At 64.9% G+C, this 56,688-nt stretch carries 51 protein-coding genes and 1 pseudogene (2 of these 52 cut by a window edge); 23 read left to right on the top strand and 29 right to left on the bottom strand.

Annotation, left to right across the window (positions count from 1 at the left end; translation table 11 throughout):
* From POS17_RS29925 to tssA, 9 genes are all read right to left on the bottom strand, one after another.
* Positions 1-296 carry the 5' end (the start) of a type VI secretion system Vgr family protein gene (locus POS17_RS29925; protein WP_060841745.1) on the bottom strand. Its footprint begins 1,642 nt before the window's first position, so 296 of the gene's 1,938 nt are visible here — the first part of the coding sequence; it begins with the start codon at positions 294-296; its stop codon lies off the left edge, out of view.
* Between the two features lie 84 nt (positions 297-380).
* Positions 381-3,056, bottom strand: a complete 2,676-nt coding sequence (gene tssH / locus POS17_RS29920) for a type VI secretion system ATPase TssH (RefSeq protein WP_060841744.1) — start codon at positions 3,054-3,056, stop codon at positions 381-383.
* Positions 3,049-4,101: a type VI secretion system baseplate subunit TssG gene (gene tssG / locus POS17_RS29915; RefSeq protein ID WP_060841743.1), complete on the bottom strand. Its 1,053-nt coding sequence runs from the start codon at positions 4,099-4,101 to the stop codon at positions 3,049-3,051. Before tssG ends, tssH begins: the two co-directional genes overlap by 8 nt.
* Complete coding sequence (tssF, locus tag POS17_RS29910) at positions 4,065-5,924, bottom strand: type VI secretion system baseplate subunit TssF (RefSeq protein WP_060841742.1); 1,860 nt, start codon at positions 5,922-5,924, stop codon at positions 4,065-4,067. The genes tssG and tssF overlap by 37 nt, the downstream gene beginning before the upstream one ends.
* Positions 5,921-6,436 carry a type VI secretion system baseplate subunit TssE gene (tssE, locus tag POS17_RS29905; protein ID WP_060841741.1) on the bottom strand — a complete coding sequence of 172 codons (516 nt, stop codon included), beginning with the start codon at positions 6,434-6,436 and terminating at the stop codon, positions 5,921-5,923. The genes tssF and tssE overlap by 4 nt, the downstream gene beginning before the upstream one ends.
* A gap of 160 nt (positions 6,437-6,596) precedes the next feature.
* On the bottom strand, positions 6,597-7,085 hold the full coding sequence (locus POS17_RS29900; protein ID WP_011064257.1) for an Hcp family type VI secretion system effector: 489 nt from the start codon (positions 7,083-7,085) through the stop codon (positions 6,597-6,599).
* Positions 7,086-7,203: 118 nt separating this feature from the next.
* Positions 7,204-8,697, bottom strand: coding sequence for a type VI secretion system contractile sheath large subunit (gene tssC / locus POS17_RS29895; RefSeq protein WP_016963864.1), 1,494 nt, complete (start codon positions 8,695-8,697; stop codon positions 7,204-7,206).
* A 16-nt stretch (positions 8,698-8,713) separates the two neighbouring features.
* A complete protein-coding gene (gene tssB, locus POS17_RS29890; RefSeq protein WP_047289994.1) occupies positions 8,714-9,229 on the bottom strand; it encodes a type VI secretion system contractile sheath small subunit in 516 nt (171 codons plus the stop codon).
* A gap of 81 nt (positions 9,230-9,310) precedes the next feature.
* Positions 9,311-10,330, bottom strand: a complete 1,020-nt coding sequence (tssA, locus tag POS17_RS29885) for a type VI secretion system protein TssA (protein ID WP_060841740.1) — start codon at positions 10,328-10,330, stop codon at positions 9,311-9,313.
* Positions 10,331-10,723: 393 nt separating this feature from the next.
* Between tssA and tagH the strand changes: the two genes are divergently transcribed.
* The 13 genes from tagH (at position 10,724) to POS17_RS29820 (ending at position 28,642) form a co-directional block, all read left to right on the top strand.
* The gene (tagH, locus tag POS17_RS29880; RefSeq protein ID WP_060841739.1) at positions 10,724-12,226 is read left to right on the top strand and encodes a type VI secretion system-associated FHA domain protein TagH; all 1,503 of its coding nucleotides are present in this window, start codon (positions 10,724-10,726) and stop codon (positions 12,224-12,226) included.
* Positions 12,227-12,289: 63 nt separating this feature from the next.
* Positions 12,290-12,799, top strand: a complete 510-nt coding sequence (gene tssJ, locus POS17_RS29875) for a type VI secretion system lipoprotein TssJ (RefSeq protein WP_060841738.1) — start codon at positions 12,290-12,292, stop codon at positions 12,797-12,799.
* Between the two features lie 15 nt (positions 12,800-12,814).
* Complete coding sequence (gene tssK / locus POS17_RS29870) at positions 12,815-14,149, top strand: type VI secretion system baseplate subunit TssK (RefSeq protein ID WP_060841737.1); 1,335 nt, start codon at positions 12,815-12,817, stop codon at positions 14,147-14,149.
* A 6-nt stretch (positions 14,150-14,155) separates the two neighbouring features.
* Complete coding sequence (locus tag POS17_RS29865) at positions 14,156-15,481, top strand: DotU family type VI secretion system protein (protein ID WP_060841736.1); 1,326 nt, start codon at positions 14,156-14,158, stop codon at positions 15,479-15,481.
* Complete coding sequence (gene tssM / locus POS17_RS29860; RefSeq protein ID WP_060841735.1) at positions 15,478-18,984, top strand: type VI secretion system membrane subunit TssM; 3,507 nt, start codon at positions 15,478-15,480, stop codon at positions 18,982-18,984. Before POS17_RS29865 ends, tssM begins: the two co-directional genes overlap by 4 nt.
* Positions 18,981-19,634, top strand: coding sequence for a type VI secretion system-associated protein TagF (gene tagF / locus POS17_RS29855; RefSeq protein ID WP_060841734.1), 654 nt, complete (start codon positions 18,981-18,983; stop codon positions 19,632-19,634). Before tssM ends, tagF begins: the two co-directional genes overlap by 4 nt.
* On the top strand, positions 19,635-20,369 hold the full coding sequence (locus tag POS17_RS29850) for a PP2C family protein-serine/threonine phosphatase (protein ID WP_060841733.1): 735 nt from the start codon (positions 19,635-19,637) through the stop codon (positions 20,367-20,369).
* A 2-nt stretch (positions 20,370-20,371) separates the two neighbouring features.
* On the top strand, positions 20,372-23,473 hold the full coding sequence (locus POS17_RS29845; protein WP_060841732.1) for a serine/threonine-protein kinase: 3,102 nt from the start codon (positions 20,372-20,374) through the stop codon (positions 23,471-23,473).
* Positions 23,473-24,189, top strand: a complete 717-nt coding sequence (locus POS17_RS29840) for an ABC transporter ATP-binding protein (RefSeq protein ID WP_060841731.1) — start codon at positions 23,473-23,475, stop codon at positions 24,187-24,189. Before POS17_RS29845 ends, POS17_RS29840 begins: the two co-directional genes overlap by 1 nt.
* Complete coding sequence (locus POS17_RS29835; protein ID WP_060841730.1) at positions 24,189-25,391, top strand: ABC transporter permease; 1,203 nt, start codon at positions 24,189-24,191, stop codon at positions 25,389-25,391. Before POS17_RS29840 ends, POS17_RS29835 begins: the two co-directional genes overlap by 1 nt.
* Complete coding sequence (locus POS17_RS29830; protein WP_060841729.1) at positions 25,384-27,096, top strand: formylglycine-generating enzyme family protein; 1,713 nt, start codon at positions 25,384-25,386, stop codon at positions 27,094-27,096. Before POS17_RS29835 ends, POS17_RS29830 begins: the two co-directional genes overlap by 8 nt.
* Before the next feature lie 83 nt (positions 27,097-27,179).
* Positions 27,180-28,118 carry a type VI secretion system-associated lipoprotein TagQ gene (tagQ, locus tag POS17_RS29825; protein WP_060841728.1) on the top strand — a complete coding sequence of 313 codons (939 nt, stop codon included), beginning with the start codon at positions 27,180-27,182 and terminating at the stop codon, positions 28,116-28,118.
* 140 nt (positions 28,119-28,258) lie between these two features.
* Positions 28,259-28,642, top strand: coding sequence for a hypothetical protein (locus POS17_RS29820; protein WP_042940722.1), 384 nt, complete (start codon positions 28,259-28,261; stop codon positions 28,640-28,642).
* Positions 28,643-28,709: 67 nt separating this feature from the next.
* On the opposite strand, the gene POS17_RS29815 is transcribed toward POS17_RS29820, so the two are convergent.
* The 6 genes from POS17_RS29815 to exbB all read right to left on the bottom strand — a co-directional run bounded on the left by POS17_RS29815 (position 28,710) and on the right by exbB (position 35,527).
* Entirely contained in the window at positions 28,710-30,110 is a 1,401-nt protein-coding gene (locus POS17_RS29815) for an aminoacyl-tRNA deacylase and HDOD domain-containing protein (RefSeq protein WP_060841727.1), read from the bottom strand.
* 79 nt (positions 30,111-30,189) lie between these two features.
* On the bottom strand, positions 30,190-32,265 hold the full coding sequence (recG, locus tag POS17_RS29810) for an ATP-dependent DNA helicase RecG (protein WP_060841726.1): 2,076 nt from the start codon (positions 32,263-32,265) through the stop codon (positions 30,190-30,192).
* Between the two features lie 9 nt (positions 32,266-32,274).
* The gene (locus tag POS17_RS29805) at positions 32,275-33,195 is read right to left on the bottom strand and encodes a hydrogen peroxide-inducible genes activator (protein WP_016963703.1); all 921 of its coding nucleotides are present in this window, start codon (positions 33,193-33,195) and stop codon (positions 32,275-32,277) included.
* Between the two features lie 149 nt (positions 33,196-33,344).
* Positions 33,345-34,097 (bottom strand): energy transducer TonB, encoded by a 753-nt coding sequence (locus POS17_RS29800; protein WP_060841725.1) that lies wholly within the window; start codon positions 34,095-34,097, stop codon positions 33,345-33,347.
* Entirely contained in the window at positions 34,094-34,522 is a 429-nt protein-coding gene (gene exbD / locus POS17_RS29795) for a TonB system transport protein ExbD (protein ID WP_016963705.1), read from the bottom strand. The genes POS17_RS29800 and exbD overlap by 4 nt, the downstream gene beginning before the upstream one ends.
* A 6-nt stretch (positions 34,523-34,528) precedes the next feature.
* Positions 34,529-35,527, bottom strand: a complete 999-nt coding sequence (exbB, locus tag POS17_RS29790) for a tonB-system energizer ExbB (RefSeq protein WP_060841724.1) — start codon at positions 35,525-35,527, stop codon at positions 34,529-34,531.
* 189 nt (positions 35,528-35,716) lie between these two features.
* Here exbB and POS17_RS29785 point away from each other — a divergent pair, with 189 nt between their 5' ends.
* A complete protein-coding gene (locus POS17_RS29785; RefSeq protein WP_060841723.1) occupies positions 35,717-36,574 on the top strand; it encodes an NAD-dependent epimerase/dehydratase family protein in 858 nt (285 codons plus the stop codon).
* A 42-nt stretch (positions 36,575-36,616) separates the two neighbouring features.
* On the opposite strand, the gene POS17_RS29780 is transcribed toward POS17_RS29785, so the two are convergent.
* The 6 genes from POS17_RS29780 to POS17_RS29755 all read right to left on the bottom strand — a co-directional run bounded on the left by POS17_RS29780 (position 36,617) and on the right by POS17_RS29755 (position 41,907).
* Complete coding sequence (locus POS17_RS29780) at positions 36,617-37,357, bottom strand: hypothetical protein (RefSeq protein ID WP_060841722.1); 741 nt, start codon at positions 37,355-37,357, stop codon at positions 36,617-36,619.
* 55 nt (positions 37,358-37,412) lie between these two features.
* On the bottom strand, positions 37,413-37,793 hold the full coding sequence (locus POS17_RS29775; RefSeq protein WP_047306620.1) for a RidA family protein: 381 nt from the start codon (positions 37,791-37,793) through the stop codon (positions 37,413-37,415).
* 24 nt (positions 37,794-37,817) lie between these two features.
* Positions 37,818-39,923, bottom strand: coding sequence for a bifunctional GTP diphosphokinase/guanosine-3',5'-bis pyrophosphate 3'-pyrophosphohydrolase (spoT, locus tag POS17_RS29770; protein WP_060841721.1), 2,106 nt, complete (start codon positions 39,921-39,923; stop codon positions 37,818-37,820).
* Positions 39,924-39,980: 57 nt separating this feature from the next.
* A complete protein-coding gene (rpoZ, locus tag POS17_RS29765) occupies positions 39,981-40,244 on the bottom strand; it encodes a DNA-directed RNA polymerase subunit omega (protein WP_007921129.1) in 264 nt (87 codons plus the stop codon).
* Positions 40,245-40,412: 168 nt separating this feature from the next.
* Positions 40,413-41,033: a guanylate kinase gene (gene gmk, locus POS17_RS29760; RefSeq protein ID WP_016964147.1), complete on the bottom strand. Its 621-nt coding sequence runs from the start codon at positions 41,031-41,033 to the stop codon at positions 40,413-40,415.
* Between the two features lie 10 nt (positions 41,034-41,043).
* Entirely contained in the window at positions 41,044-41,907 is an 864-nt protein-coding gene (locus tag POS17_RS29755; protein ID WP_060841720.1) for a YicC/YloC family endoribonuclease, read from the bottom strand.
* Between the two features lie 270 nt (positions 41,908-42,177).
* Here POS17_RS29755 and rph point away from each other — a divergent pair, with 270 nt between their 5' ends.
* Entirely contained in the window at positions 42,178-42,900 is a 723-nt protein-coding gene (rph, locus tag POS17_RS29750) for a ribonuclease PH (RefSeq protein WP_060841719.1), read from the top strand.
* A 30-nt stretch (positions 42,901-42,930) separates the two neighbouring features.
* Positions 42,931-43,299: a DUF4870 domain-containing protein gene (locus POS17_RS29745; RefSeq protein WP_016964144.1), complete on the top strand. Its 369-nt coding sequence runs from the start codon at positions 42,931-42,933 to the stop codon at positions 43,297-43,299.
* A 62-nt stretch (positions 43,300-43,361) separates the two neighbouring features.
* Here POS17_RS29745 and POS17_RS29740 read toward each other — a convergent pair whose 3' ends face one another.
* Entirely contained in the window at positions 43,362-44,141 is a 780-nt protein-coding gene (locus POS17_RS29740; RefSeq protein ID WP_011064227.1) for an exodeoxyribonuclease III, read from the bottom strand.
* Positions 44,142-44,222: 81 nt separating this feature from the next.
* Between POS17_RS29740 and pyrE the strand changes: the two genes are divergently transcribed.
* Complete coding sequence (pyrE, locus tag POS17_RS29735) at positions 44,223-44,867, top strand: orotate phosphoribosyltransferase (RefSeq protein WP_060841718.1); 645 nt, start codon at positions 44,223-44,225, stop codon at positions 44,865-44,867.
* Between the two features lie 90 nt (positions 44,868-44,957).
* Here pyrE and argB read toward each other — a convergent pair whose 3' ends face one another.
* The 4 genes and pseudogenes from argB to coaBC form a co-directional block, all read right to left on the bottom strand.
* Positions 44,958-45,863, bottom strand: a complete 906-nt coding sequence (gene argB, locus POS17_RS29730) for an acetylglutamate kinase (RefSeq protein ID WP_011064225.1) — start codon at positions 45,861-45,863, stop codon at positions 44,958-44,960.
* Between the two features lie 24 nt (positions 45,864-45,887).
* A pseudogene (locus POS17_RS29725) lies at positions 45,888-47,288 on the bottom strand (phosphomannomutase/phosphoglucomutase); the annotation flags it as partial.
* Positions 47,289-47,550: 262 nt separating this feature from the next.
* Entirely contained in the window at positions 47,551-48,006 is a 456-nt protein-coding gene (gene dut / locus POS17_RS29720) for a dUTP diphosphatase (protein WP_060841716.1), read from the bottom strand.
* A gap of 5 nt (positions 48,007-48,011) precedes the next feature.
* Positions 48,012-49,220 carry a bifunctional phosphopantothenoylcysteine decarboxylase/phosphopantothenate--cysteine ligase CoaBC gene (gene coaBC, locus POS17_RS29715; protein WP_060841715.1) on the bottom strand — a complete coding sequence of 403 codons (1,209 nt, stop codon included), beginning with the start codon at positions 49,218-49,220 and terminating at the stop codon, positions 48,012-48,014.
* A gap of 132 nt (positions 49,221-49,352) precedes the next feature.
* Between coaBC and radC the strand changes: the two genes are divergently transcribed.
* Positions 49,353-50,027 (top strand): RadC family protein, encoded by a 675-nt coding sequence (radC, locus tag POS17_RS29710; RefSeq protein WP_060841714.1) that lies wholly within the window; start codon positions 49,353-49,355, stop codon positions 50,025-50,027.
* A gap of 49 nt (positions 50,028-50,076) precedes the next feature.
* On the opposite strand, the gene POS17_RS29705 is transcribed toward radC, so the two are convergent.
* Entirely contained in the window at positions 50,077-51,660 is a 1,584-nt protein-coding gene (locus POS17_RS29705) for an ABC transporter substrate-binding protein (protein WP_060841713.1), read from the bottom strand.
* Positions 51,661-52,136: 476 nt separating this feature from the next.
* Here POS17_RS29705 and rpmB point away from each other — a divergent pair, with 476 nt between their 5' ends.
* Both rpmB and rpmG read left to right on the top strand, forming a co-directional pair.
* Positions 52,137-52,373, top strand: a complete 237-nt coding sequence (gene rpmB / locus POS17_RS29700; RefSeq protein ID WP_011064219.1) for a 50S ribosomal protein L28 — start codon at positions 52,137-52,139, stop codon at positions 52,371-52,373.
* 11 nt (positions 52,374-52,384) lie between these two features.
* Positions 52,385-52,540, top strand: a complete 156-nt coding sequence (rpmG, locus tag POS17_RS29695; RefSeq protein WP_003177274.1) for a 50S ribosomal protein L33 — start codon at positions 52,385-52,387, stop codon at positions 52,538-52,540.
* A gap of 58 nt (positions 52,541-52,598) precedes the next feature.
* On the opposite strand, the gene POS17_RS29690 is transcribed toward rpmG, so the two are convergent.
* Positions 52,599-52,961, bottom strand: coding sequence for a cupin domain-containing protein (locus POS17_RS29690; protein WP_060841712.1), 363 nt, complete (start codon positions 52,959-52,961; stop codon positions 52,599-52,601).
* 238 nt (positions 52,962-53,199) lie between these two features.
* Between POS17_RS29690 and POS17_RS29685 the strand changes: the two genes are divergently transcribed.
* From POS17_RS29685 to POS17_RS29675, 3 genes are all read left to right on the top strand, one after another.
* Entirely contained in the window at positions 53,200-54,693 is a 1,494-nt protein-coding gene (locus tag POS17_RS29685; protein WP_060841711.1) for an aldehyde dehydrogenase, read from the top strand.
* A 159-nt stretch (positions 54,694-54,852) separates the two neighbouring features.
* Entirely contained in the window at positions 54,853-56,001 is a 1,149-nt protein-coding gene (locus POS17_RS29680; RefSeq protein WP_060841710.1) for an MFS transporter, read from the top strand.
* Positions 56,002-56,035: 34 nt separating this feature from the next.
* Positions 56,036-56,449: a hypothetical protein gene (locus POS17_RS29675; protein ID WP_148654993.1), complete on the top strand. Its 414-nt coding sequence runs from the start codon at positions 56,036-56,038 to the stop codon at positions 56,447-56,449.
* Between the two features lie 15 nt (positions 56,450-56,464).
* Here the strand turns inward: POS17_RS29675 and POS17_RS29670 are convergent, their stop codons facing one another.
* Positions 56,465-56,688: the 3' portion of a phospholipase D family protein gene (locus tag POS17_RS29670; protein ID WP_060841708.1), read on the bottom strand. Its footprint extends 1,342 nt past the window's final position; the window shows 224 of its 1,566 coding nt (coding positions 1,343-1,566); the start codon falls outside the window, past its right edge; its stop codon occupies positions 56,465-56,467.

The following is a 56,688-nucleotide window of genomic DNA, read 5'->3' as shown; positions in this document are numbered from 1 at the left end:
CAGGGCCGCAGGGTGACCTGGTAGCTGGCGAACTGGCCGCTGTCGATGTTCTGGCTGCAGCGCGCGACGATGCCGTGGAAGTGCCGCTGGCCACCGCCGTCCAGCTGCACGCTGAGGCCCATGGGCTTGCCCAGCAACTGGTTGAGGTCGATGTTGGCGTCACTGGAGGTCAGTTGCAGCTGGTAGTCGAACAACCGCCCCAGCTCCTCGCCGCCGCCCATGCTCTTGAGCAGCAGGACGTCCGGTCCCAGGGGGCAGTTGACCTGTGCCAGTCGTGTGGATTGCTGAAATAACATCGTCAGTCTCGGTGGAGGATAAAAGCAGCTGCAAGCTGCAAGTGGCTAGCTACAAGCTTGGAGCTTGGAGCTTGCAGCTGACCCCTAGTTTGTTTCGCTGAAGTCGTAGTGCAGTTCGTTGTCGCGCTGGCTGATGCGCACCCCGGCCAGTGCCTTGCCTTCGAGCATGCGGGTGAGGAACTCGCGGCTCATGTCCGGCAACAGGCTGTTGGTCAGGATGGCGTCGATCATCCGCCCGCCGCTTTCGGTCTCGGTGCAGCGCGAGACGATCAGGTCGATGACCGCGTCGTCGAAGTCGAAATCCACCTTGTGGGTGCTTTCCACGCGCTTCTTGATCCGCCCCAGTTGCAGGCGGGTGATCGCCTTGAGCATCTCGTCGCTGAGCGGGTAGTAGGGGATGGTCACCAGGCGTCCCAGCAGCGCCGGCGGGAAGATCTCCAGCAACGGCTGGCGCAGGGCCTTGGCGATTTCCTCGGGCTCGGGCACCGCCTGCGGGTTCTTGCAGACGTTGGCGATCAGCTCGGTGCCGGCGTTGGTGGTGAGCAGGATCAGGGTGTTCTTGAAGTCGATCATGCGGCCTTCGCCGTCTTCCATGACGCCCTTGTCGAACACCTGGAAGAAGATCTCGTGCACGTCCGGGTGGGCCTTTTCCACCTCGTCCAGCAGCACCACGCTGTAGGGCTTGCGTCGCACCGCTTCGGTGAGCACGCCGCCTTCGCCGTAGCCGACGTAGCCTGGCGGGGCGCCCTTGAGGGTGGACACGGTGTGGGCTTCCTGGAACTCGCTCATGTTGATGGTGATGACGTTCTGCTCGCCGCCGTACATGGCTTCGGCCAGGGCCAGGGCGGTTTCGGTCTTGCCCACCCCGGAGGTGCCCGCCAGCATGAACACGCCAATCGGCTTGTTCGGGTTGTCGAGGCCGGCGCGGGAGGTCTGGATGCGCTTGGCGATCATCTGCAGGGCGTGGTCCTGGCCGATGATGCGCTTCTTCAGGTGCTGGTCGAGGTTGAGCACGGTTTCCAGCTCGTTGCGGGCCATGCGCCCCACCGGAATCCCGGTCCAGTCGGCGACCACCGAGGCCACCGCCTGATAATCCACGGTCGGCAGGATCAACGGGGTTTCGCCCTGCAGGGCGCTCAGGCGCTGCTGCAGGTCCACCAGCTTCTCGCGCAGGCCGTGGCTGTCGTCGCCGACGTCGCTGTCCACCAGGCCGACGTTCTCGCGCAGTTGGGCGCGGGTCGCCAGCAGTTCGTCGACCAGGGTCTTCTCTTGCGCCCAGCGGCTTTCCAGCTCGGCCAGGCGCTCGCGCTCGGCGGCCAGGAGGTTCTCGCTGTTGACCTGACGGTTGCCGATGGCCACGCCGATCGCCTGTTCCCGGGCGATGATCTGCAGCTCGGTTTCCAGGGCCTCGATGCGCCGGCGGCTGTCGTCCACTTCGGCCGGCACCGCGTGCAGGCTGATGGCGACGCGGGCGCAGGCGGTGTCCAGCAGGCTCACGGATTTGTCCGGCAGCTGGCGCGCCGGAATGTAGCGGTGGGACAGCTTGACCGAGGCTTCCAGGGCTTCGTCGAGGATCTGCACCTGATGGTGCTGTTCCATGGTCGAGGCCACGCCGCGCATCATCAGCAGCGCCTTGTCTTCCGAAGGCTCGGCCACTTGCACCACCTGGAAGCGCCGGGTCAGGGCCGGGTCTTTCTCGATGTGCTTCTTGTACTCGGCCCAGGTGGTGGCGGCCACGGTGCGCAGGGTGCCGCGGGCCAGGGCGGGTTTGAGCAGGTTGGCCGCGTCGCCGGTGCCGGCGGCGCCACCGGCGCCCACCAGGGTGTGGGCTTCGTCGATGAACAGGATGATCGGCTTGGGCGAGGCCTGGACGTCTTCGATGACCTGGCGCAGGCGCTGTTCGAACTCGCCCTTCATGCTGGCGCCGGCCTGCAGCAGGCCGACGTCGAGGCTGCGCAGCTCGACGTCCTTGAGCGCGGGCGGCACGTCGCCGGCGACGATGCGCAGGGCGAAGCCTTCCACCACCGCGGTCTTGCCGACCCCGGCCTCGCCGGTGAGGATCGGGTTGTTCTGCCGGCGGCGCATGAGGATGTCCACCAGTTGGCGGATCTCTTCGTCACGGCCGACGATCGGGTCGAGCTTGCCGCTGCGGGCCTGCTCGGTGAGGTCGACGGTGAAGCGCTTCAAGGCTTCCTGCTTGCCCAGGGCGCTGGGGGCCATGGCGCCGCTGGCTTCGCCGGGCACCGCCCCGGCATTGAAGCCGTCGCTGGCGCCGAGGGCGTTTTCCGGCGAGTCGCCGATGTATTCGTCAAAGCGTTCGCACAGGGTTTCGACCTTGATCTTGTCGAACTCCCGGGACAGCCCCAGCAGCGCGTGGCGCAGGCTCGGGGTCTTGAGGATGCCGATCACCAGATAGCCGGTGCGCACCTGGCTTTCGCCGAACATCAGGCTGCCGTAGACCCAGCCGCGCTCCACGGCTTCCTCGACGTGGGACGACAGGTCGGTGATCGAGGTCGAGCCCCGTGGCAGGCGGTCCAGGGCTTCGGTCAGGTCCTTGGCCAGGCGCGCCGGCTCCAGGTTGAACTGGCGGATGATGCGGTGCAGGTCCGAGTCCGCAAGTTGCAGCAACTGGTGCAGCCAGTGGGCCAGTTCCACATAGGGGTTGCCCCGCAGTTTGCAGAAGACCGTGGCGGCTTCGATGGCTTTGTAGGCAACGCTGTTGAGTTTGCCGAACAGCGCCGCGCGACTGATTTCACCCATGCTCTGTGCTCCTTGGTGTACGTGTGGTAGTGGCCTGATCGGCGTAGTGCCGGGCCAGAATGAGGTCCTTGGCATCACTGCCGGGTTGACCGAGCCAGGTGTTGAAACCCAGGCGCTGGCGGCCGTTGAGTTGCAGCTTGGGCACTTCGTCCTTGAGCAGGACCAGGTTCAGGTCCCAGTCCAGTTCATGCCCCAGGTATTCGGCGACCCAGGCCACCAGTTCCTTGAACTGCTGGCCGTCGGGCAGCATCCCCAGGTACTCGTCGAGCTTGAGCGGACCCAGGCGGATGCGGAATTTGTGCTGGCGGTCCCAGACGTGGCTGCCCAGGCAGAAGTCCACCCCCAGCTGGTGGGACTGCACCCCGAGCCGGCTGCGCTCGGGCAGCTCCAGCCACTGGCCGACGTATTCCTCGATCGCCACCGGCAGGCCGAAGTACTCGCCGATGATCGCCCGCAGGCCGTCGGGGTAGCGGGTCTGGGCCGCCAGATGGCCGCTGTAGTGCAGCTTGGCGGTGTCGGGGATCAGCCCCTGCCTGAGCAGGCTGGGCATGCCCCGGCCACTCAGGGCGGCGAGGCGCGCGGACCAATAGTCGTCGTCCGGGCGGTCATGGCTCACCGTTGGCCGGGCTTCGGCCCAGGCCCGGTAGAACAGGCTCAGCAGGCGATGGTGGAACACATCGAGAAAGCGCTTGCTGGTGCTGTCGGCGTTGTTGCGCTGGCGCTCGCGCACGTACTCGGTGATGTGCAGCGGCAAGGGGCCGTTGGGCCCGCCGAGGCCGAAGAAGAACTGCTCCAGGCGCGTGGTCGCGCCGTCGCTGCCGGGGGTCACCGAAGCCAGGGTCGAGGGGGCGAAGGTGCAGTCGGCCTGCTGGCCCAGGCGCAGAGGATCGTCCGCCAGGCGCAGGGAGTGACCGAAGCGCGGCAGTTGCGGCGACAGGCATTCGATACGCCGCAGGGCCTGGAAGAAGTCGTACTCCCAGGGCTCGGCGTGCATCGCCGTCAGCGTATTCAAAGAGTCGGACGCCGTCCGGGCTTGGCTTTCCATCGCATGATCTCGCCGCGTTCGGTGGTACGGATCACCGTCTCGGTAAAACTGTTGATCGACACGTAACGTGCCAGGAAGCGCTCGAAGACCGCACCGAGCAGGAACACCCCGGTGCCGCGAAACGCGTTTTCATCGAATTCCAGGGTGATCTCCAGGCCCCGGCCAAAGACGATCGGCCCGGGCATCGGCAGGCGCCGGGTCACCGCCTTGCTGCTGACGTCCCGCAGGCCCTCGATCTGCAGTTGCAGGGCCGCGTCGTTGCTGTCGCCGTACAAGCGCAGCAGCTCGCGCAGGGCGGCCGCGCCCTGGCCCTGTTCGCTCAGGGACAGGTAGTTCAGCGACAGCTGGCTGATCAGGCGCCAGGCCTTGCCGTCGTGGGCGTGGCTGGGCCGGGGCCGGCTCGGTCCCGCCAGGCAGCGGATGGCCTGCACCGGGGCGCTGTCGGCCAGGGTGAAATCGGTCTTGCCACTGCCCACGTTCATGAACAGCGGCAGATCGCGGTTGGTGCACAGGGCACTGACCCCGAGCTGGCGCAGGTCGTGGCGGTAGGGCGCCTGTCGGCTGTCCACCAGGCTGACGAACGACTCGCTGCCGATGTAGGTCGAGCGTGGACCGTTGCGGCGCTGGTCGCTGGACAGCACCCGCGGCTCGCGGCGGACGATGTAGTAGGCCTGGTCGCGGCCGTAGCGGGACGGGTCGCGCACCGCGTAGAACGGCAGGAACGGCTGTTCCGGCCCGGTGCCGTGGCCGCTGATGGCGCTCAGCGAGTGCACTTCGAAATCCATCGGTCGGGTCCGGTCGGCGATCACATGGTGCTCGTTGACCCGATCGGACAGGTGGATGCGGTCCAGGCGCTTGGGAAACAGGTTGATCGCCGGGGTGCAGAACGGCACGAACTGGGCGGCGCCGACGCTGCCTTCCAGGCTCTGCTCGAAGCGCTCGAAGAGCACGATCAGCTCCAGTTCCTGGCCGGCGCAACGTTGCACCGCGCGGCCCAGTTGGGCGAACTCGACGAACAGGAAGCGGTTGGGCAGGGCGAAGTATTCCTGCAGCAGGCGGTAGCCCTGGAACGCCTGGGGCACCACCGGCAGCGCCGCGTCGCGGTCATCGAACCCCCGTGAGCGCAGGGCGTCCTGGGGCAGGCGCTCGACCCAGTCGCCCCCCGGAGCCCGGGCGAACACCGCGCAGGCGTTGCCCAGGAGTTGCTCGTAGAGACGGAACGGCAATTCGTCGCTGCCGTTGAGGTACAGCGGCAACTGCTCCAGGGCCAGGCTGTTGAACGGCAGTTCGGCGCCGGTGCGCAGGGTCAGGCGCAGCCCGGCCTTGGCCTTGGGCTCGCTGGCGGCCAGGCGCCCGAGCACCGCCACCGGGTTGCCGAAGTACTCGGCCTGGGTGACTTGCAGCGGCCACAGGGTCACCGGGTGCGCGGTGCGGTATTCGCAGCAGGTCTGGGTGTCGCGACCCAGGGCGGCGCGCAGGCTGGTGTTGCGCTCCAGGGTGAAGCCGCTGCTCAGGGAGCCTTCGTCGGGATCGGCCTGCAATTGCACCACGGTCATCGACGGGGTCGGTGCCAGGTAGTGCGGGTAGGCGATCTCCAGCAGGTTGTGGGTGAAGGTCGGGTACTCGGCATCGAGCTTGAGCTGAACCCGTGCCGTCAGATAGGCGAAGCCCTCCAGCAGGCGCTCGACATAAGGGTCGGCGCAGTCCATGCCCGACAGGGTCAGACGGCTGGCGATCTTCGGGTATTCCTTGGCGAACTCCGCGGCGCTTTCGCGCACGTGGTGCAGTTCCTGGTTGTACAGCTCCAACAGGCGCGGATTCATGGGCGCCTCCGGGAATCGGCATGCACCACCCGTACATGGCCGGATTCCAGGTCCATGTCGGTTTGCAGCAGCAGGCGCAGGGGCATCGGCTGGGCCCACAGATCGCCCTCGATCTCGAAGCTCAGGGCGTTGTGGTTCATCTCGCCGGGGGCGGTGCGCGCGCGAACCCGCAGGGTGCTGCGCAGGATGCGTGGTTCGAAGGTGGCGATGGCCTGGTGGATCAGGGTCTCCAGGGCCGGGATATCGATGCTCGACGCGCTGTACCCGGCCAGGGCCGGCAGGCCGTAGTTGACCACCGACGTACCGGCGGGGGTGTGCAGGGTGGCGTCGGCTTCCAGCAGCGACGTGGTATTGAGCAGCCATGCCAGATCGCGCAGTACCGAGGCCTTGAGTTGGCTCAGGGACAGCACGCGTTTGTCCGGGCTTTCTTTCAGGTTGCCGGGTTCATCGTCGGTCAGACGATCCAGCAAAGAGGGTTGCAAGCGATCGCGGGCGGCGATGTCGGTTACCAAAGGGTTCGCTCCAGGATCGGATGGCGCAGGCATGACGTCACGAAAAGGGGCATAACCAAAGACTCACGAGGACCTGGTCCTCGCCAGCCGTCCCCGCCTCGTGCCGGGCACGAAGGGCGGGGCGGGTCGGTCGCGGCCCGCAGGCCGCGACCGCAGCGGATCAGCGCTTGGTGTTCGAGCGGATGTTCCAGCCGTACTTGATCGGGCCGCCGTCCTTGGTGCCGTCGGCTTTCTGTGGCTGGTACTCGACCATCACCTGAGCGAAGTTCAGGGTGATGTTTTCGGTCAGGCGGTCATCGCTGCCCGAACCGCCGGTGCTCAGCGAGGTGATCAGCACTTCTTCCAGGTCGATGATCATGTACTCGACCTGGCTTTCGCCGCCGGCCTTGCGCACGGTCAGGCGCACCTTGTCGATGTGCTTGCCGCTGGAGCAATGCATCATCAGGTTCGGCGATGCCTTGTCGACGTACTTGGTCAGCGACAGGTCCTGGATGTTCACCTTGCCCGCGCCACCGCCACCGCCGACGTGCATGTTGCCGGACTGGGACATGCCCCAGCTCCAGTTCAGCACGTCGATCTCGTCCTTGTGGGCTTTGTCCATGGACTCGCCCTTGATGTCACCGATCTTGATGAAAATATCAACAGCCATGTTTTCTCCCTGTGTGGCACTTGCCACGATGTTGATTCAGCTTCTGTCGCCGCAGCGCAGGGCCCTGTGGGCCTTGCGCGCCCTGGGGCCGCGACGCCAGGTTTGAGTCGGTTATGGGTCAGGCGCCCTTGGCGGACGGCAGTTTGGATACCAGGCGCAACGACACGGTCAGCCCTTCGAGCTGGTAGTGCGGGCGCAGGAAGAACTTGGAGTTGTAGTAGCCCGGGTTGCCTTCGACTTCCTCGACCACCACTTCCGCCGCGGCCAGCGGGTGCTGGGCCTTGGTGGTTTCGGTGGAGTGCGCCGGGTCACCGTCGACGTAGTTGAGGATCCAGTCCTGCAGCCAGCGCTGCATCTCGTCCTTCTCTTTGAACGAGCCGATCTTGTCGCGCACGATGCACTTCAGGTAATGGGCGAAGCGGCAGGTGGCGAACAGGTACGGCAGGCGCGCGGCCAGGTTGGCGTTGGCGGTGGCGTCCGGGTCGTCGTACTCGGCGGGTTTCTGCAGCGACTGGGCGCCGATGAAGGCAGCGAAGTCGGTGTTCTTCTTGTGCAGCAGCGGCATGAAACCGTTCTTCGCCAGTTCCGCTTCACGGCGGTCGGAGATGGCGATCTCGGTCGGGCACTTCATGTCCACGCCACCGTCGTCGGTGGGGAAGGTGTGGGCCGGGAGGTTTTCCACCTCGCCACCGGATTCCACGCCGCGGATCCGCGAGCACCAGCCGAAATGCTTGAACGAACGGTTGATGTTCACCGCCATGGCGTAGGCGGCGTTGGCCCAGGTGTACTTGGAGCTGTCGGCGCCGTCGGTGTTCTCTTCGAAGGCGAAGGCTTCCACCGGATCGGTCTTGGCGCCATACGGCAGGCGCGCCAGGAAGCGCGGCATGGTCAGGCCGATGTAGCGCGAGTCTTCCGATTCACGCAGCGAGCGCCAGCCGGCGTATTCCGGGGTGGTGAAGATCTTGGTCAGGTCGCGTGGGTTGGACAGTTCCTGCCACGAACCCATGCCCATCACGGTCGGCGAAGCCGCTGCGATGAACGGTGCGTGCATGGCCGCGCAGACCTTGGACAGCTCGCCCAGCAGTTCCACGTCCGGTGGCGACTGGTCGAAGTAGTAGTCGCCCACCAGGCAGCCGTAAGGCTCGCCGCCGAACTGGCCGTATTCCTCTTCGTACATCTTCTTGAAGATCGGGCTCTGGTCCCAGGCCGTGCCCTTGAACTTCTTCAGGGTCTTGTGCAGCTCCGGCTTGGAAATGTTGAGCACGCGGATCTTCAGCTGCTCGTCGGTCTCGGTGTTGTTGACCAGGTAATGCAGGCCACGCCAGGCGCTTTCCAGTTTCTGGAATTCCGGGTGATGGATCACCTGGTTGACCTGGGCGGTGAGCTTGGCGTCGATGGCGGCGATGATCGATTCGATCGACTTGATGGCGTCGTTGGACACCAGGTCGGTCTGCGCCAGGGCCTGCTCGGCCAGGGTCCGCACGGCGGTTTCCACGGCTTCGCGAGCGCGCTCGGTCTTGGGCTTGAATTCCTGCAGCAGCAGCGAAGCGAATTCGCTGGCCTGCTCGGTGGCGCCGGGTTGGGCCTGATTGTCACGCATCAATTCGGTCATGATCGTTGGTCCTGAGTTACGCGTTCGGCTCGGAGTCAGCAGGCTTTGGCGCACTGGCCAGGGCCTGGAGCAACGCCGGATCCTTGATGGCTTTCATGATGATTTCTTCGGCGCCGGTCTTGCCGTCCATGTAGGTCAGCAGGTTGGCCAGCTGAGTGCGGGCCTCCAGCAGCTGGTTCAGCGAGTCGACCTTGCGCGCCACCGCGGCAGGGCTGAAGTCGTCCATGCTCTCGAAGGTGATGTCCAGGCTCAGGTTGCCTTCGCCGGTCAGCTCGTTGGGCACGTGGAAGGCCACCCGGGGCTGCATCGCCTTGAGGCGCGAGTCGAAGTTGTCGACGTCGATTTCCAGGAACTTGCGATCGGCCACGGCCGCCAGGGGTTCGGCGGGCTTGCCGGCCAGGTCAGCCATCACGCCCATGACGAAGGGCAGCTGGACCTTTTTCTCGGCGCCGTAGAGTTCGACGTCGTACTCGATCTGCACCCGGGGCGCGCGGTTGCGCGCGATGAACTTTTGAGAACTTTGCTTCGCCACGTTGTGCTCCTGGTCGCTGCTGCGACGGTGTTGGCGTCGGTCGGTGGTTGCCGCTGACGATACTGTTCGGCCGCTTCGGGGTTAGTCGGATTCGGGGCCGCGCAGGTTTTCAAATTGGGACATGCCATCGGGAATCAGGTTGCGCACGATGGCCGCGAAATCGGCGTTGACCAGGTTTTTGGCCCGGTTGAGCAACACCGGCAACGGGCTCGATGGCTCATGCCGGCTGTAGTAGGCCAGCAGCCGGTCGAGGCTGCGCAGCACGTCGTCGCGGCTGTTGATCTCGCCGGAAATTCGCGTTGCGGCCGGCGCCGCGGGCGCGTTGCCGGCTTCGCTGGCAGGGGCGTCGGCGGGTTCATCGGCCGGGCTGTCGCTGGTTTGCGGGGCATGCAGGCTTAGCACCTGCAGCGCCAGGCGCAGCGGTTGCTTGAGGGCGCTGAGGTCCACGCCACTGGCGGAACCCACTTGTTCGCTGACCTGCTTTTCGATGGCTTCGACGGCCGAGCGAGCGTTGCTCAAGGCGGTGCGAATGGCCTCCAGGTGTTCGGGGTCGCTGTCTTGCAGGGCGCCGGCCAGGTGGTCGGAACCCAGGCTTTCTCCGGAGAAATGCTGCAGGCCGGCGGCGTTCAGCGCGGCGCGCACGGTCACCGGGCCGAAGGTCCGGGAACGGGTCAGCTGGGCTTCGCGCAGCAGGCCGATGGTGGTGTCGCCGGCCAGGCCGGCCAGGGCGTTGATGCGCACCGTGGGGTCGTTGTCGTCATCGGCGTCCAGGCGCGGGTGCAGGTCCGCCCAGTAATCGCGGAGCAGGCCGTTGATCAGTTCGAGGCAGGTGGCCAGGCCCGGCAGGCCCTCGAGGGCCAGGGTGCTCTGCACGAGAAAATGGGTGATGCGCAGGTCTTTGCTGCGGGCCAGCAAGTCCAGGCTCTGCTGCTGGATGCTGCGCCAGTCCGGCGGCTCGGCCGGGAGGATCGAGTCGCCCATGCTGCGCTCGGGCTGACCTTGTGCGGCCCGCTCCAAGTGCAAGAAATCCGCGTCATATTCCAGGTCTTCGCCACAAGGCGAAGTTGCTGAAATCGCGGCGAGCAACATCGGTACATCCACCTGGTTCGATCTCCCTATCAGCCTGCAGGACAGTCAGGCAATTAATGCACTAGTTGTTTGTGAACTCGCGCACATTTCTTGGTAAACATGGACTCATTGATATTAGTGAGCCATCATCCGTGTTCAAGAAGTTGTGCATTTTTGGTGTAGTAGTTGTGGCTTGTCAAGGTAAGCTATTCGCCCCGCGTGACACTGTTATGTCGACTTACTTAGTTCCCTGACCGGCGAGTCAGATTGAGGCGGGGCGCAGGGCTTTTGTCATCTGTGCGGTTTAAGTTAAGCGATCATGCTGTGAATGGTGCTGTTTAAAGGATTTTTTGCGGACTTTTCATTTTTTTACGGAACTTTTTTCCCGGCACCGGTTCGCACGCGGAAGTACAGCAAGGAGGCGAGATGTCGCTGTGTTTGACTATCACTAGTTATCACAAGATCACCCCTGGTCAATGCCCTGAGAAACTAATGGATCAGGGAGTGATGGCAATTGGCCGCAGTTCCGATAATGACTGGGTACTTCCCGATCCCGAGCGCTTAGTTTCGGCGCGACATTGTGTCATCCAATACAAGGATGGCCGTTATTACTTGACCGATAACAGTACTAACGGTGTGGAGTTAGTCCGTGCCGGTATTCGCATGCGCCGGGGTAACAGCGAGCCGCTGGAAGATGGCGAGGTTATTCGCATTGGCGATTATGAGATCAGCGCGCGGATCGATTTCAGTCTCAATCGCGCTCAGGCTGAAGCCTTTTCCGGGGACAGCTCCAACAGTTTCGAAGCGCTGATGGGCCGACAAGCGGTAGCCCCGACACCCATCGAGCCGATCGCCATGGCGCCGGTGGCGCATTTTCAGGGCGCATCGGCCCAGGACACCTTCCCCGACCTGTTCGATTTCCTGGCCCCGAGCGCCACGCCTCCGGCCACCCAGCCGGATCATGTGCCCGCCGAGCAGCACGATTTCCGCCCGCCAACGCCCACCGCCGTGCCCCAGCCCGTGCAACCGCCCCAGCCCCTGGCGCCCCAGGGTGGGGCGCTGATTCCGGAAGACTGGGACCTGTTCGGCGACACGCCGGCGCGCCCGATTCCGCCCCCGGCCCCGCTGCCCGTGCCGGAGGTGGCGCCCCTGGCCGCGCCTGTTGCGCCGGACCCGTTTGCCGGCATCGGCCTGTTCGCTGCAGAACCGCCACAGCCACAGCCAGAGCCGGTCGAGGTCGCGGCGCCGCCGGTTCCTCCTGCTCCGGTCGCTCCGCCGCCCACGGCCCAGGCACCGCAGCCGCCGGTCGCGGCACCCGCCCCGGCACCGGTTGCGCCGCAGCCTGACCTGCTGCAAGCCTTCCTGCGCGGCGCCGGGCTGGATCAACTGCGCATCGACCCGCAGCAGGCCCAGGCGCAGATGGAAAGCCTCGGGCGCAGCTACCGGCTGATGGTCGAGGGCCTGATCGACGTGTTGCGGGCCCGCAGCAGCCTCAAGGGTGAGTTCCGCATGCAGCAGACCATGATCCGCCCGGTGGAGAACAACCCGTTGAAGTTCGCCCCCAATGTCGACGAGGCCATGCTCCTGCTGCTGCGCCACAGCAACCAGGCGTTCATGGCCCCGGACCAGGCGGTGCAGGACAGCTTCGATGACCTGCGGGCCCACCAGCTGGCGGTCATGGCCGGCGTGGAAGCGGCCATCAAGCACTTGCTGGGGCGTTTCGAACCCGCCGAGCTGGAAGCGCGCATGGCCCGTCCCGGTGGCCTGGGCAACCTGTTCAGCGGTTCGCGTCAGGCGCAGAACTGGCAGCAGTTCACCGCGCTCTACAAGCAGATTTCCCAAGAGGCCCAGGACGATTTCCAGGACCTCTTCGGTCGCGAGTTCAGTCGCGCCTACGAAGAACACACCCAGCGCCTGCGCCGTTCCTGAGCGCACCTGGAACCCCCGAACCCACGGATACACGGACAGCTGATACGTCATTGAGGACGCAGGATGATTCAACGATTGCTGACATTGGTCGCCATGCTGGTACTGGCGGCCTGTGCCAAGGACGCCCCGGCACCTGCCGAGCCGACCCAGGAAACCCAGCCGGGCGCCACCACCGTGGAGCTGCATTTCCAGGCCGTGGCCGGCCTCAACCCCGGCCCTGACGGCCAGGGCACGCCGGTGCGGGTGCGGATCTTCGAACTGAAGAACCCGGCGACCTTCATGCGCGCCGACTACTTCGCCCTGGCGGAGCGGGCCCCGGCCACCCTCGGCCCGGACCTGATCGACCAGGACGAAGTGCTGGTCAAGCCCGGCGACCAGTTCAGCCTCAAGCGCACCCTGGATCCGGCCACCCGTCAGGTCGGCCTGCTGGTGGGCTATCGCGAAGTGGATCAGGCCCTGTGGCGGGTCAGCGTCAATACCGCCGCGCACCTGAACAACAGCTATCAGATCGGCCTCGATGTCCGCGCAGTCAGCGCCGAGCTCGCGGCGTCCCCATCCAGCCCTGCCCAATAGGCAATCGGAGCAACCATGTCCTGGAACAATCGCGTGGTCTGGTCGGAAGGCATGTTCATTGGAACCCAGCACTTCCAGCAGCATGACCGTTACCTGGAAAACCTCATCGACGCCCGCAGCCGTCCGTTGTCGGCGGGGGCCTGGGGCTTTTCCGAACTGCGGATCGATCAGGGGCTGCTGGCCCAGGGCAAGCTGGCCATCGTCAGCGCCCGCGGCCTGCTGCCCGACGGTACGCCGTTCAACATTCCCCATGACGATCTGGCGCCCAGCCCGCTGAGCATCGACGACAACCTGCGCGACGGCCTGGTGTACCTGGCGCTGCCGCTCAAGCGCGCCGGTGCCCGGGATACCGTGGACGAAGGCGAGGAACTGGGCGGCGCCCGCTACCTGAGCCAGGTGCGCGAAGTGCGCGACGACAACGCCCCCTTCGAAAACCGTGCACCGGTGGCCGTGGGCTCCCGCGCCTTGCGCCTGCTCACGGCCGCGGACGGCCTGAGCGACTACGCCGCCATCGGCGTGGTGCTGATCAAGGAAAAGCGCGCCGACCGCGCCCTGGTGCTGGATGACAGCTACATCCCGCCGCTGCTGGATGTGGCCGCGTCCAAGCCCTTGAGTGCCTTTCGCAGCGAACTGCTGGGCCTGCTGCACCAGCGCGGCGAGGCCCTGGCCGGCCGGGTGGTGGCATCGGGGGCCGGTGGCGCCTCGGAAATCGCCGACTTCATGCTGCTGCAACTGGTCAACCGCGCCCAGCCGCTGATCAGCCATCTGAACCAGATCAGTCCGTTGCACCCCGAGCGGCTGTACAGCGAGCTGGTGAGCCTGGCCGGTGAGTTCTCGACCTTCTCCAGCAGCGCCCGGCGTCCGGCGCAATACCCGCAGTACCAGCATGACGAGCTGGCCCTGAGCTTCGCCCCGGTGATGCAGGCCCTGCGCGAAGCGCTGTCGATGCTGATCGACAGCAAGGCGACGCCGATCCCGATCGTCGAGAAAGCCTACGGCGTGCACGTGGCGATGCTGGCCGATCGCACCCTGCTGGAGAGCGCCAGCTTCATCCTGGTGGTGCGCGCCGACGTGCCCGGGGAAACCCTGCGCGGGCGTTTTGCCCAGCAGAGCAAGGTCGGTTCGGTGGAGCACATCCGCGACCTGGTCAACCTGCAACTGCCGGGCATCGGCCTGTTGCCGCTGCCGGTGGCGCCACGGCAGTTGCCGTATCACGCCGGCTCGACCTACTACGAGCTCGACCGTGGCAGCGAGCACTGGAAACAACTGGTTCATTCCGGCGGCTTCGCATTCCACGTCGCCGGGGAATTCCCGGGCTTGAACCTGGCCTTCTGGGCCATTCGAGGATAAGTCGCGATGCATCCTTTCGACGATTCGGCAGGGCAGCCGTCCCCGGCCAATGACCGCACCCAATTCATGCCGCGCCCCGGTGGCCGCGCGCCCGAGCCCGGCCGTCCGGCGGCTGCAGCGTCGCCGTCATTGGCGATGCCGGCAGCGCCATTGCCGGCCGGCCAGGCCCGGGGCCTGAACCCCCTGGAAAGCGCCGCCGGCCCGTTGCTGGCCTTGCTCACGAGGCTGCGCAGCACCCTGGCGCACCCGGCGCCGGCCAGCCTGCGGGCGCAGTTGCTGGCCTACCTGCGCCAGTTCGAAGAGCGTGCGGAAGCCGCCGGCGTGCCGCGCAACGACGTGCTGCTGGCGCGCTATGCGCTGTGCACCGCCCTGGATGAAGCGGTGCTCAGCACCCCCTGGGGCAGCACCAGCGACTGGGGCAAGCAGAGCCTGCTGATCACCGTGCACAACGAAGCCTGGGGCGGCGAGAAGGTCTTCCAGTTGCTGGAGCACTGCCTGCAGAGCCCCCGCGAGCGCCTGTACCTGCTGGAGCTGTTGTACCTGTGCATGTGCCTGGGTTTCGAGGGCCGCTACCGGGTGATGATCGATGGCCGCAGCCAGCTCGAAGCCCTGCGCGAGCGCACCGCGGCGACCATCCGCAGCGCCCGTGGCGAGCACGAGCGCGAACTGTCGCCGCATTGGCGCGGGGTCAGCGTGGCCCGTGACCGGCTGGCCCAGTTCATGCCGCCCTGGGTCGGCATCGCGATTGGCGTGGCGCTGCTCCTGGCGCTGCTGTTCGGCCTGCGCCTGAAGCTGGCGGCGGACGCCGAGCCGGTGTTCAAGAACATCCATGCCCTGGGCGAGATCCCGGTGCAGACCCTGGATCGCCCGGTGATCCAGCCGAAGATCGTCGAGCGTCCGCGCCTGGCGGGCTTCCTCGCCGAGGACATCAAGGCCGGGCGGGTGGCGGTGGAAGACGCCGTCGACCGTTCGGTGGTGACCATCCGTGGCGACGAGCTATTCGCCTCGGCCAGCGCCAGCATCCTCGACGACTATCAGCCGCTGATGCTGCGCATCGCCGACGCGGTGCGCAAGGTCAAGGGCCAGGTGCGCATCACCGGCCACAGCGACAACCGCCCGATCGCCACCTTGCGCTTCCCGTCCAACTGGAAGCTGTCCCAGGCCCGCGCCGAATCGGTGCTGCAGATCCTCGCGGCGAAGACCGGCCAGCCGGAGCGCTTCAGCGCCGAAGGCCGCAGCGACACCGAGCCGCTGGCAAGCAACGCCACCGCCGAAGGGCGGGCGCGTAATCGTCGGGTCGAAATCAGCGTATTGGCGGAGGGGGTCGAGTGAAGGCGTTTTTCAGTTTTGTGATTCGCTGGGTGATCCCGCTGCTGGGGCTGATCGCCCTGAGCCTGATCATCTGGTTCATTGGCCCGCTGCTGGAGTTCCTGGTGCCGGAAGGCCGGCGCTGGGCGCTGATCATCTGCATCTTCGCGCTGTGGATCGGCTACCGGGTGTGGCGCATCATCCAGGCCCGCCGGCACGCAGCCAAGGTGTTGCAGAGCCTGGCCGCCGATACCCCGCCGGACCCGGACAGCGTGGCCACCGCCGAGGAACTGGCGGCCCTGCGCCAGCGCATGGACGAAGCCCTGGCGCTGCTGAAGAAGGCCAAGCTGGGCGGTGACGAGCGGCGCAACCTCTACGAGTTGCCGTGGTACGTGATCATCGGCCCGCCGGGCTCGGGCAAGACCACCGCGCTGGTCAATTCCGGCCTGCATTTCCCCCTGGCCGCGCAGCTGGGCGCCGGCGCCGTGCGCGGCGTGGGCGGCACCCGCAACTGCGACTGGTGGTTCACCGACCAGGCGGTATTGCTGGACACCGCCGGGCGCTACACCACCCAGGACAGCCACGCCACGGTGGACAAGGCGGCCTGGCTGGGCTTTCTCGACCTGCTGAAAACCCAGCGTTCACGGCGGCCGATCGATGGCGCCTTCGTCGCCATCAGCCTCTCCGACCTGCTGCTCGGCAGTGACGCCGAGCGCGCGGCCCACGCGGCGGCGATCCGCCTGCGTATCCAGGAGCTGTACACCCAGCTGGGAGTGCGCTTCCCGATCTACTTGATGCTCACCAAGCTGGATCTGGTGCCGGGCTTCATGGAGTTCTTCGACTCCCTGAGCAAGGAAGAGCGGGCCCAGGTCTGGGGCATGACCTTCGCCCTGGACGACGGCAAGAGCGGCGACAGCCCCCTGGCCCAGTTGCCGGCGGAGCTGGCGGCCCTGGAGCAGCGCCTCAACGAGCGTCTGGTGGAGCGCCTGCAACAGGAACGCGACCCGGCGCGGCGCGACCTGATCTACGGCTTCCCGCAGCAATTCGCGGCGCTCAAGGAGTCCTTGCAGGGCTTCCTCGAAGGCGTGTTCAAACCCAACGCCTTCGAAGAGCGGGTACTGCTGCGCGGCGTGTACTTCACCAGCGGCACCCAGGAAGGCAGCCCGATCGATCGCCTGATCGGCGCCATGGCCCAGAGCATGAATCTGGACCGCCAGCACCTGGCGCGGCAGACCGGCACCGGGCGCAGCTACTTCATCGAGAAGCTGTTCAGCGCCGTGGCCTTTGCCGAGCGCGGGCTGGTGGGGGTCAACCCCAAGGTCGAGCGCCGGCGCAAATGGATCGCCCGCGGCGCCCTGGCGGCCACCGTGGCCCTGGTGCTGGTGGTCAGCACCCTGTGGATCATCAGCTACCGGGCCAACCAGAGCTACATCGCCCAGGTCGACCAGCGTGTCGCGCCGGTGCGCCAGGACGTGCAAAGCCTCAGCTCGGCCCAGCGCGATGTGCTGGCGGTGCTGCCGCTGCTCAACGCCACCCGCCATCTGGCCGGCGATGCGCCGGGCTGGGCCGAGGGCCTGGGCCTGTATCAGGGCGACATGCTCGAAGCCGAGGCCGCCAGCGTCTATCGCAAGCTGCTGGTGGCGGTGTTCGCCCCACGGCTGATGACCCGCATCGAGGAGCAGCTGCACAGCGGCGGCAACTCGGACTTCCTCTACGAGGGGCTCAAGGCCTACCTGATGCTGGCGGACAGCGAGCATTACGACCCGGACTTCATCAAGGCCTGGATCACCCTGGACTGGGACCGCACCCTGGCCCGCGATCTGCCGCCGGACCAGCGTCAGGCCCTGACCGGGCACCTGCAGGCGCTGTTCGAAAAACATCCACCGAATGCGCGGCTGGACCAGCGCCTGATCGACGACCTGCGCCGCCAGTTGCAACAGCTGCCGGTGGCCCAGCGGGTGTATGACCGGGTCAAGCGCGCCAAGCTGCCGGACGGCGTTCCGGACTTCCGCCTCAGCGAAGCCGGTGGCCGCGACGCGGCGCTGGTGTTCACCCGCAAGAGCGGCAAGCCGTTGAGCGAACCCCTGAGCGGCCTGTTCACCGCCAAGGGCTATCGCCAGGCCTTCCTCCTGGCCAGCCTCAACCAGGCCGGCACCCTGGCGGAAGAACAGTGGGTCCTGGGCCGCGATCAGGCCGACCAGCAGAACGTCGCCAGCCTCGCCGCCGACGTGCGTCGCCTGTACTTCCAGGACTACCTGCGCCAGTGGGATGCCTTGCTGGCGGACATCGACTTCGTGCCGATCACCAGCGTGGCCCAGGCCGCCGACGTGCTGCGGATTCTCTCCGGGCCTACTTCGCCGCTGAAGAAACTGCTGGTGGCGGTGGCCAAGGAAACCGATCTGCAACAGGAAGAACGCCTGTTGGCGGCCCAGGGCCAGAAGGTCGAGGGCGGTGTCGATCAGCTCAAGCAGCGCCTGGGTTCGCTGCTGGGTCAGGAGCAGGCGGCCAACCCTGCCGCCGTGGCCAGCAGCGAAGACCCGGTGAGTGCGCACTTTGCCGACCTCAACAGCCTGGTAAGCAAGGGCGAGGGCGAGCCGGCGGCCATCGACGGCCTGCTCTCGGACATGAACGCCCTGTACGTACAGGTCAGCGCCATGGTCGGGGCCAGCGGCGACGCGCTGCTGGGCGAGGCCAAGAACCAGGCCAGCGCCGCGGCCGCCCGGGTCAGCCTGACCGCCGAGCGTCAGCCGCCGCTGGTCCAGGGGCTGGTCAAGTCGGTGGTCGGTTCCACCACCAACACCATGATGGGCGGGGTGCGCAATCAACTGAACGCGGCCTGGGTCAGCGAAGTGGTGAATGTCTATCGCCAGTCCCTGAGCGGGCGTTATCCGATGTCGCCGGGCAGTTCGCGGGACGCGACCCTGGAAGACTTCGGCCAGTTCTTCGGCACCGGCGGGGTGATGGACAACTACTTCCGCAAGTACCTGCAGCCTTACGTCAACACCTCGACCACCACCTGGAGCTGGCAGCCGGGCGCGGCGCAGAAACTGGGGATTTCTCCCGGCGTGCTGCAAACCTTCCAGCGCGCGGCGAATATCCGCGATGCGTTCTTCCGCTCCAGCGGCGGCACCCAGCCGGCGGTGCGCTTCGAGCTCAAGCCGGTGGCCATGGACGCCAACATCAGCCAGTTCCTGCTCGACCTGGACGGCCAGCAACTGAGCTACGACCACGGCCCGAGCCGGCCGGTGGCCATGCAGTGGCCGAACCCGGGAAGCATCGGCGTGGTGCGCCTGTCGATCATGCCGCCGTCGGCCACCGGGCGTTCCGGGGTGACCCTGGACGGCCCCTGGGCCTGGTTCCGCCTGCTGGAGCAATCGGACCTGACCGCCACCAACTCGCCGGACCGCTTCAACCTGCGGCTGCGGGTGGATGGCGCGAGCATCTCCTACGAGCTGCGCGCCAGCAGCGCCTTCAACCCGTTCAAGAGCCGGGTGCTCAGCGGCTTCAGCCTGCCGGAGCGGCTATGACCGCGCCCGGCCTGTACGGCAAGTTGGCCAGCCGCGGCGATTTTGTCAGCCGTGGCTTGCCGCAGAGTTTTATCGGTCCCTGGGACAGCTGGCTGGCGGCGGGGCTGCTGGCCAGCCAGAACGCCCTGGGCGAGCAGTGGCTCAACGCCTACCTGATCAGCCCGTTGTGGCGCTTCGCCCTGGCCCCGGGAGTCTGCGGGCCCCAGGCGGTGGTGGGGGTGGTGATGCCGAGCATCGACCGGGTCGGGCGCTATTTCCCCCTGACCGTGGCCGCGCTGCTGGAGCCCGAGACGGAGTTGACGTCCCTGGTCACCGGCTCGGAGCAGTGGTTCGAACAGGTGGAGGCGTTGCTGCTGGCGACCCTGGATGAAGGCGCCCGTTTCGAGGCTCTGGAGCAGGGCTTGCAGGCCTTGGGCGCGCCGAACCCGGCGCGGCGGGTCGAGGTCAGCCACTACGCCGGCCTGCAACGGTTCTACGTCAATGATCCTCAGTCCCGGGGCGCGGTGCTCGCGGCCCAGGCCGGCGAGGGGACGAGTCTGTGGTGGGGCCGGGGGTCGCAGTACATCAGCCCGATGCTGTTGCGCTGCCAGGGCTTGCCGCCAGCCAGTGAATTTGCGCAATTTTTGCTCGGACAAGAGGGTGCCGTCTAAATGGGTTCAGCGCCGCAACTGTCCTACCAGTCCGCCAGCTACAGCCATGTCGGCATGGTGCGGAAAATCAACGAAGACGCCTGGCTCGAAGCCCCGGAGACCGGCCTGTGGCTGGTGGCCGACGGCATGGGCGGGCACGCCGCCGGGGACTATGTCAGCAGCCTGATCGTCGACAGCCTGCGGGCGGTGCCGGCGGCCGAGAGCCTGGAGCAGTACGTCGCCGCGCTGCGCAACGGCCTGGCCGCGGTCAACGCCGCGGTGCGCGAGGAAACTGCCAATCGCGGGGTGACCATGATGGGGAGCACCGTGGTCCTGCTGGCGGTGCGCGGCGCTCGGGGCGTGTGCCTGTGGGCCGGCGACAGTCGCCTGTACCGGCTGCGGGACGAGCAGCTGGAAAGCATTTCCCGGGATCACAGCTACGTCCAGGACCTGCAGGACAGCGGCCTGCTCAGCGAGGCCGAGGCGCGGGTGCATCCGCGGGCCAATATCGTCACCCGGGCGATTGGCGTCGAGGCCCAGTTGCAGCTGTCCCAGGTCGATCTGCAGGTGCAGGACGGCGATACCTTCCTGCTGTGCAGCGACGGTCTGAACAAGACCGCCGAAGACTTCGAACTGCGCGATGTGCTGAGCCACAGCGAGCCCAACGATGTGGTGCGCAGCCTGATCCACCTGGGCCTGACCCGGGGCGCGCCGGACAACATCACCGCCATCGTGATCAAGGCCGCAGGATACTGACCATGGACATTCTGATTCCCGGTTTTGACATTCAGGGCGAGATTGGCGAAGGCGCCATGGCCACCGTGTACCTGGCGACCCAGCGTTCCCTGGAACGCAAGGTGGCGCTCAAGGTGATGGCCGCGGCGCTGGCCGCCGACCCGAGCTTCTGCGAGCGCTTCTTGCGCGAGGGCAAGACCCTGGCGCGGCTGTCGCACCCGCACACCGTGACCATCCACGACATCGGCAATGTCGGCGAGCTGTACTACATGGCCATGGAGTACCTGCCCAACGGCACCCTCAAAGAGCGCATCGCTGCCGGGCTGACCCCGGAGCAGGGCCTGGCCTATATCCGCCAGATCGCCTCGGCCCTGGGCTATGCCCATGCCCAGGGGCTGGTGCACCGCGACGTCAAGCCGGCCAACATCCTGTTCCGTGCCGATGGCACGGCGGTGCTCTCGGACTTCGGCATCGCCAAGTCCCTGGACGACCGCACCCAGTTCACCCAGGCCGGTTTCGCCGTGGGCACGCCGAGCTACATGAGCCCGGAACAGGCCCGTGGCCAGGACATCGACGGTCGCGCCGACCTGTATGCCCTGGGGGTGGTGCTGTATGAAATCCTGGTCGGCGAGTTGCCGTACAACGGCACCGACGCGCTGTCCACGGCCCTGGCCCACCTCACCGAGCCCTTGCCGGAGCTGCCGCTGCACCACGGGCGCTACCAGCACATCCTGCGCAAGCTGTTGGCCAAGGACCCGGCGGAACGTTACCCGGACGCGGCGGCCTTGCTGGCGGCCCTGGACAACCTGCCGCCGGAGACGGCCGAGGTCGAGGCGACGCTGATCCAGCCGTTGCCGCTGCCCCCTCAGGCTGCCCCCCAGCCTGTAACTCAGCCTGTAACTCAGAGCCACGACCTGGCCGGGCTGACCCCGGTGTCGATCGAGATTCCGCAACAGGCGCCGGCGGCCCAACCGGCGCCGCGCCGCGAGCCGCCCCAGGAACCGCCTGTGCCGCCGCGCGCGTCCAACCTGCCGCCAGCCGGCAGCGGGGCGTCCGAACAGCGCCGCGGCCCGCTGCTGGCCCTGGCCGGGGTTGCCGTGGCGGTGGCCCTGGCCGTGGCGGGTGGCGGTTACTGGTGGTTGTCCGGCGACAGCCCGGCGCCGCAACCCAAGAGCCCGGCCACGGTCGGCACCCCGCCTGCCGTGGTGGCGCCGCCGGTGGAGCAGGCGCTGGCCGCGGATGTCGATGGCGGCCAGCGGCCGCTGCTGATGCCGGGCAAGAAGACCCTGTTCCAGCGGGTGCTGAGCAAGCCGGGGGCGAGTTTCTCCAGCGCGCCGGGGGCCACGCCGGACAAGCCGGTGCCGGCGTTCTCGGTGCTTTACGTGTACCAGCGCAAGAACCTCGACGGCCGCTCCTGGCTGCGCCTGGGCGCCGCCAGCGATGGACGCAGCGCCGGTTGGCTGCCGGCCGAGCAGGTCAGCGACTGGAAGCAGAGCCTGGTGCTGAAATTCACCGAACGTTCCGGCCGCGCGCCGGTGATGTTCGTGCGCCAGGCCAGCGAGCTGGAGCGCCTGCTGGCGGACCCGGCGGCGGCCAAGAACCTGCTGCTCAGGGCGCAGAAGAATCCCCAGGACGAGCAGCAGGTGCTGGCCCTGGAACCCAATGCCAGCGCGGTGCCCCAGGACCAGTTCTACCTGCTGCCGATCTTCGATTCCAAGGAAAGCTTCGACGAGAACGGCCAGCCGGTGCAGTTGCTCAACGTCGCCTCGATTGATCCGGGCAACAGCCCGCAGAGCATCAGCGACAGCAGCGGCAAGCCGTTGCCGGCGAACAGCCCGCCGGCGGCCGCCGATGCCTTCCGCACGGCGGTGGTGCTGGTGGTGGATACCTCGGTGTCGATGCAGCCGTACATCGATCAGGTGCGCGACGTGGTGCACGAGCTGCAGAGCAAGATCGCCGAGCGCGGCGAGCTGGACAGTGTCAGCTTCGGCCTGGTGGGCTTTCGCAACAACACCAGCAAGACCCCGGGCCTGGAGTACGTGACCAAGACCCTGGTGACCCTGGACCAGGGCCGCGATCCCCAGCGTTTCCAGGAACTGGTGAGCCAGGTCAAGGCCACCAGCGTCTCCAGCCACTCGTTCAACGAAGACGCCTTTGCCGGGGTCATGCAGGCCGTGGAAGGCATGGACTGGAAGGGCTACGGCGGTCGCCTGATCCTGCTGGTCAGCGATGCCGGGGCCCTGCGCAAGAACGATCCCTACAGCCGCACCCAGATGAACGAGGCGGAAGTGCGCCAGGCGGCCTTGGGCAAGCAGATCAAGATCTACGCCCTGCACCTGCGCACCGATGCCGGCAAGAAGAACCACGCCCAGGCGGAAACCCAGTACCGGGTGCTGACCGCCGACGCCAACCCGAAGATCGGCGACCTGTACATTCCGGTGCCCGGTGGCGATGTGCGCAAGTTCGGCGAGCGGGTCGACGAGATCGGCACGGTGTTCGCCGATCTTGTGCATCAGGTGCGCAGCAACCAGCACCAGGAAGTCCCGCTGCTGGCGGCGGCACCGAGCATCGCGCAGAAATCGGCAGCCATCGGCTACGCCATGCACATGGACTTTCTCGGACGCAAGGCCGCCAGCCAGGCGCCGCAGCTGGTCAGCGCCTGGACCGCCGACCGCGACCTGACCAACCCGGCGCTGCCGGCGTTCCAGGTCTGCGTGATGCTGACCAAGCTGCAGCTCAACGACCTGCAGCAGTCGCTGAAACTGATCGTCGACGCGGCGCGCAAGACCCAGACCTCGCCCAAGGACTTCTTCCAGGAAATCGCCAGTGCCAGTGCCTACATGAGCCGCGACCCGTCGGCCCTGCGCAAGGGCGGCAACCTGGCCGACGGCGGTGTGCTCGGCGAATACCTGGAAGGCCTGCCGTACCGCAGCAAGTCGCTGAACATGACCCAGGACCTGTGGCTGTCGTTGAGCGTGGCCGAGCAGGAGGATTTCATCGACGAGCTGGATTCGAAGATCCGCCTCTACGAAACCTTCCACAACGACCTGGCCAACTGGGTGCGCTTCGGCGATGCCGAGCCGGGTGATGCCCTGTACCGCGTTCCGTTGTCGACGCTGCCGTGATGCTCGATCTGGCGCAGGTACGCAAGAGCCGCGGCGAGGGTCGCCAACGCTACAGCCTGGAGATCCCAAGGCTGCAACTGCGCGCGGGCGACCAGTTGGCGGTGGTCGGCCCCAGTGGTTGCGGCAAGAGCACCCTGCTCGATCTGCTGGCGCTGGTGCTGGCTCCGGATTCGGCGGCGCGCTTCGAATTTGCCCCGGCCAGAGACGCCATCGACATCCTCGGGATCTGGCGCGGCGCGGGCCACAGTGCCCTGGCGCAATTGCGCAGCCGGCACCTGGGCTATGTGCTGCAGACCGGCGGCCTGCTGGGCTTTCTCGATGTGCGGGGGAATATCGGCCTGCCGCGCAAACTGCTGGGGTTGCCCGACGACGGCATTCCCCGGCGGCTGGCCGAGCGCCTGGAAATCGCCGATCAACTGCACAAGAAGCCCGCTGCCCTGTCGGTGGGCCAGCGCCAGCGGGTCAGTTGCGCCCGGGCCCTGGCCCACGGCCCGCAGGTGCTGCTGGCGGATGAGCCGACCGCGGCCCTGGACCCGTTGAACGCGCAAAGGGTGATGCAACTGCTGGTGCAGCAATCCCGCGATCAGGGGGTGTGCTGCGTGATCGCCACTCACGATGAGGTGCTGGCCCGGGCCAACGGCTTGCAGGTCCGGCGCATTGCCTGCCGGCGCGATGCCGACGGCGGGGTCACCGCGACCCTGGGGGAGGCCTGCTGATGCGTGCGTCCCTGACGGCTGCGCTGGCCTGGCAGGACTACCGCGCCGATTCCTGGCTGTCGGCCTGTTCGGTGCTGGCCCTGGTGGCGGTGATCGCGCCGTTGCTGGTGCTGTTCGGGCTCAAGTTCGGGCTGGTCAGCAGCCTCACCGAGCGCCTGGAAAAGGACCCGGCGGTGCGCGAGATCATTCCCCTGGGCGGCGGACGCTTCAGCGCCGCGTTCATTGCCGAGCTGGGGCAGCGCCCGGACGTGGCCTTTGCCTTGCCGCGCACCCGGCAGATCGCCGCGACGGCGGACCTGTCCCGGGGCACGGCGGATATCGGCCTGACCGTGGAGATGCTGCCGACCGCGGTGGGCGACCCGTTGCTCGGGCGTTTGTCGTCACCCCGGAGCATCAGCGGCGTGCTGCTCAGCCGCACCGCCGCCGAGAAGCTCGGGGCGCAGCCGGGGGACTGGCTGCAGGCGAGCTTTGGCCGGCAGGTGGCGGGGCGCAGCGAGGTGCAGCGGACCCGGGTCCAGGTGGAGGGCATCCTGCCCCTGGAAGCCTTTGCCCGTGACGCGCTGTTCGCTCCGCTGGCACTGCTGGAGGCCGCCGAGGATTACCGCGACGGTCGCGCCGTGGCGGCCCTGGGCTGGCTCGGCGAGGTCCAGGCGGCATCCGCGCAGCGGGTCTACCCGGCGTTTCGCCTGTATGCCCGGGATCTGGATGACGTCGAGCCGCTGCGGCTGTATTTCGCCGAGCGCGGCCTGCTGGTGGCGACCCAGGCGCAGACCATCGCCCAGGTGCAGTCCTTGAGCCGCAACCTGTCCATCGTCTTCTGGGTGATCGCCGGGCTGGCCCTGGCCGGTGCCTTCGCGGCGATCTTCGCCGGGGCCCTGGCGGCGGTGGAGCGCAAGCGTCGGGAGTTGTCGGTGCTGCGCCTGCTGGGGTTTTCCACCGGCGCGCTGCTGCTGTTCGTGGTGGCCCAGGCGCTGTACAGCGCCGGGCTTGCCGCGCTGTTGAGTGGCGCCCTGTATGGCCTGGCCCAGGCCGGGCTGAATCATTTGTTCATGCAGGTGCCCGGCGAGTACGCCAGTCATTTGCTGCCGGCCCATTACGGGCTGGCCCTGTTGGCGACACTGGGCGTCAGCACCCTGGCCGCGGCGCTGGGCGGCTGGCGGGTGTCGCGCATTGAAGCCTGTGAAGGAATTCGCGATGTATAAGTTGATCGGCACCGTGCTGGCCATGACCCTGGCCGGCGCCGTGTGGGCCGAAGAGCCCGGCAACAAGATGGACAATCCCAAGCCCCTGGCGGACGACGTCAGCCTGCCGTTGCCCTGTGACGGCGAGATGGTGTTCCGCTACGTCTACGTGCTGGCCCAGGGCACCCTGGACGACCGCGAGGTCAACCTCGGCTACCCCTTCAGCGAAGGCGAGAGCGGCTATCAGCAGTCGTTCATTTCCGGCTATCGCCGGGACTACATCAACGGTCAGTTCACCCTCAAGGACCTGCCTGCGGCCTGGGGCAAGACCATCGGCCCGGCCTTGCCGAAAACCGGCAGCGGGGTGCCCCTCAAGCCGATGCTGTATTTCATCGGCAAGTACGAAGTCACCGCCCGCCAGTACGCCCAGGTCATGGCTCAGGCCCAGTCCCTGGCCAGCGGCGAGCCGGCCCCGGCCTGCGAGGCGCCGGACGGCCTGCAGGGGCGCCTGCCCAAGGTCAAGCTGTCGCGTTTCGAGGCCGAGCGTTTTGCCGCGGTGTACAGCGCCTGGCTGATGAAGCATCACCGTGACCTGCTGCCGGTCAGCGGCCGTGGCAGTTCCTCGGAAGACGGTGGCCTGGGGTTCGTGCGCCTGCCCACCGAGGTCGAATGGGAGTACGCCGCTCGCGGCGGCCAGGCCGTCAGTCGCCAGGAGCTGGAGGGCCGGCTGTTCCCGCGTCGCGTGGAGGGCAGCGAGGAAGACGGCCCGCTGGCGGACTGGGCGGTGTTCAACCAGGTGGCCGGCGGCACCGGTCAGGCGGCGCGCCTGATGCCGATCGGCACCAAGCTGCCCAACCCCATCGGTATGTTCGACGTGATCGGCAACGCCGCCGAGATGGTCCAGGAGTCCTTCCAGCTGGTGCGTGCCGGGCGCCGCCAGGGCACCTACGGCGGCTTCGTGGTCAAGGGCGGCAACTACCTGGAAGGCGAGGGCACGCTGTTCACCGGGATGCGCCGCGAGTACCCGCTGTTCGGTGCCGACGGCACTGAGCAGAGCAACGAAACCACGGGCTTCCGGGTGGCCATCGGCGCCTTGTCGGCCCCGCGTTCGCGCTACAAGGAACTGTTCGCCCAGTGGCAGAAGGAGGGTCGCCTGGCGTCCCTGACCGATGCCATCGACGAAGCCCAGGACCCCACCAAGCGCCTGGACAGCATCATTGCCACCAGTGTCGACCCGCGCCTGCAGGCGGAGCTGGGGCTGGTCAACGAAGAGCTCAAGCGCAACGTTTCGCTGATCGCCCAGCAGCGCGAGGAGGCGGCCGGCAACCTGATCCAGTCCGCGGCGCTGGTGGCTGAAACCGTCAACAACTACAACATCCGCCTGACCAACCTGAAGAAGAGCCAGCAGCAGGCCATCGATGCCAAGGACGAACCCAGCGCCAAGCTGTTCGCCGAAGCCATCGACAACGGCCGCAGCGCGCTGGACGGGGCGGTGGCGATCTACATCGACAACCTGGCCACGGGCACCCGTTACACCGACGCGGTGATCCAGGCGCAATTTCAACGGATCAAGGAAGAGCTCAATCGCAAGCCGGTGCTCGGCAAGAGCCTGGTGACGCGCGCTACGTTATTCGTCCGCCATGTCGGGGATTATCGCCAGAAACGGCGAGCCGACCCGGCGACGATTTTGAAGGAACTGCTCGCATCGACCGGTCAGAAGTCATGACCGGCCGCTGTCTGTCGAGCCTGGAGGAGCTCGGGCGACCTGGTGTCGTGCCGAGTAGGTCAACACTAATCGAGATCATCAACATGCTTTTTTCCCGCAAGCCATTTGCTTCAACATCCAAGCGTCACCTGCTGTTGGTTGCCGCCGGGTTCAGCACCGTATTGACCGGTTGCGCGACCTCTCCGGTGTCCAAGGTCGCCTCGACCACCAAGGTCGAGTACTACCCGAGCTGCTACGAACCGGTACAGCACCTGCGTGCCACCGACTCGGACATGACCAAGTCGGTGGTGACCGGCGCTGCCCTGGGCGCCGCCGGTGGCGCCCTGCTCGGTGCCCTGACCGGTGACGGCGACCACCGTGGCCGCAACGCCGCCATCGGCGCCGCAGGCGGTGCCCTGGCCGGTGGCGCCGCCGGTTACTACACCGAGCGTCAGAAACAGATCGCCGACGACAATCAGCGCATCGCTTCCTACGCCACCGACGTCAACAAGAGCGCGGCCGACATCGACCGCAGCACGGCCTACGCCCGTGCCTCGCAAACCTGCTACCAGCGTGCCTTCGACAGCCTGATCAGCGCGCGCAAGGCCAACAGCATCAATGACGTGGAAGGGCGCAAGCGCCTGGCGGAAATCGTCAGCGGCCTGAAAGAGTCCAACGACCTGATCGCTGCGGTGAACGGCCGGGCCAGCGAAGACCTGAACAAGTACAACCAGGCCTACGAGCAGGATCTGCAGCAGGTGGGCGTGCAGCGTACCGACGTGGTCAAGGTGGCCACCGCCGATACCACTCCGGTGACCACCACCAGCGGTGGCAAGAAGAAGCAGCCGGCGCAGAAGGTCAAGCAACCCAAGCTGCCGAGCGTGCCGGCCGAAGCGGTGAGCACCGAGAAGTCGATCCAGCAGGCCAAGACCAAGCAGGCCGAGAGCAACAAGGTCGCTACCACCGGCCAGACCCAGGTCAACAGCATGTGCAAGAACCCGGACCTGGGTGACTGGGCACCGGTGCCTTGCCCTAACGTCTGAGTCAGTGATTGTCTGACAAGATGTCGCGATAAGCGTTGAACGCCAGTCGATCTCCGAGTAATTGGCCAGATCGACTGGCGCTCTTCACGTTACAGGTTAAACTGCGCCGGCCACCCAATAATTCCACTGAGGCGCCGTGCATGAAATTTCGTTTTCTTCTCTGGATGCTTGGCCTGTTGATGGGCAAGGCCAGCCGCAACAATCCCGCTTTCCAGCAACAGTTGGGCGACAAGGAGCTGGTGTTCCAGCTGCAGACCCTTGACGGCAAGGTTGCTCGGCATTTCTTCGTCAAGGACCAGCGCATTACCAGCCGCTCGGGGTTCTACCCGGAGCCTGCGTTCGCCATTGCCTTCAAGGATGCCGCCTACGGCTTCGCCACGATGCAGGCGAAGAACAAGCAGTTGGCGTTCATGACCGGGATTCAGGACAAGTCGATTCAGATCAAGGGCAATCCGGCGCTGGTGATCTGGTTCCAGGGCCTGACCAAGTATTTGAAACCGAAGAAGGCCAAGCCCAAGGCTTGACTGGGGACCTGGGTCGGCCAGCCGGCTCCTCGGTGCTGCGCAGGAGCCGACTGACCGCCGAAGGGGCTCAGGCCTGGCTGAATTGCGACGCCAGTTCCCGCAGCAGTACTTCCGCTTCCAGCACTTTGCTCACCACGTCTTCGGCCTTGTCACGGCTCAGGCCCAGGCGCTCGAACAGGGCGTCGGGGATCTCTTCGTGGGGGCCGGAACCGATGCCCCGGCTGCGCAGCAGGCGCACCGCCAGGCACACCAGGTTGGGGTATTCGGCGAAGGCGCCGTCGTAGCTCGGGTCGTGCTGGAAGCGCAGGGCGGTGGACAGCTCGTCCGGCATGTCCCAGTAGCGCATCAGCCAGGAGCCGATCTGTTCGCGACTGATGCCCAGCAGGTGCTGCTCGACATAGCTGTGGCACAGGTGCGGGTTGACCTCCAGGTGCCGGCAGATCAGCGAGAAGTGCGGTGGGAACACGTGGGCCAGCAGCAGGTAGCCGAAGTTGTGCAGCAGGCCGGCGAGGTAGGTCAGGCCGGCCTCCGGGCGCTGGGCGCGGGGCATGGCGCGGGTCAGGCCCTCGATCACCGCGGCGGTGTAGATCGATTGCTGCCAGTAGGGCGTGGCGTGTTGCGGCTGGTCCTTGGGCAAGCTCAGGGTCTTGCCCAGGGCCAGCCCCAGCGCCAGGTTGATCACCAGATCGAAGCCCAGCACACGGACGATGGCGTCTTCCACCGAGCGGATCTTGCCCGGCGAGGCGTAGTAGGGCGAGGCCGCCCAGCTCACGACCTGCGCGGCCAGGGCCGGGTCGGTTTCCACCACGCCGGTGATGTCGTCGATGGTGGCATTGGGATCGACCCGCAGCTTGATGATCTTCTGCGCGGTTTCCGCCAGCGGCGGGATCTCGATGGTGGCTTCCAGGCGCTGCTGGATGCGCCGCGCAGTGAATGCCTGCATGGCCTGGGTGATTTCCTCGCGGTCGTCGTCCGGGCGGTCGAGGTTGGGGCGGATGCTGCTCAGGGGCTCGCCGAAATGCCCGGCACTGGCTTTGTTGAGCATGCTCTTGAAGGCTTCGCTGGTGATCTCCAGCAGCACGCCGGGCTCGCCGGAATTGATCAGCAGGCTGGGTTCGCGCAGCAGGCTTTCTTCATACAGGCACGGCGAGCTGGTCAGCGCCGGCAGGCCGGGCAACAGGCTCAGGCTGTGCTTGCCGAGCATGCGCTCCAGGCGCTCGGTGGACACGGCGGTGAGGCGGCGGCCGGTGAGTTCGGCGAGGCGGTTGAGGTCCAGTAGCTGGCTCTGCGGGAACAGCACCATCAGCGCGCCGACGGCGTCGTCCAGCAGCACCGCCTGGACCTTGCGCGCAGCCGGCAGGCCCGGCTGGTCGAGCACTTCGTTGTAGCTGATGGCCAGCTTGCCGAGCAGCAACCGGATAACAGACGGAGCGTGTGGGGTTGCAATGTCGAGGGCAACTTCTGTCATGGTCTGGTATCCGTTTTTCTACAATTTGACGAGTATAACCAGCTTGGTTATGGCGAGGGTTCACTAACTGAGTGGTGGTTCACACTTGGCCGTATTGCTGGCCATGGCGCAGCCAGCGTTCCAGCAACGGGCTGACGTGGTCCGGCCAGCGCTCCAGCAGAGCCTGTGCGGCATCGCGTACCGCAGGCAGCAGGTCGGCGTCGCGCATCAGGTCGGCGACCTTGAACTGCAAGAGACCGGTCTGGCGGGTGCCGAGCATTTCCCCGGGACCGCGCAGTTCCAGGTCCTTTTCGGCGATGACGAAACCGTCGTTGGTCTCACGCATGATGCCCAGGCGCTGGCGACCGATTTGTGAAAGCGGTGGATGGTAGAGCAGCACGCAGTGGCTGGCGGCGCTGCCGCGCCCGACCCGGCCGCGTAGCTGGTGCAGCTGTGCCAGGCCCAGGCGTTCCGGGTTCTCGATGATCATCAGGCTCGCATTGGGCACGTCGACCCCGACTTCGATCACCGTGGTGGCCACCAGCAGTTGCAGGTTGCCGGCCTTGAACTCGGCCATCACCGCGGCTTTCTCCGCCGGTTTCATGCGGCCGTGGATCAGCCCCACCCGCAGTTCGCCCAGGGCGCTGGAGAGGTCTTCGAAGGTGGTTTCGGCGGCCTGGCAGGTGAGCTCCTCGGATTCTTCGATCAGGGTGCAGACCCAGTAGGCCTGGCGCCCTTCGGCGCAGGCGGCGCGCACCCGTTCGATCACCTCGACGCGGCGGCTGTCGGTGACCAGCACGGTATTGACCGGCGTGCGGCCCGGGGGCAGTTCGTCGAGGATCGAGGTGTCCAGGTCGGCGTAGGCGCTCATCGCCAGGGTTCGCGGAATCGGAGTGGCGGTCATGATCAGCTGGTGCGGGCACAGGCGGCCGCCGACGCCTTTCTGGCGCAGGGCCAGGCGCTGCTGGACGCCGAAGCGGTGCTGTTCGTCGATGATTACCAGGGCCAGGTTCTTGAATTGCACCTCGTCCTGGAACAGGGCGTGGGTGCCCACCACCATGGGCGCGCCGCCGGCGATCTGTTCCAGGGCTGCCGCGCGGTTCTTGCCCTTGAGCTTGCCCGCCAGCCAGGCGACTTCCAGGCCCAGGGGTTCGAGCCAGCGCTTGAAGGTAATGAAGTGCTGCTCGGCGAGGATCTCGGTGGGCGCCATCAGCGCCACCTGGTAACCGGCTTCCAGGGCCTGCAGGGCGGCGAGGGCGGCGACCACGGTCTTGCCGGCGCCGACGTCGCCCTGGATCAGGCGCAGCATGGGTTCCGGCTGGCTCAGGTCGTAGGCGATTTCGTTGCCGACCCGTTGTTGCGCGCCCGTGGGAGCGAAGCCGAGGTTCTTCAGGTACTTGGCCGGCAGGTTCCGGGCCAGCGGCAGCACTGGGGCGCGCTGGGAGCGCAGGCTGTCGCGCAGGCGTTGCTGGGACAGCTGGTGGGTCAGCAGTTCCTCGAACGCCAGGCGGTGCTGGGCCCAGTGGTGCCCGAGGGCCAGCTCATCGACATCGGCGTCTGCCGGCGGGTGATGCAGGTAGCGGATCGCATCGTCCAGGGGCGCCAGCTGATAGTCCCGGGCCAGTTCCTCCGGCAGCCAGTCCGGCAGGCTGCGGGGGCCGAGCAGGGCCAGGCTCTGCTGGCAGAGCAGGCGCAGGCGCTGCTGGGTCAGGCCCTCGGTCAGCGGGTAGATGGGGGTCAGGGTCTGGTCCACCGGCGGCGGTTCGTCGCCACTGATGGCGCGGTATTCCGGGTGGTAGATCTCCAGGCCCGAGGCCCCGGGCCGGGCTTCGCCGTAGCAGCGCACGCGAGTGCCGCGCTTCAGGCCGTCTTTCTGGGCATTGCTGAAATGGTAGAAGCGCAGGCTCAGGCCGCCGGTGCCATCCTGCAGGCGCACCAGCAGGCTGCGGCGCTTGCCCATGACCACGTCGGCACCGCTGACGGTGCCTTCGATCACGGCATCCTGGCCCGGGCGCAGGGCGCCGATCGGCACCACGCGGGTGCGGTCCTGGTAACGCAGGGGCAGGTGGAACAGCACGTCCTGAAGGTTTTCCAGGCCGACCTTGGCCAGCTTCTCGGCCATGGCGTCGCCGACGCCCTTGAGTGCCGTGACCGGCACTTTCGACAGCTCAGTCATTGCGCTTGCTTAGCTCGCGGCGGGCGGCTTGGCCACCGAGCACAGGCGGATCGAGTCGGCGAGGATCTCGATGGCCTTGGGCCGCGGGAAGCTGGCGCGCCAGGCGATGGCTACGGTGCGAAACGGTACCGGCGGGGTCAGTGGGCGCACTTCGATCACGCCGGGGGCGTAGTGATGGCTGTCCACTGCCGACAGCGGCAGGATCGAGATGCCCAGGCCGGAGGCGACCATGTGGCGGATGGTCTCCAGGGAGCTGGATTCCACGGTGGTGTGCTTGGCGCCGTCGTTGCCCTTGGTCAGGGTCGGGCAGGCCTCCAGCACCTGGTCGCGGAAGCAGTGGCCCTCGCCCAGCAGCAACAGGCTCTTGTCGTTGAGCAGGTTGGCGTCGATGGTTTCCTTCTTGGTCCAGGAGTGGCCGCTGGGCATCAGCACGTAGAAGGGCTCGTCGTACAGCGGCAGGGTCAGGACATCGGCTTCATTGAACGGCAGGGCGATGATGATCGCGTCCAGCTCGCCATTGCGCAGCTTGTCCCGCAGTACGTGGGTGAAGTTCTCTTCGATATACAGCGGCATCTGCGGCGCGACCCGGTGCAGCTGGGGAATCAGGTGCGGGAACAGGTAGGGACCGACGGTATAGATGGCGCCCACCTTGAGCGGTGCGGTCAGCTGGTTCTTGCCGGCCTGGGCCAGTTCACGGATGCCCTGGGCCTGTTCCAGGACCTTCTGTGCCTGGGCGACGATGGTTTCGCCGACCGGGGTCAGGCGCACCGCGCTCTTGCTGCGCTCGAAAATCAGCACACCGAGTTCGTCTTCAAGCTTTTTCACGCCCACCGAGAGGGTCGGCTGGCTGACATGGCAACGCTCGGCGGCGTGGCCGAAGTGCTGCTCTTGGGCGAGGGTGACGATGTAGCGTAATTCTGTGAGGGTCATAGCGGGCGTCCATGAGGATGCGGCCAAGCATAACGGCTGCAATCGATAGACGCACGTTATCAGACGGAGGGTGGAATGCGACACCCGCCAATGCCTGCTTCGGGCTGCACAAACGCCAAGGGCACCTTTGCAGGTGCCCTGGCGGGGTATCAGCGGCGGCCGCGGCTTCTGTCGATTTCGTAGTTGAAGGGCGCGGTGACTTCCACGGTGCCATTGGTGAGCATGTCGGCCGGCGGCTTGGGCAGAGTCTGTGCGCGACGGATCATGTCCAGGGTGGCCCGGTCCAGATCCGCATTGCCCGAACGGCTGATCAGCTCGTAGGACAGCACCTTGCCTTCGGCATCAACCACGAAGCGCAGGGAGTTGGTGCCTTCCTTGCCTCGACGTTGAGCTTCGCTCGGGTAGCGCTTGTACTTGGCCAGATGCGCCTGCACCAGTCCCTGCCAGTTGGCCTTGGCGGCCGCCTGGGCCGGTGACGGGCCTGCAGTCGCGGGGGCGGGCTGCTGGGACGGGGCGGGTGTGACCGGGGCGTCGCTGGGCTTTTCCTCGGAAGGCTTTTCCTTGGGCGGCTCGGGCTTGACCACCGGTTTTGGCGGTTGTGGCTTGGGCTTCGGCTTGGCCGGCTTGGGCACTGAAATAGTCGGTTTCGGCGCTTCGGCGAGCTTGGGCAGCGGCAGTTCTTCCACCGGCGCAGGCGGTTGCGGCGGGGTCACCACTTTCGGTGGTGCCGGCGGAGGCGGCACAGGGGCAGGCGCCAGTTCCACCACCATGGCCTGGGGCGGAATGGGTATTGGTTGTGGTTTGGACCAGTTGAGGGCGAGGAGGATCGCCAGCGCATGGACACCCAGCACCACCGCCAGGCTACCGCTGTAACGCGTCAGTCTTTGGCGCGTCGTGATCATTTCTTGGCTGCCGTCTCAAGTCCGACCAGGCCGACTTTCAGGTAGCCGGCGGCCCGCAGGTTGTCCATGACGCTCATCAGATCGCCGTAGTTCACGCCCTTGTCGGCCTGGAAGAAGATGGTCGTATCCTTCTTGCCTTGGGTGCGGGCGTCGAGAATGGCGCCCAGGGTCTCGGCCTTGACTTCCTCTTCGCCGATGAACAGGCGCTGGTCGGCCTTGACGCTGAGGAATACCGGTTTTTCCGGACGCGGCGCCGGTTTGGCGCTGGAGGCGGGAAGGTCGACCTTGATGTCCACGGTGGCCAGCGGGGCGGCCACCATGAAGATGATCAGCAATACCAGCATCACGTCGATGAACGGCGTGACGTTGATTTCGTGGTTTTCGGCCAGGTCGTCGCCTGCGCCTTCTTTCAAATGCAAGCCCATGGCTGATTACCCCACTTTCACCATGTGCGGTTGTGCGGAGCGCTCGGCTGGCTGGTGGTCCAGGTCGCGGCTGACCAGCAGCAGGACTTCTGCCGAGGCATCGGCCACCTGGGCGCGGTAGCCGGTGATGGAGCGAGCGAAGACGTTGTAGATCACGACCGCCGGGATCGCTGCAACCAGCCCCAGGGCGGTGGCCAGCAGGGCTTCGGCGATGCCCGGGGCAACCACGGCGAGGTTGGTGGTTTGGGTCTTGGCGATGCCGATGAAGCTGTTCATGATGCCCCACACGGTGCCGAACAGACCGACGAATGGCGCGGTGGAACCGATGGTGGCGAGCACGCCGGTGCCGCTGCTCATGTTGCGACCGCAGGCAGCCACCAGGCGCTCAAGGCGGAAGCTGACCCGCTCCTTGATGCCTTCTTTCTCACGGCTGTTTGCCGACAGGCGCATTTCTTCCAGGGCGTCGTGGACCAGCAGGTGGGCGAGGGTGCCCTCCTTGGCGGCCGTGGCGCTGGCCTCTTTGAGAGTGGTGGCCTTTTTCAGGGCAGCGATTTCACCGCGCAGGCGACGCTTGGCACCCAGCAGTTCGAAGCCTTTGGCGATCCAGATGGTCCAGGTGATGATCGAGGCGATGGCCAGGCCAATCATCACCAGTTTCACGATGATGTCGGCGTTCTGGTACATGCCCCAGGGCGACAGGTCATGGGCCATGCCCAGGCTGTTGTCGGCTTCGAGGACTTCGGGGGTGTCCTGGCCCGCTACCGGAAGGCCTTCGGCCTGGGCCGGATCGGTGGCTGGCGCAGTGGCCAGGGGGGCTGCCGGGTCAGTCTGAGGGTGTTCGGCGGCTGGAGCGCTGGCGGCCGGCGCGGTGGCCGGGGCGTGCTGGTCGGCGAAGGCTGCGGTCGGAGCCAGCAGCAGGCTGCACAGCAGCGCAGCAACCGCGCTTGCGGCGCGCAGTGGGCTTGGGCGTTTGGTTGGCGAGGCGGAGAGTGGATTGCTTGTCATGCTGGCCGGACCTGAGAGGAGGAAAGGGTTGAATGTCCTTCTAGGCCTCGCTGGGCCGAGAACAATTGGGCGGTTATTATTGCAATTAATTCTTGTTAACAAAAGTAATACAGTAACTATTTTTCCTCGATTTCTAGCCGTTCATCCAAAGCCGAGGCTAGTCTTGGCCTTTCTGAAAGGAGTTTTCTGATGTCCTCCCCCTCTGTTTTGATCGCCGGTTGCGGTGATGTCGGGAGTCGCCTGGCGACTCAACTGCTGGCTGAGCAATGGCGGGTTTATGGCTTGCGCCGCACGGTATCGCGCCTGCCTCAGGGAGTGATTGGCGTCGCCGGTGACCTGTTCAGCGAGCAATGCCCGATGGACTGGCCACAGGCGCCCCTGGATTATCTGGTGTACTGCGCGGCGGCCACCGAGCATGACGAAGCTGGGTATCGCGCGGCCTATGTCGAGGGCCTGCAGCATGTGCTGAGCTGGCTCAAGCAGCATGGCCAGCAGCCCAAGCGCCTGTTGTTCGTCTCCAGCAGCAGTGTCTACGAGCAGAAGGGCGGTGAATGGGTCGATGAGAATTCGCCGGCCCTGGCGAGCGGCTACTCGGGCCGTTTGATGCTGGAAGCCGAGCAGGTGGCCTTGAACAGTGGGCTGCCTGCAACGCGGGTGCGCCTGACCGGCATCTACGGGCCGGGCCGTGAATGGCTGCTGACCCAGGTGCGGCGCGGGTATCGGGTGGCGATTGATCCGCCGTTGTATGGCAATCGCATTCATGCCGACGATGCGGCGGGCCTGCTGGCGTTCCTGCTTGAGGCGGACCGTCGCGGCACCGCGCTGGATGATTGCTATATCGGGGTCGATGACGCGCCCGCGCCGCTGGCGGAAGTGGTCGGCTGGCTGCGTGAATACCTGGGTGTGACCGAGTGGGCGGATGATGCCAGCGTGCGCCGCACCGGTAGCAAGCGCTGCAGCAATGCCCGGGCCCGGGCGTTGGGCTGGGTGCCGCGTTATCTGAGTTATCGACAGGGCTATGCGGCGATTCTTCAGGGGCAAGGCTGAATCGGACCGTAGCCGCTGCGGTTGGCAGCGGCTACCTCCGGGTCATTGCTTTTGCAGCAGCCATTGCTGGTTGCCTGGCATCAGCGACGGCACTTCATCCGCCAGTGCGCTGTTCACCGCCTGGAAGATCTCCAGCTGCTGGTCCTTGCGCACGAAGATCCAGGAATTGCCCTGGCCATTGAGCTGCAACCAGATGCTGTCGTTGCCGCCGCTCATGGAAGCGCAGTCGCCCGCCAGGCACAGGGCGTAGCGATCGGCTCCCGGCAGGCCTTGCACGGCGCCGTTGGCCTGGAACTGGACTTCGTTGCCCAGTCCCGGACCGCTGACGATTTTCCATGTGCCGCCCAGGTAGGCCGAGTACAGCGCGCGCTCGAAGTTGGCGCCCAGTGGCGCGCCTTCAGGTGCCGGGTCCTTGGGCGGGACGAATACCTGTTCGGGTTCGTTGTCGTTGGCCACTTGCAGCAATTGCTTGCCGTTGCGTTTCAGCTCCGTGGCGGCGCTGCCATAGAACTCGACCTTTGCAGTATTTGAACCGTCGTTGACGATCTTGCCTTCGATGGTCTCGAAACCATTGGTGTAGCGGGCCTGGCCTGCCTTGGTGTTGAGTTCCCATTCCAGGTTCGGGCCGTAAGCCTGGAGGGCTTCACGCAAAGGGCCGCCCTTGGAGGCTGCGTCGATCGCTACCTGATTGATCCAGATGCCGCCGACATCGTTTTTGGCGGGGTCGCTGGCACAACCGCCGAGCAATACGGCGAGCAGCGAAACAGCTAGCGCTTGGCGCATGACGAAATCCTTTCAGAACGAAAACGGCGCAGCCTGAAGAGCTGCGCCGCGGGTGTTACTCGATGACCAGAATGGCATCCATTTCAACCTGTGCGCCCTTGGGCAGGGCTGCCACGCCAATGGCGGCGCGGGCTGGGTAAGGCTGCTGGAAGTACTTGCCCATGATCTCGTTGACCTTGGCGAAGTGGCTCAGGTCGGTGAGGAAGATGTTCAGCTTGACGATGTCCTTGAACGAACCGCCAGCGGCCTCGGCTACCGACTTGAGGTTCTCGAAGACCTGGACGGTCTGGGCTTCGAAGCCTTCCACCAGTTCCATGGTTTTTGGATCGAGGGGAATCTGGCCCGACATGTAGACGGTGTTGCCCGCCTTGATGGCCTGGGAGTAGGTGCCGATGGCGGCCGGGGCCTTTTCGCTGGTGATAACGGTCTTGGTCATGAATGACTCCTTGTAATGGACGGGCTACGCGCGCATGCGGGTGATGCGGATGACCCCGGTCAGGGCGCGCAGTTTCTTGATCACGCGGGCCAGGTGCACGCGGTCGTGCACGCTGACCACCAGTTGGACCACGCTGATGCGACCATCGCGTTCGTCCATGCTGATTTTCTCGATGTTGCCGTCGGCGGCGTTGACGCTGCTGGCCAGCAGCGCGATCAGGCCGCGCTGGTGTTCCAGCTCGACGCGCAGTTCGACGTTGAACTCGCCAGTGACATCCTTGGCCCAGGACAGCTGGATGCATTTTTCCGGGTTGTGGCGGATTTCGCTGATATTGCGGCAGTTGTCCAGGTGCACCACCATCCCTTTGCCAGCGGACAGGTGGCCGACGATCGGGTCGCCAGGGATCGGCGTGCAGCATTTGGCGTAGCTCAGCACCAGGCCTTCGGTGCCGCGGATCGCCAGCGGGCCTTCCGGGCTTGGCAGCTGTTCGCCTTCACCCAGCAGGCGTCGGGCCACGACGTAGGCCATGCGATTGCCCAGGCCGATGTCTTCCAGCAGGTCTTCGATCAGTTCCAGGCGGTATTCCTGGAGGATGGCCTGGATACGTTCGGTCGGGATTTTTTCCAGCGAGCTGTCGAAACCGTTGAGCACCTTGTTCAGCAGGCGTTCGCCGAGGCTGATGGATTCGGAGCGGCGCTGCAGCTTGAGGGCGTGACGAATGTGGGTGCGGGCCTTGCCGGTGACCACGAAATTCAGCCAGGCCGGATTGGGGCGTGCCCCCGGGGCGCTGACGATTTCCACGGTGGAGCCGCTTTGCAGGGGTTCCGACAGCGGTGCCAGGCGGCGGTTGATCCGGCAGGCGATGCAGCTGTTGCCCACGTCGGTGTGCACCGCGTAGGCGAAGTCCACGGCGGTGGAGCCTTTGGGCAGCTCCATGATCCGGCCTTTGGGCGTGAACACGTAGACCTCGTCCGGGAACAGGTCGATCTTCACGCTCTCGATGAATTCCAGGGAGTTGCCGGCGCGCTGTTGCATTTCCAGGACGCCCTTGACCCATTGGCGGGCGCGGGCGTGGGTGCCTTTGGGCTGTTCGTCGCCACTGGATTTGTACAGCCAGTGGGCGGCGATGCCGTTATTGGCCATTTCTTCCATTTCCCGGGTACGGATCTGGATCTCGATCGGTACTCCGTGCATGCCGAACAGCGTGGTATGCAGCGACTGATAGCCGTTGGCCTTGGGAATGGCGATGTAGTCCTTGAAGCGTCCCGGCAGCGGCTTGTACAGATTGTGCACAGCGCCAAGTACCCGGTAGCAGGTGTCTACCTTGTCGACGATGATGCGGAACGCATAGACGTCCATGATCTCGTTGAAGGCCCGGCGTTTGCCGCGCATTTTCTTGTAGATGCCGTACAGGTGCTTCTGGCGACCGCTGACCTCGCCCTGGATGCCGTCGATGGCCAGGCAGTGGCTGAGGGATTCTTCGATCTTGTTGACGATTTCCTTGCGATTGCCCCGAGCGCGCTTGACCGCCTGGTAGATCCGCGCGGAACGCATCGGGTGCATCGCCTTGAAGCCCAGGTCTTCGAATTCGATACGGATGCTGTGCATGCCCAGGCGATTGGCGATGGGGGCGTAGATCTCCAGGGTTTCCTTGGCGATCCGCCGGCGTTTCTCGCCGGAGAGCACTTCCAGGGTGCGCATGTTGTGCAGGCGGTCGGCCAGCTTGACCAGGATCACGCGAATATCGCGAGCCATGGCCATGGCCATTTTCTGGAAGTTTTCCGCTTGGGCTTCGGCCTTGGTCTCGAAGTTCATCTGGGTCAGTTTGCTGACCCCGTCCACGAGTTCGGCCACGGTTTCACCAAACTGCGCGCTGAGCGCTTCCTTGGCGATGCCGGTGTCTTCGATCACGTCATGCAGCATCGCGGCCATCAGGCTCTGATGGTCCATGTGCATGTCGGCAAGAATATTCGCTACCGCGAGTGGGTGCGTGACGTACGCCTCGCCGCTGCGACGGCGCTGACCGTCATGGGCTTGTTCGGCGTAGAAATACGCTCGGCGGACCAGATTGACCTGGTCCGTGCCGAGATAGGTCGATAAGCGATCGGCGAGGGCGTCTATGCTCGGCATGATGTCTCCTGCCGTAAGCTGTGATCCCGCGCCGTGCTACGTCGACCAGGCATAGGCTCAGACGGCCTCGTTGGACTCGTCCTCGAAAGCAGCAAAAAGCGGCTCGTCTTCAACGATTTCGGCTTCGGCGATGGCTGCATAGTCGATCAGGCCTTCAGCGATTTCGCGCAGGGCGACAACGGTAGGCTTGTCGTTTTCCCATGCTACTTTCGGCTCTTTGCCGCCGGTTGCCAGTTGACGGGCACGCTTGGTAGAGAGCATGACCAGCTCAAAGCGGTTATCCACGTGTTCTAGACAGTCTTCAACGGTTACGCGGGCCATGGTCTTCCTCGTAGCAAATGCAATATGCGCGCTGCCCGGATGGGCGAGCGGACTCAACAGTTTAAAAAATCACCAGCGTTTAGGGAAGCGCTGATTTTTTGACCAGGCTCTTCAACGCGCTGCAAGTGCCAATGTAAAGCGCTTGCAGCGGTTTTGGGAAGTGCTGTTTTAGCCCAGCAGTTCAGCCAGCAACTTGCCGAAACGCTGCTGCTGACGTTTCTGCTGCAGTTGATTGGAGCGGAAAATGGCCTTCAGGTCGTCCAGCGCGTGGGCGAAATCGTCGTTGATGATCAGGTAGTCGTAGTCGACGTAGTGGCTCATTTCGCTGACGGCTTCGCGCATCCGCCCTTCGATGATCTCGTCGCTGTCTTGCCCGCGGTTGGTCAGGCGCTGGTGCAAGGCCTGCAAGGATGGTGGCAGGATGAAGATCGAACGCGCCTGTGGCATCAGCTTGCGCACCTGCTCGGCGCCTTGCCAGTCGATTTCCAGGATCAGGTCGTGACCTTCGTCCAGGGTCTGCTGCAGGTGGCTTTGCGAGGTGCCATAGAGGTTGCCGAAGACTTCGGCGCGCTCCAGAAAGTCGCCATGCTCGATCATCTTCACGAACTCGCTGCGTTCGACGAAGTGATAGTTCACGCCATTCACTTCGCCCGGGCGCATGGCGCGGGTGGTGTGGGAGATCGAGACGCGGATCTCCGGGTTGGCGTCGGTCAAAGCCTTGACCAGGCTGCTTTTGCCTGCGCCCGATGGGGCGGAAATGATGTACAGGGTGCCGGTGCTGTGGGTCATGTCAGTTGCCTTACTCAATGTTCTGCACTTGTTCGCGCATCTGCTCGATCAACACCTTGAGGTTGACCGCAGCCTGAGTGCTGCGTGGGTCGAAGGCCTTGGAGCCCAGGGTATTGGCTTCGCGGTTGAGCTCTTGCATCAGGAAGTCCAGGCGCCGACCGGCAGCGCCGCCGGACTTGAGCACGCGACGTACTTCGATGATGTGGGTGCTCAAGCGATCCAGTTCTTCGGCGACGTCGCTTTTCTGTGCCAGCAGGACCATCTCCTGCTCGAGACGGGTCGGGTCCAGCTCAACCTGCATGTCGGCGAAACGGTCGAGGACTTTCTGGCGCTGGGTCGCGAGCATCTGCGGAACCAGCTCGCGCAGTGTCGCCACGTCTTCCTCCATGGAGGACAGGCGCTCGTTGATCAGTCGGGCCAGTTCGGCGCCCTCGCGTTCGCGACCGCTCTTCAATTCCTTCAGGCCCTGGTTGAACAGGGCCAAGGCATCGCTGTTCAAGGCTTGCGGGTCACTGGCGTCGGCCACCAGTACGCCGGGCCAGGCCAGGACTTCCAGTGGGTTCAGGGCTGCCGGCTGCTTGATCAGGCTGGCAACCGTCTCGGCCGCCGCGACCAGCTGTGCCGCGCGCTCACGGTCGACCTGCAATGGCTTGCCGGTGGTTTCCTCGGTGAAGCGCAGGGTGCATTCGACTTTGCCCCGGGACAAACCCTGGCGCAGTGCTTCGCGGACTGCGCCTTCGAGGTCGCGGAAGGCTTCCGGCAACCGCAGGTGCGGCTCCAGGTAACGGCTGTTGACCGAGCGCAACTCCCAGCTCAGCGTGCCCCGGGTTCCGGCCTGTTCGACCCGTGCGAAGGCGGTCATGCTATGCACCATGGAGGTACCTCCGATTCAGTGCCGACGCCAACCGCAAGCGGGCTGAGCAGGCCTGATAGATGAATTAAAGCCGGTAGGCGGCGAAGGCGCAGGATTGTAGCGCAGTGCGACAGGCGTCCCCAAACCCTGCTGCAGACAATGGGGCGCAGGTCGTCGCAACAGGATCAATCTGAGGCACAAATGCGCCTTTGGCCTTTTTAGGCGTGCCCTGGCGCGGTTGCGGGCTTTATAATGCCCGGCAGTTTTCCGTCCTCGTACAGGTATTTCCCTATGAAACGTCCAAGTGGTCGCGCTGCCGATCAGCTCCGCTCGATCCGCATTACCCGCAACTACACCAAACACGCCGAGGGATCTGTACTGGTCGAGTTCGGTGATACCAAAGTGATCTGCACGGTCAGCGTCGAGAATGGCGTACCGCGCTTCCTCAAGGGCCAGGGTCAAGGCTGGTTGACGGCCGAATACGGCATGCTGCCGCGGTCCACCGGCGAGCGTAACCAGCGTGAAGCCAGCCGTGGCAAGCAAGGCGGCCGCACCCTGGAGATCCAGCGCCTGATCGGTCGCTCCCTGCGCGCCGCGCTGGACATGTCCAAGCTGGGCGACATCACCCTGTATGTCGATTGCGATGTGATCCAGGCTGATGGCGGCACCCGTACCGCGTCGATCACTGGCGCGATGGTGGCGCTGGTCGACGCCTTGAAAGTGATCAAGAAGCGCGGCGGCCTGAAAGGCGGCGACCCATTGAAGCAGATGATTGCTGCAGTATCGGTGGGCATGTACCAGGGTGAGCCGGTCCTGGACCTGGATTATCTGGAAGACTCGGCCGCTGAAACCGACCTCAATGTCGTCATGACCAGCACTGGCGGTTTCATCGAAGTGCAGGGTACTGCCGAGGGCGCGCCGTTCCAGCCGGCCGAACTGAATACGATGCTGGCCCTGGCCCAGCAAGGCATGAACGAGATTTTCCAACTGCAGCAGGCGGCACTCGCCGATTGATGGGCGCCGGTCTTCAGCAAGGAGAGCACCATGAGTGATGAGCAACTGCCACAACCTGCGCCGAGCCATGAAGTCCGGCAATGGGCGATGTTCTGTCACCTGTCCGCCTTGCTGGGGATCTGGGTTCCCTTCGGTACGCTGATCGGGCCGCTGATTCTTTGGCAGATGAAGCGCGAGACGGATCCCTTTATCGATGCCCAGGGCAAGGAGGCGCTGAACTTCCAGCTGACGGTCGCCATTGCGTCAGCGGTCTGCTTCCTGCTGATGATCGTGGTCATCGGTTTCTTTATGTTCGGCCTGCTGGCGATTGGCGCCCTGGTGCTGACCATCATCGGTGGGGTCAAGGCGGGTGAGGGTGTGCCGTATCGGTATCCTTTTACCTGGCGCCTGATCAAGTAGGGTGGGCAGCCACAAAAAAAGCCGACATCGCTGTCGGCTTTTTTGTGGCTCTGAAAAGACGCTTAGATGGTCAGCGTCCAGTCATAGTCCACGATCAGCGGTGCGTGCTGCGAGAAGCGCGGCTGACGCGGCAAGCGAGCGCTACGGACAAAGCGGCGCAGGCCAGGAGTCAGCAGCTGGTAGTCAAAGCGCCAGCCCAGGTTGAGCATCTCAGCCTGTTCGTTGTCCGGCCACCAGCTGTACTGGTCGCCTTCGCGGCTGACTTCGCGCAGCGCGTCGACATAGCCCATGTTGCCAATGATCTCGTCCATCCAGGCACGCTCGGGTGCCAGGAAGCCTGGAGATTGCTGGCTGTCACGCCAGTTCTTGATATCCAGCTTTTGTTGCGCCACGTACAGCGAGCCACAATAGATGTACTCGCGGCGTTTGCGCCGCTGTTTATCCAGATAACGGGCGAAGTCGTCCATTAGCTTGAACTTCTGGTTCAAGTCTTCATCGCCGTTCTGCCCTGATGGAAGCAGCAAGGTCGCGATGCTGACCTTGTCGAAATCGGCTTGCAGGTAGCGCCCGTAACGATCGGCTGTCTCGAAGCCGAGGCCGCTGATGACCGCCTTCGGCTGCAACCGCGAATACAAAGCCACGCCGCCTTGGGCAGGGACTTCAGCATCGCAGGCATAAAGGAAGTAGCCATCCAGTTGGAAGGCTGGGTCGTCCAGTTCAAAGGCAGAGGCGCGGGTGTCCTGCAGGCAGATGACGTCGGCATTCTGTGCCTGCAGCCAACTGAGCAAACCACGCTCCACTGCAGCCTGAATACCATTGACGTTCACACTGATGATCCGCATAAATGGCCCCAAAAATCACGTGCGTGTATGATACCCGAGCTCTACCTAATTAGCTAAATCCGTGGTATCTGGGGTTTTTTCATGCAGGCGTATCAGCGCGATTTCATTCGTTTTGCCATCGATCGCGGGGTTTTGCGCTTCGGTGAGTTCACCCTGAAGTCCGGGCGTACCAGCCCTTACTTCTTCAATGCCGGCCTGTTCAACAGCGGTTCGGCCCTGGCCCAGCTGGGGCGTTTCTATGCCGCGGCGATCGTCGAAAGCGGCATTCCCTTCGATGTGCTGTTTGGCCCGGCCTATAAAGGCATTCCTCTGGCGGCGGCTACGGCCGTTGCTCTGGCTGAGCATCATCAGCGCGATCTGCCTTGGTGCTTCAACCGCAAGGAAGCCAAGGCGCATGGCGAAGGTGGCAGCCTGGTAGGCGCGCCATTGACCGGTGATGTGCTGATCATTGATGACGTGATCACCGCAGGCACTGCTATTCGCGAGGTGATGCAGATCATCGAGTCCCAGGAAGGCGCCAAGGCGGCGGGCGTGTTGATTGCCCTGAACCGCCAGGAGCGCGGCAACGGCGAGCTGTCGGCGATCCAGGAAGTCGAGCGTGACTTCGGTATTCCCGTGGTGAGCATCGTTTCCCTGACCCAGGTCCTGCAGTTCCTGGCAGACGATCCGGCGCTCAAGCAACATCTGCCCGCAGTGGAAGCCTACCGCGCGCAATACGGCATCTGACCTGTAGGAGCCGGCTCCTGCAAAGATTGCGTCGATAAAAAAGCCCGCGCCCGGGCGGGATACCGGGCGGGGCTTTTTTGTTGCTGGCGCTTAGGGGCGCTTGCGATTGCTGATCAGGGTGCCGACGCCGGTATCGGTGAAGATCTCCAGCAGAATCGCGTTAGGCACGCGGCCGTCGATGATCAGCGAGCTGCCGACGCCGCCCTGCACCGCTTCCAGGGCGCAGCGGATTTTCGGCAACATGCCGCCGTAGATGGTGCCGTCGGCGATCAACTCGTCGACTTGCTGGGTACTCAGGCCAGTCAAGACCTTGCCCGACTTGTCCATCAGGCCGGCGATGTTGGTCAGCAGCATCAGCTTCTCGGCTTTCAGTGCTTCGGCCACCTTGCCGGCCACCAGGTCGGCGTTGATGTTGTAGGACTCGCCATTGGCGCCAACGCCAATCGGCGCGATCACCGGGATGAAGTCACCCTTGACCAGCAGGTTCAGCAGGTCGGTGTTGATCCCGACCACTTCGCCCACATGGCCGATATCGATGATTTCCGGAGTGGTCATCTCTGGGGTCTGGCGGGTCACGGTGAGCTTTTTCGCACGAATCAGCTCGGCATCTTTACCGGTCAGGCCGATGGCGCTGCCGCCATGACGGTTGATCAGGTTGACGATGTCCTTGTTGACCTGGCCGCCCAGGACCATCTCCACCACGTCCATGGTCTGCGCGTCAGTCACGCGCATGCCGTCGACGAAGTGGCTTTCAATCGACAGCCGCTTGAGCAGGTCGCCGATCTGCGGGCCACCGCCGTGCACCACCACCGGATTGATCCCGACAGCCTTCATCAACACGATGTCGCGGGCGAAGCCGGTTTTCAGCTCCTCGCTCTCCATAGCGTTGCCGCCGTACTTGATCACCAGGGTCTTGCCGACATAGCGGCGGATGTAGGGCAGCGCTTCGGATAGGACCTTGGCGGTATTGGCGGCGGCATCGCGTTCGATGGTCATTCAGGGCTCCGGTGCTTCAAACAGTCAAAACGGTAGTTGGAGATCAGGTGCAACACGTTTCAGCTGGACGTGGAACACGTCCTTAATCCGCTGCAGCTCGGCTTCGTCATCAGCCTCGAAGCGCAGCACCAGCACAGGGGTGGTGTTGGAGGCGCGAACCAGGCCCCAGCCCTTGGCATAGTCGACTCGCACGCCGTCAATGGTGGTCAGGTCGGCGCCTGCGCCCCACTGCGCGTCGTGCAGGGCATCAATGATGCTGAATTTGCTCTCTTCGGTCACATGGATATTGATTTCCGGCGTAGAAATATCGTTCGGGAAGGTCGCGAACAACTCTTCTGCGGTGGATTTTTCCTTGCTGAGGATCTCCAGCAACCGGGCGGCGCTATAAATGCCGTCGTCGAAACCGAACCAGCGCTCCTTGAAGAACACATGGCCGCTCATTTCGCCAGCCAGCAGTGCGCCGGTCTGTTTCATTTTCTTTTTGATCAACGAGTGACCGGTCTTCCACATTAGCGGGCGACCGCCGTATTCCTTGATCAGCGGAATCAGGCGCCGAGTGCATTTGACGTCGAAGATGATCTCCGCATCCGGGTTGCGCGCCACCACGTCCTTGGCGAACAGCATCAGCAGGCGATCGGGGTAGACGATGCTGCCGGTGTTGGTGACCACGCCGACGCGATCGCCGTCGCCGTCGAAGGCCAGGCCCAGGTCGGCCCCGGTTTCCTTGACCTTGGCGATCAGGTCTTCGAGGTTTTCAGGCTTGCCCGGATCCGGGTGGTGATTGGGGAAGTTGCCGTCCACCTCGCAAAACAGCGGGATGACTTCGCAGTTCAGGGCTTCGATCAGCTGCGGAGCGATGACCCCGGCGGCGCCGTTGCCGCAGTCCACCACGACCTTCAGGCGTCGGGCCAGCTTGATGTCACGGGTGATCTCCTCGGCGTAGCGCGGCAGGATGTCGACCCGGGTGATGCTGCCCTGGGCGCTGCTCAGGTTGTTGCTCTTGAGGCGCTCGTGCAGGGCCTGGATCTGTTCGTTGGCCAGGGTGTCGCCGGCGATGACGATCTTGAAGCCGTTGTAGTTCGACGGGTTGTGGCTGCCGGTGAGCATCACCCCGGACTTGCCGGCCAGGACATTGGCGGCGTAGTACAGGGCTGGAGTCGGCACCAGGCCAACATCGGAAACGTGGCAGCCGCTGTCGTGCAGGCCCTGAATCAGTTGCTCCACCAGCTCCGGGCCGGACAGGCGGCCATCCCGGCCTACACAGACGTTGGGTTCGTCCTGAGCCAGGCTCTGGGAGCCGACGGCGCGGCCGATCCAGTACGCGGTTTCGGCGGTCAGGGATTGCGGTACAACGCCGCGGATGTCGTAGGCACGGAAGATGCTGTCAGGAAATGTCGGGGCGACGTTAGCTGCGTTGCTCATCACTGAGGGTGCTCCATCTGAAGGGGGTGCAGTACGGCCGGTAAAGGGCGGGCCGGCAGGCTCAAACTCAAGGGTATGACGGCGGTTTCAGCATAGAGTTCGTAGTGTGAAAGTGCTATCTGCCCCGGGCCGGCCGGGCCTTGGCGGCTCAAAGGCCCGGCCTGGCGGGCCCGAAGCGTGATGCAGACAGCAGCGGTCATTGGCCCTTAAATGCCCCGGCAGTGGTTGTCGGGCCGGGCGAGGGGCCCGACCCGAGGCGGAGTCGTCAGTGGCTGCCGGAGTGACCGAAACCGCCGGCGCCGCGCTGGCTTTCGTCAAAGGCTTCGACCACCTCGAAATGCGCCTGGACCACCGGCACCAGCACCAGTTGGGCAATGCGTTCGCCGACGGCGATATTGAAGGCGGTCTGGCCACGGTTCCAGCAGGACACCATCAGTTCGCCCTGGTAGTCCGAGTCGATCAGGCCCACCAGATTGCCCAGCACAATCCCGTGCTTATGGCCGAGGCCCGAACGCGGCAGGATCAGTGCCGCCAGGCCCGGATCGCCGATATAGACCGACAGGCCGGTTGGAATCAGCAGGGTCTGGCCCGGTTCCAGGACGGTGTCCTGCTGGAGCATGGCCCGCAGGTCGAGCCCGGCGGAGCCCGGCGTGGCGTACTGCGGCAGGGGGAATTCGTTGCCGATGCGTGGGTCGAGGATCTTGGCTTGTAAAGCGTGCATGCGAGTTAAACCTGGTTCAGCCGTTCGGCGATGAAAGAGATCAGTTGGCGGGCGATCTTGCCCTTGCTGGTCTGGGCGAAGAGAGTTGCGTGCAACTCCCGGTCAATCACGCTGCAGGCGTTTTCCTCGCTGTTGAAGCCAATGCTCGGGTTGGCCACGTCGTTGGCGACGATCAGGTCGAGGTTCTTGTCCTTCAATTTGCGTGCAGCGTAGTCGAGCAGATTCTCGGTTTCGGCGGCGAAACCGACACTGAAAGGGCGATCCGGCCGGCTGGCGATGGTGGCCAGGATGTCTGGGTTGCGCACCATCTGTAGTAGCAGGCCGTCACCTTTCGTAGGGTCTTTCTTTAATTTCTGTGGGGCGACGACTTCCGGGCGGTAGTCCGCGACCGCCGCCGAGGCGATGAAAACGTCGCATGGGATGGCCGCTTCACAGGCCGCGAGCATGTCGCGAGCGCTGACCACGTCGATCCGCGTGACTCTGTCGGGGGTTGGCAGGTGCACCGGTCCGGTGATCAGAGTGACCCGGGCACCGGCCTCGACAGCGGCCTCGGCCAGGGCGAAGCCCATTTTTCCTGAGCTATGGTTGGTGATGTAGCGCACCGGATCGATGTTTTCCTGAGTCGGTCCGGCGGTGATCAGCAGGTGTTTGCCGGTCAGTGCCTGGTGCTGGAAGCAGTCGGCGGCGCACAGCGCCAGATCGTTGGCTTCCAGCATGCGGCCCAGGCCGACGTCGCCACAGGCCTGGCTTCCGGAGGCCGGGCCGAAGACCCGCAGGCCGCGACTTTGCAGCAGTTGGGTGTTGGCTTGGGTGGCAGGATCGCGCCACATGGCCTGGTTCATGGCTGGAGCGATGGCGACTGTGGCGTCGGTCGCCAGGACCAGGGTCGTCAGCAGGTCGTCGGCGATGCCCTGGGCCAGACGGGCGATCAGGTCGGCGGTAGCGGGAGCGATCAGGACCAGGTCGGCCCATTTGGCCAGTTCGATATGGCCCATGGCGGCTTCAGCGGCCGGATCCAGCAGGTCGAGGTGAACAGGGTGCCCGGAGAGGGCCTGCATGGTCAGCGGGGTGATGAATTCACTGCCGCCCCGGGTCATGACCACGCGCACTTCGGCGCCCTGGTCGAGGAGTCGGCGAACCAGCTCCGCGCTCTTATAGGCGGCAATGCCGCCGCCGACGCCGAGCACGATGCGTTTCCGATACAGCCGCTGCATAGGCCTGTCTTTCCGTTCAGTGATTGCTGCGTGGCATGCCCCCTCCCCAGGTGAAATACCACGCAAAAAGAGGGTGGCTAAGATAGCACAGCGCCCGCTGTGGAACAGCGGCGCCATGCACAGGGAGGTGTGATGAGCATTCGTGATTGGCCCGCGGCGGAGCGCCCGCGGGAGCGGCTTCTGGAGCAGGGCGCCATCAGTCTTTCCGATGCCGAGCTGCTGGCTATTTTCCTGCGAAGCGGGGTGGCCGGAAAAAGCGCGGTGGACCTGGCGCGGCACTTGTTGCAGCGTTTCGGCAGCCTGCGTCGGCTGCTGGAGGCGGATCAAGTGACCTTCACCCGGCAACTGGGGCTAGGCCCGGCCAAGTACGCTCTGCTGCAGGCCGTGCTGGAGATGGCGCGCCGGCATCTGGCGGAAAGGCTCCACCGGCAGTCAGCACTGGAGAGCCCGCTGGTGGTGCGCGATTACCTGAAGTCGATGCTGCGACACCAGCCCCACGAGGTGTTTGGCTGTCTGTTTCTCGACACCAAGCATCGGGTCCTGGCCTTTGAGGTGTTGTTTCAAGGGTCGATCGACAGCACCACGGTTTACCCGCGACAGGTGCTCAAGCGCACCCTGGCGCATAACGCGGCGGCGGTGATTCTCTGCCATAACCATCCGTCGGGCATCTGTGAGCCCAGCCCGGCCGATCGGATCGTTACCCGGCGCTTGCAGGAGGCGCTGGAGTTGATCGATGTCCGGGTGCTGGACCACTTCATCGTTGGCGAGGGTGATCCGTTGTCCATGGCCGAGTACGGCTGGATATGAGCCCGGTGCGCCTCAAGGCCGGTGTTGGCCCCGAGGCGCCCCCCGGGGTTCATTTGACGCTGACCTTCGAGTAGTCCTGGCGGCCGAAGGGGCTCACCTGATAGCCCTCGACCTGCTGGCGGGTCAGGGCGAAAGCGGTCGGATGGGCCAGGGGCAGCCACAGCGCCTGCTGCTGGATCTGGGTCTGGGCCTGCTGGTACAGCTTGCTGCGCACACCCTGTTCGCTGGTGGTCTTGCCGGCGGTGATCAGCTTGTCCAGGTTCTGGTCGCAATAGCGGGCGAAGTTGGTGCCGGACTTGACGGCTGCGCAGGTGAACTGCGGTGTGAGGAAGTTATCCGGGTCGCCATTGTCGCCGGACCAGCCCATGAACAGCAGGTCGTGCTCGCCAGCCTTGGCTCGGCGGATCAGCTCGCCCCATTCGATCACGCGGATCTCTGCCTGGATCCCCACTTGGGCCAGGTCGGCTTGCAGCAGTTGGGCGCCCAGGCTGGGGTTGGGGTTGAGCAGACTGCCGGAGGGGCGGGTCCAGATGGTGGTCTCGAAACCGTTTTTCAGGCCGACCTTGGCCAGCAGTTGGCGTGCTTTTTCCGGGTCGTGGGGGTAGCCGGGCAGTTCCTTGGCGTAGCTCCAGGTGTTGGGTGGATACGGGCCGTTGGCGGCCTCGGCGGTGTCTTCGAACACGGCCTTGAGGTAATGGGGCTTGTCGAAGGCCAGGTTGATGGCCTGGCGCACTTCTGGCTTGTCCAGGGGCGGATGCTGGCTGTTGATCGCGACGAAGGCGGTCATGAATGCCGCGGTTTTCTCGACCTTCAGCGTGGGGTCTTCACTGGCCGCCTGGACGTCCAGGGGCTTGGGTGACAGGGCGATCTGGCACTCGTTGCGCCGCAGTTTCTGCAGGCGCACGTTGGCGTCCGGGGTGATGGCGAAGATCAGCGAGTCCACTGCCGGTTTGCCGGCAAAGTAGTCGCGGTTGGCCTTGTAGCGGATTGACGCGTCCTTCTGGAAGCGCCCGAAAATGAAGGGGCCGCTGCCGATCGGCTGGCTGTTGAGCTTCTCCGGGGTGCCGGCCTTGAGCAGTTGGTCGGCGTATTCCGCAGAGTAGATCGAGGCAAAGCCCATGCTCAGGGTGGCGAGGAAGGTCGAGTCGGCGTGATCCAGGGTGAAGCGCACGGTCAGCGGATCCAGGGCGTCGATTCTCTTGATCAGGCTGGGCAGTTGCAGGGACTGTGCGTGCGGGAAACCGCTCTGGGTGACCTTGTGCCACGGGTGGGCCGGATCGAGCATGCGCTCGAAGCTGAACTTCACGTCTTCGGCGCTCAGCTCGCGGCTGGGGGTGAAGTAGTCGGTGCGGTGGAACTTGACCTTGGGGTGCAGCTTGAAGACATAGCTCAGGCCGTCGGCGGACACCTCCCAGCTGTCGGCCAGGCTGGGGACCACCTTGCCGCTGGCGGCATCGAACTCCACCAGGCGATTCATCAGCACGTCGGCGGACGCATTGGTGGTGGTCAGCGAGTTGTACTGCACCACGTCGAAGCCTTCCGGGCTGGCTTCGGTACAGACGCTCAGTGCGGCGGCCTGGGCCAATGGGCTCAGAAGTGGGGCGAGCAGGAGCGGGAGGGCGGCGAGACGCATGGTCGGGTTCCTTGTGCAGATCGAAGGCCCATCTGCGAGTGCAGTCTGGAAATGCCCTACCCTAGTGGCCTCTTTATGAAATGACTATCCCCTTTTGTATCCGGGGCCAAAACCTGGGGTTGCGCCTGCGCCCCGAAGGTATTCCCGGGTCGATCTGGCGTCGCTGGCGTGGCGAATTCTCTGTTGGAGAATGTCGCAAATATATTCTGCGACGAGCGGTAGATTTCTGCGGTAGCCTTTGCCGCAGGCGTCCGGCGCAAGAAAATCAGGACTTTTCATCATCCTGCGCACAGCGGCTGTTGTTGCTATGGGGTCTTTCTGGTATAAAGCAGCGCTCTTTTCTAGGGGCCCGGTTCCTTCGCTTGTAGGTGTAGCCGGTAAGACCCTAAAGAAACGCGGCGCCTGGCGCCAAATGACTGAGAGATTAAGCGGCCAACCCATGCCGGGTTGGGCATGTGGTTTTAGAGGGCTGAGGCATGTCTAGAGTCTGTCAAGTTACCGGTAAGGGTCCGGTGACTGGGAATAACATTTCCCACGCAAACAACAAAACCCGTCGTCGTTTCCTGCCGAACCTGCAGCATCACCGCTTCTGGGTTGAGTCCGAGAAACGCTTTGTGCGTCTGCGCGTATCTGCCAAAGGCATGCGTATCATCGACAAGCGCGGCATTGATGTCGTGCTGGCCGAAATCCGTCGCGATGGCGGCAAGGTTTAAGGGAGCTAATCATGCGTGAATTGATTCGTTTGATCTCGAGCGCCGGTACTGGTCACTTCTACACTACCGACAAGAACAAGCGTACTACTCCGGACAAAATCGAGATCAAGAAATATGATCCGGTTGTTCGTAAGCACGTGATCTACAAGGAAGGCAAAATCAAGTAATTGATTTTTCTTCTGACAAAAAAACCCGCCTTCAAGCGGGTTTTTTTGTGCCTGGCATTCAGGCTTTCTGTTCGAAGGCCACGTAGACCTTGCGGCAGGGCTCCAGCACTTCCCAGGTGCCCTTGAAGCCGGCCGGAATCACGAAGCGGTCGCCGGCACGCAGGGTCTTGGCGTTGCCATCGTTGTCCCGCAGCACCGACACGCCCTGAAGAATCTCGCAGTATTCGTGTTCGGTGAAGTTCACCGTCCATTGGCCCACGGCGCCTTCCCAGATCCCGGCGTTGAGCTGCCCGCAGGGGCTGCCGTAATGGTTGAACACCGCTTGTTCGGGATCGCCCTTGAGGACTTTCTCTGGAGCAGGGCGGTAGCGTTCGCCCTCGGTGTTGGCCTGGCTGAAGTCGACGACGTTGTGGATGCTCATTCTTGTAATCCCCCGTGATTGCGGCGCGAGTGGCTATGAAGGCCAAAGTCTATGTTTATTAAAATGCACATAGCAATGGCGTTTGCCCGGGCTTTGTCAAATATATTGAAAGTACAGGTGTCGCTGGTTTAGGGTGGCGGGTGCCTTTGGCCGAAAACAGGCTGGCCGGGCAGAATTCTTCATGAGTGCCGGCGTAGTTCGCGTGGCGCTTGTATTCAAATAAGAGGAGGACACTCGTATGACCACCCTGACTCGTGCCGACTGGGAACAACGTGCCCGCGACCTGAAAATCGAAGGCCGCGCCTACATCAACGGTGAATACACCGCAGCCGTTTCCAACGACACTTTCGAGTGCATCAGCCCGGTCGACGGCCGTGTACTGGCGAGCATTGCCAGCTGTGATGCCGTCGATGCCCAGCGCGCCGTGGACAATGCCCGCGCCACCTTCAATTCCGGCGTCTGGTCGCGCCTGGCGCCGGCCAAGCGCAAGTCCGTGATGATCCGTTTTGCCGGCCTGCTCAAGCAGCACGCCGAGGAGCTGGCGCTCCTGGAAACCCTGGACATGGGCAAGCCCATCAGCGACTCCCTGCAAATCGACGTTCCCGGCGCGGCGCAAGCCCTGAGCTGGAGCGGCGAGGCCATCGACAAGATCTACGACGAAGTGGCCGCCACCCCCCATGATCAGCTGGGCCTGGTGACCCGTGAGCCAGTGGGCGTGGTCGCGGCCATCGTGCCGTGGAACTTCCCGCTGATGATGGCCTGCTGGAAACTGGGCCCGGCGCTGTCCACCGGCAACTCGGTGATCCTCAAGCCTTCGGAAAAATCCCCGCTGACCGCCATCCGCATCGCCGCCCTGGCCGTGGAAGCCGGGATCCCGGCTGGCGTGTTCAACGTGCTGCCCGGCTACGGCCACACCGTGGGCAAGGCCCTGGCCCTGCACATGGACGTGGACACCCTGGTGTTCACCGGTTCCACCAAGATCGCCAAGCAGCTCTTGGTCTACTCCGGTGAATCCAACATGAAGCGTGTCTGGCTGGAAGCCGGTGGCAAGAGCCCGAACATCGTGTTCGCCGATGCCCCGGACCTGCAGGCCGCCGCCGAATCGGCCGCCAGCGCCATCGCATTCAACCAGGGCGAAGTCTGCACCGCCGGTTCCCGCCTGCTGGTGGAGCGTTCCATCAAGGACAAATTCCTGCCGCTGGTGATCGAGGCCCTGAAAGCCTGGAAGCCGGGCAATCCGCTGGACCCGGCCACCAACGTCGGTGCCCTGGTGGACACCCAGCAGATGAACACCGTGCTGTCCTACATCGAGGCCGGTCATGCCGATGGCGCCAAGCTGGTGGCAGGTGGCAAGCGCACCCTGCAGGAAACCGGCGGCACCTACGTGGAGCCGACGATTTTCGATGGCGTCAGCAACGCCATGAAGATTGCCCAGGAAGAGATCTTTGGCCCAGTGCTGTCGGTGATTGCCTTCGACAGCGTGGAAGAGGCGATCCAGATCGCCAACGACACCCCTTACGGACTGGCGGCCGCCGTGTGGACCGCGAACATCTCCAAGGCCCACCAGACCGCCAAGGCCCTGCGTGCCGGCAGCGTCTGGGTCAACCAGTACGACGGCGGCGACATGACTGCGCCCTTCGGCGGCTTCAAGCAGTCGGGCAACGGTCGCGACAAGTCGTTGCATGCGTTTGACAAGTACACCGAGTTGAAAGCGACCTGGATCAAGCTCTGAGCCTTCGGGTTTGAGGTGATGCGCCCCCCGGGGGCGCTTTCACCGGCCAGCCGGCTTCCAGCCGCAGCCCTCGATCCACAGCGCAGCCGGACTTTCCGCCAGGGGAGTCCGGCTGTGTTGTCTGTGCCTTGCAGAACAATGATCCACAGGAGCGTGGAAATGCGTTGGGCGACCTATTTCGCCGTTTTGGCCGCTGTCCTGAGTGTCGGCCTGGCCCTGGGCGTCAGCATGCCGCTGGTGTCGTTTCGCCTGGAAAGCTGGGGTTATGGGCCCTTTGCCATTGGCGTCATGGCCTCGATGCCGGCCTTTGGCGTGTTGCTTGGGGCCAAGCTCGCCAGCCGCCTGGCGGCGCGTTTCGGCACCGCGGGCCTGATGCGCCTGTGCCTGTGGGGCGGGGCGCTGTCGATTGCGTTGCTGGCGTTGTTGCCCAATTACCCGCTGTGGCTGGTGCTGCGCCTGGGCCTGGGCACGGTTCTGACCATCGTCTTCATCCTGGGTGAAAGCTGGATCAACCAGTTGGTGGTCGAGCAGTGGCGTGGGCGGCTGGTTGCGCTGTATGGCAGTTGTTATGCCTTGAGCCAGTTGGCCGGGCCCTTGCTGCTGGGAGTCCTGGGCACCGAGACCGACCACGGCTTCTGGGTCGGGGTCGGGCTGCTGGTGGTATCGCCCTTGCTGTTGATCGGCCGCAGCGGCGCACCGGTCACCGAAGCCTGCAGCGTGACCCTGGTCGACCTGGGGCGCTTTTGCCGTGGGCTGCCGGCGATCGCCTGGGCCGTGGCGCTGTTTGCCGCCTTTGAGGCGATGATCCTGACGCTGTTGCCGGTGTATTGCCTGCGCCAGGGCTTTGCCGAAGACATCGCCCTGGCGATGGTCAGCACCGTGGTCGTCGGCGATGCGGTGCTGCAACTGCCGATTGGCGCCTTGGCTGATCGCTTGTCGCGGCGCTCCCTGTTCACCGGTTGCGCGGTGGCACTGCTGTTGTCGAGCCTGGCGATTCCGCTGTTGCTCCACACGGTGCTGATCTGGCCGTTGTGGGTGCTGTTCGGTGCCAGCGCCGGGGGCTTGTTCACCCTGTCGTTGATTCTGATCGGCGAGCGTTATCGCGATGACGCCCTGGTGCGCGCCAACGCGCATGTGGCGCAGCTCTGGGGGATTGGTTGCCTGATCGGGCCGCTGGTGGCGGGGGCGGGCAGCCAGTGGGTCAGCGGCCATGCCTTGCTGTGGCTGATGGCGGCCGGGGCCCTGGGGCTGATCGTGCTGTTGCTGCGCCAGGGGGCATTGGGTGCTGCGATGCCGCAATCGGTATAGGCTTCTGGGCTGCTGGTTCAATCAGGACGCTCAGATGACGCTCAAGACAAGGATGGGGTTCGGCGCAGCGCTGTGGGTGCTGACGTTTTCGCTCGCCGGCTTCGCCGAGGCGGCGCCCAAGGGCCCGTCGGTGGAGCGGCTCAAGCAGTTGGCGCTCAAGGAGTGCCTGGACGATAACTACGAGCGTTTGCAGTTCTACAAGGCGTTCGACCTGCACGACGCTTCCTACTTCGTCGATCGGGTGCAACTGGACCGCGACGGCTCCGGCCGGCGCCCCCAGGCCCTGAGCCACTTCGTCGAGCGGCAGACGGGCCACTTCCATGTCGGCGGGCCGCCGATGAAGAACGAGGCCGGTTACCCGATCAACGCGATTTTCGAGCGCTGCATGGGCTTCTATCACTCGCCGGGGCTGGAGGCTTTTATCCAGAACCAGCTGCTCAAGCGCTGACCGGCCCGCGTCGGCCTAGAGCATGCGCTCCAGGCCGACGCGGTTGCTCAGCCAGGCGTTGATGCGCCGCCACCAGTTACCCGGTTCCCGGGTCAGGCTGTGCAACTGCTGGTTGTCTTCGGTCACCCAGATGATCTTGCCGTCCTGCAGCCTGGCCTCGTAGCTCAGGGCCGGAGCCATACCTTGCAGGGCCAGGGCGCGCAGGTGTCCGGCCAGTTCCGGGCTGTCCACCAGGACCC

The sequence above is a fragment of the Pseudomonas sp. Os17 genome (assembly GCF_001547895.1).
In the GTDB taxonomy this organism is placed as follows: Bacteria; Pseudomonadota; Gammaproteobacteria; order Pseudomonadales; family Pseudomonadaceae; genus Aquipseudomonas.
Note: the sequence above shows the minus strand (reverse complement) of the source record. Positions and strands in the feature narration are given on the sequence as shown.

Bases quoted from the DNA above. Each gene is read 5' to 3' on its own strand.
- POS17_RS29830 (WP_060841729.1), top strand. From the start codon at position 25,384: ATGTATAAGTTGATCGGCACCGTGCTGGCCATGACCCTGGCCGGCGCC.
- POS17_RS29900 (WP_011064257.1), bottom strand. From the start codon at position 7,085: ATGGCTGTTGATATTTTCATCAAGATCGGTGACATCAAGGGCGAGTCC.
- POS17_RS29805 (WP_016963703.1), bottom strand. From the start codon at position 33,195: ATGACCCTCACAGAATTACGCTACATCGTCACCCTCGCCCAAGAGCAG.
- POS17_RS29680 (WP_060841710.1), top strand. From the start codon at position 54,853: ATGCGTTGGGCGACCTATTTCGCCGTTTTGGCCGCTGTCCTGAGTGTC.
- POS17_RS29815 (WP_060841727.1), bottom strand. From the start codon at position 30,110: ATGACAGAAGTTGCCCTCGACATTGCAACCCCACACGCTCCGTCTGTT.
- tagQ (WP_060841728.1), top strand. From the start codon at position 27,180: ATGCTTTTTTCCCGCAAGCCATTTGCTTCAACATCCAAGCGTCACCTG.
- POS17_RS29740 (WP_011064227.1), bottom strand. From the start codon at position 44,141: ATGCGGATCATCAGTGTGAACGTCAATGGTATTCAGGCTGCAGTGGAG.
- tagH (WP_060841739.1), top strand. From the start codon at position 10,724: ATGTCGCTGTGTTTGACTATCACTAGTTATCACAAGATCACCCCTGGT.
- argB (WP_011064225.1), bottom strand. From the start codon at position 45,863: ATGACCATCGAACGCGATGCCGCCGCCAATACCGCCAAGGTCCTATCC.
- rph (WP_060841719.1), top strand. From the start codon at position 42,178: ATGAAACGTCCAAGTGGTCGCGCTGCCGATCAGCTCCGCTCGATCCGC.
- POS17_RS29785 (WP_060841723.1), top strand. From the start codon at position 35,717: ATGTCCTCCCCCTCTGTTTTGATCGCCGGTTGCGGTGATGTCGGGAGT.
- tssJ (WP_060841738.1), top strand. From the start codon at position 12,290: ATGATTCAACGATTGCTGACATTGGTCGCCATGCTGGTACTGGCGGCC.
- POS17_RS29690 (WP_060841712.1), bottom strand. From the start codon at position 52,961: ATGAGCATCCACAACGTCGTCGACTTCAGCCAGGCCAACACCGAGGGC.
- recG (WP_060841726.1), bottom strand. From the start codon at position 32,265: ATGACTGAGCTGTCGAAAGTGCCGGTCACGGCACTCAAGGGCGTCGGC.
- radC (WP_060841714.1), top strand. From the start codon at position 49,353: ATGAGCATTCGTGATTGGCCCGCGGCGGAGCGCCCGCGGGAGCGGCTT.
- exbB (WP_060841724.1), bottom strand. From the start codon at position 35,527: ATGACAAGCAATCCACTCTCCGCCTCGCCAACCAAACGCCCAAGCCCA.
- exbD (WP_016963705.1), bottom strand. From the start codon at position 34,522: ATGGGCTTGCATTTGAAAGAAGGCGCAGGCGACGACCTGGCCGAAAAC.
- rpmB (WP_011064219.1), top strand. From the start codon at position 52,137: ATGTCTAGAGTCTGTCAAGTTACCGGTAAGGGTCCGGTGACTGGGAAT.
- tssG (WP_060841743.1), bottom strand. From the start codon at position 4,101: ATGGAAAGCCAAGCCCGGACGGCGTCCGACTCTTTGAATACGCTGACG.
- dut (WP_060841716.1), bottom strand. From the start codon at position 48,006: ATGCACGCTTTACAAGCCAAGATCCTCGACCCACGCATCGGCAACGAA.
- spoT (WP_060841721.1), bottom strand. From the start codon at position 39,923: ATGCCGAGCATAGACGCCCTCGCCGATCGCTTATCGACCTATCTCGGC.
- rpmG (WP_003177274.1), top strand. From the start codon at position 52,385: ATGCGTGAATTGATTCGTTTGATCTCGAGCGCCGGTACTGGTCACTTC.
- coaBC (WP_060841715.1), bottom strand. From the start codon at position 49,220: ATGCAGCGGCTGTATCGGAAACGCATCGTGCTCGGCGTCGGCGGCGGC.
- POS17_RS29850 (WP_060841733.1), top strand. From the start codon at position 19,635: ATGGGTTCAGCGCCGCAACTGTCCTACCAGTCCGCCAGCTACAGCCAT.
- POS17_RS29820 (WP_042940722.1), top strand. From the start codon at position 28,259: ATGAAATTTCGTTTTCTTCTCTGGATGCTTGGCCTGTTGATGGGCAAG.
- POS17_RS29845 (WP_060841732.1), top strand. From the start codon at position 20,372: ATGGACATTCTGATTCCCGGTTTTGACATTCAGGGCGAGATTGGCGAA.
- POS17_RS29755 (WP_060841720.1), bottom strand. From the start codon at position 41,907: ATGGTGCATAGCATGACCGCCTTCGCACGGGTCGAACAGGCCGGAACC.
- tssH (WP_060841744.1), bottom strand. From the start codon at position 3,056: ATGGGTGAAATCAGTCGCGCGGCGCTGTTCGGCAAACTCAACAGCGTT.
- POS17_RS29675 (WP_148654993.1), top strand. From the start codon at position 56,036: ATGACGCTCAAGACAAGGATGGGGTTCGGCGCAGCGCTGTGGGTGCTG.
- rpoZ (WP_007921129.1), bottom strand. From the start codon at position 40,244: ATGGCCCGCGTAACCGTTGAAGACTGTCTAGAACACGTGGATAACCGC.
- tssK (WP_060841737.1), top strand. From the start codon at position 12,815: ATGTCCTGGAACAATCGCGTGGTCTGGTCGGAAGGCATGTTCATTGGA.
- POS17_RS29685 (WP_060841711.1), top strand. From the start codon at position 53,200: ATGACCACCCTGACTCGTGCCGACTGGGAACAACGTGCCCGCGACCTG.
- POS17_RS29775 (WP_047306620.1), bottom strand. From the start codon at position 37,793: ATGACCAAGACCGTTATCACCAGCGAAAAGGCCCCGGCCGCCATCGGC.
- tssF (WP_060841742.1), bottom strand. From the start codon at position 5,924: ATGAATCCGCGCCTGTTGGAGCTGTACAACCAGGAACTGCACCACGTG.
- POS17_RS29745 (WP_016964144.1), top strand. From the start codon at position 42,931: ATGAGTGATGAGCAACTGCCACAACCTGCGCCGAGCCATGAAGTCCGG.
- tagF (WP_060841734.1), top strand. From the start codon at position 18,981: ATGACCGCGCCCGGCCTGTACGGCAAGTTGGCCAGCCGCGGCGATTTT.
- pyrE (WP_060841718.1), top strand. From the start codon at position 44,223: ATGCAGGCGTATCAGCGCGATTTCATTCGTTTTGCCATCGATCGCGGG.
- POS17_RS29840 (WP_060841731.1), top strand. From the start codon at position 23,473: ATGCTCGATCTGGCGCAGGTACGCAAGAGCCGCGGCGAGGGTCGCCAA.
- POS17_RS29780 (WP_060841722.1), bottom strand. From the start codon at position 37,357: ATGCGCCAAGCGCTAGCTGTTTCGCTGCTCGCCGTATTGCTCGGCGGT.
- gmk (WP_016964147.1), bottom strand. From the start codon at position 41,033: ATGACCCACAGCACCGGCACCCTGTACATCATTTCCGCCCCATCGGGC.
- POS17_RS29865 (WP_060841736.1), top strand. From the start codon at position 14,156: ATGCATCCTTTCGACGATTCGGCAGGGCAGCCGTCCCCGGCCAATGAC.
- POS17_RS29835 (WP_060841730.1), top strand. From the start codon at position 24,189: ATGCGTGCGTCCCTGACGGCTGCGCTGGCCTGGCAGGACTACCGCGCC.
- POS17_RS29800 (WP_060841725.1), bottom strand. From the start codon at position 34,097: ATGATCACGACGCGCCAAAGACTGACGCGTTACAGCGGTAGCCTGGCG.
- tssC (WP_016963864.1), bottom strand. From the start codon at position 8,697: ATGACCGAATTGATGCGTGACAATCAGGCCCAACCCGGCGCCACCGAG.
- POS17_RS29705 (WP_060841713.1), bottom strand. From the start codon at position 51,660: ATGCGTCTCGCCGCCCTCCCGCTCCTGCTCGCCCCACTTCTGAGCCCA.